General features: G+C 37.4%; 49 protein-coding genes (1 of these 49 running past the window's edge). 10 read left to right on the top strand and 39 right to left on the bottom strand.

Features of this window, described 5'->3' with window-relative positions; translation table 11 throughout:
• The 3 genes from ACFSFY_RS01170 to parE all read right to left on the bottom strand — a co-directional run.
• Positions 1-71 carry the 5' portion of an MFS transporter gene (locus ACFSFY_RS01170; protein ID WP_381535333.1) on the bottom strand. Its footprint begins 1,150 nt before the window's first position, so 71 of the gene's 1,221 nt are visible here — the first part of the coding sequence; the start codon lies at positions 69-71; its stop codon lies beyond the left edge, outside the window.
• Between the two features lie 101 nt (positions 72-172).
• Positions 173-2,602 (bottom strand): DNA topoisomerase IV subunit A, encoded by a 2,430-nt coding sequence (gene parC, locus ACFSFY_RS01165; protein WP_381535332.1) that lies wholly within the window; start codon positions 2,600-2,602, stop codon positions 173-175.
• The gene (gene parE, locus ACFSFY_RS01160; RefSeq protein WP_381535331.1) at positions 2,599-4,572 is read right to left on the bottom strand and encodes a DNA topoisomerase IV subunit B; all 1,974 of its coding nucleotides are present in this window, start codon (positions 4,570-4,572) and stop codon (positions 2,599-2,601) included. The genes parC and parE overlap by 4 nt, the downstream gene beginning before the upstream one ends.
• Positions 4,573-4,858: 286 nt before the next feature.
• Between parE and plsY the strand changes: the two genes are divergently transcribed.
• A complete protein-coding gene (plsY, locus tag ACFSFY_RS01155) occupies positions 4,859-5,461 on the top strand; it encodes a glycerol-3-phosphate 1-O-acyltransferase PlsY (RefSeq protein ID WP_381535330.1) in 603 nt (200 codons plus the stop codon).
• Between the two features lie 32 nt (positions 5,462-5,493).
• A complete protein-coding gene (locus ACFSFY_RS01150; RefSeq protein WP_381535329.1) occupies positions 5,494-5,787 on the top strand; it encodes a HesB/YadR/YfhF family protein in 294 nt (97 codons plus the stop codon).
• Between the two features lie 13 nt (positions 5,788-5,800).
• Here ACFSFY_RS01150 and ACFSFY_RS01145 read toward each other — a convergent pair whose 3' ends face one another.
• The 15 genes from ACFSFY_RS01145 to ACFSFY_RS01075 all read right to left on the bottom strand — a co-directional run bounded on the left by ACFSFY_RS01145 (position 5,801) and on the right by ACFSFY_RS01075 (position 24,292).
• Entirely contained in the window at positions 5,801-7,297 is a 1,497-nt protein-coding gene (locus ACFSFY_RS01145) for an AMP-binding protein (protein ID WP_381535328.1), read from the bottom strand.
• 20 nt (positions 7,298-7,317) lie between these two features.
• Positions 7,318-8,058: a 3-oxoacyl-ACP reductase FabG gene (fabG, locus tag ACFSFY_RS01140; RefSeq protein ID WP_381535327.1), complete on the bottom strand. Its 741-nt coding sequence runs from the start codon at positions 8,056-8,058 to the stop codon at positions 7,318-7,320.
• A 12-nt stretch (positions 8,059-8,070) separates the two neighbouring features.
• Positions 8,071-8,955, bottom strand: a complete 885-nt coding sequence (phaZ, locus tag ACFSFY_RS01135) for an intracellular short-chain-length polyhydroxyalkanoate depolymerase (protein WP_381535326.1) — start codon at positions 8,953-8,955, stop codon at positions 8,071-8,073.
• 16 nt (positions 8,956-8,971) lie between these two features.
• Positions 8,972-9,982, bottom strand: a complete 1,011-nt coding sequence (locus ACFSFY_RS01130) for a 3-oxoacyl-ACP synthase (RefSeq protein ID WP_381535325.1) — start codon at positions 9,980-9,982, stop codon at positions 8,972-8,974.
• Entirely contained in the window at positions 9,982-10,986 is a 1,005-nt protein-coding gene (locus tag ACFSFY_RS01125; RefSeq protein WP_381535324.1) for a branched-chain amino acid ABC transporter permease, read from the bottom strand. The genes ACFSFY_RS01130 and ACFSFY_RS01125 overlap by 1 nt, the downstream gene beginning before the upstream one ends.
• 4 nt (positions 10,987-10,990) lie before the next feature.
• Entirely contained in the window at positions 10,991-11,851 is an 861-nt protein-coding gene (locus ACFSFY_RS01120; RefSeq protein WP_381535323.1) for a branched-chain amino acid ABC transporter permease, read from the bottom strand.
• A 13-nt stretch (positions 11,852-11,864) separates the two neighbouring features.
• On the bottom strand, positions 11,865-12,572 hold the full coding sequence (locus tag ACFSFY_RS01115) for an ABC transporter ATP-binding protein (RefSeq protein WP_381535322.1): 708 nt from the start codon (positions 12,570-12,572) through the stop codon (positions 11,865-11,867).
• The gene (locus ACFSFY_RS01110; protein WP_381535321.1) at positions 12,550-13,323 is read right to left on the bottom strand and encodes an ABC transporter ATP-binding protein; all 774 of its coding nucleotides are present in this window, start codon (positions 13,321-13,323) and stop codon (positions 12,550-12,552) included. The genes ACFSFY_RS01115 and ACFSFY_RS01110 overlap by 23 nt, the downstream gene beginning before the upstream one ends.
• A gap of 100 nt (positions 13,324-13,423) precedes the next feature.
• Complete coding sequence (locus ACFSFY_RS01105) at positions 13,424-14,683, bottom strand: substrate-binding domain-containing protein (protein ID WP_381535320.1); 1,260 nt, start codon at positions 14,681-14,683, stop codon at positions 13,424-13,426.
• A gap of 112 nt (positions 14,684-14,795) precedes the next feature.
• Positions 14,796-18,002 (bottom strand): BTAD domain-containing putative transcriptional regulator, encoded by a 3,207-nt coding sequence (locus ACFSFY_RS01100; RefSeq protein WP_381535319.1) that lies wholly within the window; start codon positions 18,000-18,002, stop codon positions 14,796-14,798.
• A gap of 117 nt (positions 18,003-18,119) precedes the next feature.
• Positions 18,120-18,419 (bottom strand): hypothetical protein, encoded by a 300-nt coding sequence (locus ACFSFY_RS01095; protein WP_381535318.1) that lies wholly within the window; start codon positions 18,417-18,419, stop codon positions 18,120-18,122.
• Complete coding sequence (locus ACFSFY_RS01090) at positions 18,419-18,844, bottom strand: acyl-CoA thioesterase (RefSeq protein ID WP_381535317.1); 426 nt, start codon at positions 18,842-18,844, stop codon at positions 18,419-18,421. The genes ACFSFY_RS01095 and ACFSFY_RS01090 overlap by 1 nt, the downstream gene beginning before the upstream one ends.
• Before the next feature lie 99 nt (positions 18,845-18,943).
• Positions 18,944-21,655: an aconitate hydratase AcnA gene (gene acnA / locus ACFSFY_RS01085; protein WP_381535316.1), complete on the bottom strand. Its 2,712-nt coding sequence runs from the start codon at positions 21,653-21,655 to the stop codon at positions 18,944-18,946.
• 154 nt (positions 21,656-21,809) lie between these two features.
• The gene (locus ACFSFY_RS01080; RefSeq protein ID WP_381535315.1) at positions 21,810-23,132 is read right to left on the bottom strand and encodes a D-arabinono-1,4-lactone oxidase; all 1,323 of its coding nucleotides are present in this window, start codon (positions 23,130-23,132) and stop codon (positions 21,810-21,812) included.
• Positions 23,120-24,292 carry an alanine racemase gene (locus ACFSFY_RS01075; protein WP_381535314.1) on the bottom strand — a complete coding sequence of 391 codons (1,173 nt, stop codon included), beginning with the start codon at positions 24,290-24,292 and terminating at the stop codon, positions 23,120-23,122. The genes ACFSFY_RS01080 and ACFSFY_RS01075 overlap by 13 nt, the downstream gene beginning before the upstream one ends.
• 161 nt (positions 24,293-24,453) lie before the next feature.
• Between ACFSFY_RS01075 and ACFSFY_RS01070 the strand changes: the two genes are divergently transcribed.
• Positions 24,454-24,999 (top strand): cysteine hydrolase family protein, encoded by a 546-nt coding sequence (locus tag ACFSFY_RS01070; RefSeq protein ID WP_381535313.1) that lies wholly within the window; start codon positions 24,454-24,456, stop codon positions 24,997-24,999.
• Positions 25,000-25,097: 98 nt separating this feature from the next.
• Complete coding sequence (locus ACFSFY_RS01065) at positions 25,098-25,349, top strand: GlsB/YeaQ/YmgE family stress response membrane protein (RefSeq protein WP_381535312.1); 252 nt, start codon at positions 25,098-25,100, stop codon at positions 25,347-25,349.
• 45 nt (positions 25,350-25,394) lie between these two features.
• Here the strand turns inward: ACFSFY_RS01065 and ACFSFY_RS01060 are convergent, their stop codons facing one another.
• The 4 genes from ACFSFY_RS01060 to ACFSFY_RS01045 form a co-directional block, all read right to left on the bottom strand.
• Positions 25,395-26,075: a lytic transglycosylase domain-containing protein gene (locus ACFSFY_RS01060; RefSeq protein ID WP_381535311.1), complete on the bottom strand. Its 681-nt coding sequence runs from the start codon at positions 26,073-26,075 to the stop codon at positions 25,395-25,397.
• Between the two features lie 29 nt (positions 26,076-26,104).
• The gene (locus ACFSFY_RS01055; protein WP_381535310.1) at positions 26,105-26,722 is read right to left on the bottom strand and encodes an SCO family protein; all 618 of its coding nucleotides are present in this window, start codon (positions 26,720-26,722) and stop codon (positions 26,105-26,107) included.
• A gap of 309 nt (positions 26,723-27,031) precedes the next feature.
• Positions 27,032-27,247 carry a DUF2922 domain-containing protein gene (locus ACFSFY_RS01050; RefSeq protein ID WP_381535309.1) on the bottom strand — a complete coding sequence of 72 codons (216 nt, stop codon included), beginning with the start codon at positions 27,245-27,247 and terminating at the stop codon, positions 27,032-27,034.
• A 26-nt stretch (positions 27,248-27,273) separates the two neighbouring features.
• Positions 27,274-27,492, bottom strand: a complete 219-nt coding sequence (locus ACFSFY_RS01045) for a DUF1659 domain-containing protein (RefSeq protein WP_381535308.1) — start codon at positions 27,490-27,492, stop codon at positions 27,274-27,276.
• Between the two features lie 114 nt (positions 27,493-27,606).
• Here ACFSFY_RS01045 and ACFSFY_RS01040 point away from each other — a divergent pair, with 114 nt between their 5' ends.
• On the top strand, positions 27,607-28,035 hold the full coding sequence (locus tag ACFSFY_RS01040) for a DUF2621 family protein (protein WP_381535307.1): 429 nt from the start codon (positions 27,607-27,609) through the stop codon (positions 28,033-28,035).
• Between the two features lie 23 nt (positions 28,036-28,058).
• On the opposite strand, the gene ACFSFY_RS01035 is transcribed toward ACFSFY_RS01040, so the two are convergent.
• The 5 genes from ACFSFY_RS01035 to ACFSFY_RS01015 form a co-directional block, all read right to left on the bottom strand.
• On the bottom strand, positions 28,059-28,553 hold the full coding sequence (locus ACFSFY_RS01035) for a CcdC family protein (RefSeq protein WP_381535346.1): 495 nt from the start codon (positions 28,551-28,553) through the stop codon (positions 28,059-28,061).
• 4 nt (positions 28,554-28,557) lie between these two features.
• Complete coding sequence (locus ACFSFY_RS01030) at positions 28,558-28,887, bottom strand: thioredoxin family protein (RefSeq protein WP_381535306.1); 330 nt, start codon at positions 28,885-28,887, stop codon at positions 28,558-28,560.
• Positions 28,888-28,908: 21 nt separating this feature from the next.
• Entirely contained in the window at positions 28,909-29,619 is a 711-nt protein-coding gene (locus ACFSFY_RS01025) for a cytochrome c biogenesis CcdA family protein (protein ID WP_381535305.1), read from the bottom strand.
• A gap of 152 nt (positions 29,620-29,771) precedes the next feature.
• Positions 29,772-31,559 (bottom strand): ABC transporter ATP-binding protein, encoded by a 1,788-nt coding sequence (locus ACFSFY_RS01020; RefSeq protein WP_381535345.1) that lies wholly within the window; start codon positions 31,557-31,559, stop codon positions 29,772-29,774.
• Positions 31,559-33,313 carry an ABC transporter ATP-binding protein gene (locus ACFSFY_RS01015; protein WP_381535304.1) on the bottom strand — a complete coding sequence of 585 codons (1,755 nt, stop codon included), beginning with the start codon at positions 33,311-33,313 and terminating at the stop codon, positions 31,559-31,561. The genes ACFSFY_RS01020 and ACFSFY_RS01015 overlap by 1 nt, the downstream gene beginning before the upstream one ends.
• A 233-nt stretch (positions 33,314-33,546) precedes the next feature.
• Here ACFSFY_RS01015 and ACFSFY_RS01010 point away from each other — a divergent pair, with 233 nt between their 5' ends.
• A complete protein-coding gene (locus tag ACFSFY_RS01010; RefSeq protein ID WP_381535303.1) occupies positions 33,547-34,314 on the top strand; it encodes a class I SAM-dependent methyltransferase in 768 nt (255 codons plus the stop codon).
• 106 nt (positions 34,315-34,420) lie between these two features.
• Here the strand turns inward: ACFSFY_RS01010 and ACFSFY_RS01005 are convergent, their stop codons facing one another.
• Complete coding sequence (locus ACFSFY_RS01005) at positions 34,421-35,674, bottom strand: Y-family DNA polymerase (RefSeq protein ID WP_381535302.1); 1,254 nt, start codon at positions 35,672-35,674, stop codon at positions 34,421-34,423.
• A gap of 202 nt (positions 35,675-35,876) precedes the next feature.
• Between ACFSFY_RS01005 and ACFSFY_RS01000 the strand changes: the two genes are divergently transcribed.
• Positions 35,877-37,094, top strand: a complete 1,218-nt coding sequence (locus ACFSFY_RS01000; RefSeq protein WP_381535301.1) for an MFS transporter — start codon at positions 35,877-35,879, stop codon at positions 37,092-37,094.
• Between the two features lie 93 nt (positions 37,095-37,187).
• On the opposite strand, the gene ACFSFY_RS00995 is transcribed toward ACFSFY_RS01000, so the two are convergent.
• From ACFSFY_RS00995 to ACFSFY_RS00980, 4 genes are all read right to left on the bottom strand, one after another.
• Positions 37,188-38,162, bottom strand: a complete 975-nt coding sequence (locus ACFSFY_RS00995) for a proline dehydrogenase family protein (RefSeq protein ID WP_381535300.1) — start codon at positions 38,160-38,162, stop codon at positions 37,188-37,190.
• 65 nt (positions 38,163-38,227) lie between these two features.
• Entirely contained in the window at positions 38,228-38,752 is a 525-nt protein-coding gene (locus tag ACFSFY_RS00990; RefSeq protein WP_381535299.1) for a DUF2179 domain-containing protein, read from the bottom strand.
• 33 nt (positions 38,753-38,785) lie between these two features.
• On the bottom strand, positions 38,786-40,831 hold the full coding sequence (locus ACFSFY_RS00985; RefSeq protein WP_381535298.1) for a CocE/NonD family hydrolase: 2,046 nt from the start codon (positions 40,829-40,831) through the stop codon (positions 38,786-38,788).
• Positions 40,832-40,890: 59 nt separating this feature from the next.
• A complete protein-coding gene (locus ACFSFY_RS00980; RefSeq protein ID WP_381535297.1) occupies positions 40,891-42,393 on the bottom strand; it encodes a BCCT family transporter in 1,503 nt (500 codons plus the stop codon).
• A gap of 255 nt (positions 42,394-42,648) precedes the next feature.
• Here ACFSFY_RS00980 and ACFSFY_RS00975 point away from each other — a divergent pair, with 255 nt between their 5' ends.
• Positions 42,649-43,329: a TetR/AcrR family transcriptional regulator gene (locus ACFSFY_RS00975; protein ID WP_381535296.1), complete on the top strand. Its 681-nt coding sequence runs from the start codon at positions 42,649-42,651 to the stop codon at positions 43,327-43,329.
• Between the two features lie 15 nt (positions 43,330-43,344).
• Here the strand turns inward: ACFSFY_RS00975 and ACFSFY_RS00970 are convergent, their stop codons facing one another.
• The 6 genes from ACFSFY_RS00970 to ACFSFY_RS00945 all read right to left on the bottom strand — a co-directional run bounded on the left by ACFSFY_RS00970 (position 43,345) and on the right by ACFSFY_RS00945 (position 54,189).
• A complete protein-coding gene (locus tag ACFSFY_RS00970) occupies positions 43,345-44,139 on the bottom strand; it encodes a hypothetical protein (RefSeq protein ID WP_381535295.1) in 795 nt (264 codons plus the stop codon).
• A gap of 17 nt (positions 44,140-44,156) precedes the next feature.
• On the bottom strand, positions 44,157-47,984 hold the full coding sequence (locus ACFSFY_RS00965) for an AAA domain-containing protein (RefSeq protein WP_381535294.1): 3,828 nt from the start codon (positions 47,982-47,984) through the stop codon (positions 44,157-44,159).
• Between the two features lie 207 nt (positions 47,985-48,191).
• Positions 48,192-51,452, bottom strand: coding sequence for an ATP-binding protein (locus ACFSFY_RS00960; protein WP_381535293.1), 3,261 nt, complete (start codon positions 51,450-51,452; stop codon positions 48,192-48,194).
• Between the two features lie 217 nt (positions 51,453-51,669).
• Positions 51,670-52,422 carry a DUF4097 family beta strand repeat-containing protein gene (locus tag ACFSFY_RS00955; protein WP_381535292.1) on the bottom strand — a complete coding sequence of 251 codons (753 nt, stop codon included), beginning with the start codon at positions 52,420-52,422 and terminating at the stop codon, positions 51,670-51,672.
• Between the two features lie 83 nt (positions 52,423-52,505).
• Entirely contained in the window at positions 52,506-53,258 is a 753-nt protein-coding gene (locus ACFSFY_RS00950; protein ID WP_381535291.1) for an SDR family NAD(P)-dependent oxidoreductase, read from the bottom strand.
• The gene (locus ACFSFY_RS00945; protein ID WP_381535290.1) at positions 53,245-54,189 is read right to left on the bottom strand and encodes an MBL fold metallo-hydrolase; all 945 of its coding nucleotides are present in this window, start codon (positions 54,187-54,189) and stop codon (positions 53,245-53,247) included. Before ACFSFY_RS00945 ends, ACFSFY_RS00950 begins: the two co-directional genes overlap by 14 nt.
• Before the next feature lie 178 nt (positions 54,190-54,367).
• Here ACFSFY_RS00945 and ACFSFY_RS00940 point away from each other — a divergent pair, with 178 nt between their 5' ends.
• Together ACFSFY_RS00940 and ACFSFY_RS00935 are read left to right on the top strand one after the other, a co-directional pair.
• On the top strand, positions 54,368-55,516 hold the full coding sequence (locus ACFSFY_RS00940) for an SPFH domain-containing protein (protein ID WP_381535289.1): 1,149 nt from the start codon (positions 54,368-54,370) through the stop codon (positions 55,514-55,516).
• A gap of 24 nt (positions 55,517-55,540) precedes the next feature.
• Positions 55,541-56,662, top strand: a complete 1,122-nt coding sequence (locus ACFSFY_RS00935) for a hypothetical protein (RefSeq protein WP_381535288.1) — start codon at positions 55,541-55,543, stop codon at positions 56,660-56,662.
• Between the two features lie 641 nt (positions 56,663-57,303).
• Here ACFSFY_RS00935 and ACFSFY_RS00930 read toward each other — a convergent pair.
• Entirely contained in the window at positions 57,304-57,516 is a 213-nt protein-coding gene (locus tag ACFSFY_RS00930) for a hypothetical protein (protein ID WP_381535287.1), read from the bottom strand.
• Between the last annotated feature and the right edge of the window lie 155 nt (positions 57,517-57,671).

Below are 57,671 nucleotides of genomic sequence, written 5' to 3'. Positions count from 1 at the left end.
CCCGTCCATAATCCCAATCCTGCAATCATTTCGCCGGTTAAAATAATCCATATGTTACGGTTTTTCCACATTACACAATCCCCGTTCTATTCTTTCGTTTAACGAATTAATAATTAGTATACGTTAGAAAAAAAGAAAAGTCACGGGGCTTTATTCCCGTGACAATTGCTGTTTATTCAATTTCTGCTTTAGGATCTTTATAAATATGTGTGACAAATCCATCTTTTTTCTCATCGGTAACAAAACTACCATTTGAGGAACGGTCAGCGGCTCGGAGTGAACCTGCAAGTAAAGCTGTTTTATGTTCTTTTTCTGTGGAAAGTACTATGATTTCATCATTTGCAACCATTTTGGCACCCACAATACGATGTGGATTTGTTTTCAGTTCCTTCAAAATAAGCTGTCCACGCAAAGCTCTGGAACTAATTTCAAGTTCTTTTATACCCATTCGTTTTACAGAACCACGCTGGGTTGCTATTAGTAGTGAAGGATTCTCACTACTGATGACTTCCATTGCAACAAGCTGATCATCATCTTTTAAGTTTATACCTTTTACACCCGCAGTTCGGATGCCTGTTACAGAGATTTCAGTTAGTGAAATACGCAGTGCATATGCTTGATGTGTAATAAATACGATTTCTTCATCACCCTTAAGAAGGCGTGCTTCAATCATCGTATCCCCTTTACGAATGCCCATACATTTAAATGTTCTAGAAAATCTTCGAACTTCATAATCAGCAAGTTTGGATTGTTTGATTAATCCATTCGCTGACGCGGTTACTATATTTACATCATCTACAAAATTCTCAATTCCAATTACAGCTATAATTGACTCATTTTGCTCAAGAGGAATAATGCTTGATATATGCTGTCCAAGATCTCTCCAACGTATGTCAGGAAGCTCATGAACAGGTTGATGCATATAGTTGCCTAAGGAAGTGAACATTAGTAAATGATGCTGTGTATTCATTGGTGATTCATATAACATGAAATCGGATTCCTTCATATCATGACCTGTACCATTAGATGCACTATATGAGCGAACGCTAGTCCGCTTTATGTAACCATCTTTAGTAACAGAAACAATGACTTCCTCGCTAGGTATTAATATATCAAGATCAACTTTAATTTCTTCAATTTTCTCTTGTATAATAGAGCGTCTTGGTTCCGCAAAGTTTTTACGTATCTCAAGAAGTTCTTTTTTTATGATATTAGAAAGCTTTTTATCACTTTTTAATATCGCGTCGAGCACTTCGATTTGTTTACGAAGTTCTTTATCTTCATTTTGCAGCTCAGTAATATCTGTATTTGTAAGTCTATAGAGCTGCAAAGATACGATTGCTTCAGCTTGAATTTCAGAAAACGCAAATTCATTTATTATATTATTCTTAGCGTCTCGTTTATCTTTAGATGCACGAATTGTCTTAATCACTTTATCTAAAACTGATAATGCTTTCATAAGACCTTCAACAATGTGCAGACGATCTTGTGCTTTTTGAATATCAAAACGTGATCTACGTGTAACTACGTCTTTTTGGTGTCCAATATATGCGTCTAGAAGCATTGGAAGTGACATTAGTGTGGGTCTACGTCCGGATATTGCAATCATATTGAAATTATAGGTTACTTGTAAATCTGTATTCTTTAACAAATACTGTAAAATACCGTTTGCATCTACATCTTTTTTTAGTTCAACAACAACTCGGAGACCCGTTCGGTCCGATTCATCTCTAACATCCGCAATTCCATCAAGCTTTCGGTCAATACGAAGTTCATCCATTCTTTTAACCATATTGGCCTTGTTTACATCATACGGAATTTCTGTCACTACGATTTGTGATTTTCCACCTTTTAAAGGCTCAATAACAGACTTTGCTCGAATGATAATTCGACCTTTACCTGTCTCATATGCTTGTTTAATACCGTCTGTTCCTTGAATTGTTGCGCCTGTAGGGAAATCGGGTCCTTTAATAACCGTCATTAATTCATCTACAGAGACGTCAGGGTTATCCATACGCATTAAAACAGCATCAAGTGATTCATGCAGTGCATGTGGTGGAATATCCGTAGCATATCCCGCAGATATTCCGGTTGAACCATTTACCAATAGATTTGGAAACCTAGATGGTAGAACGGTTGGTTCGGGTTCAGTATCATCAAAGTTCGGTATGAAATCTACTGTATTTTTATTTAAATCACGAAGCATTTCTCCCGCAATTGGGGAAAGACGGGCTTCTGTATAACGCATTGCTGCAGCCGAATCACCGTCAACTGACCCGTTATTACCATGCATTTCAACCATCATATGTCTGAGTTTCCAGTTTTGACTCATTCGTACCATCGCTTCATATACGGATGTATCACCATGAGGATGATAATTACCGATGACATTACCGACAGTTTTCGCAGATTTACGGAAAGCTTTTTCATGTGTATTACCTTCATGAAACATAGCGTAAAGAATTCGGCGTTGTACTGGTTTTAAACCGTCCCTTGCATCTGGTAACGCTCGGTCCTGAATAATATACTTACTATATCTCCCAAAGCGATCCCCAACTACCTCTTCTAAAGGTAGGTCTTGAAAGCGTTCTGTTGATGTCATTCAAAATCCCCCTCAACATGCAGAAATTCATTATCCAGTATATTGTGATCTTCTTGCTGACCAAAATCGACATTTTCTTCAATCCAACGTCTTCTAGGTTCTACTTTGTCACCCATTAATGTTGTAATGCGTCGCTCTGCTTTTGCTCCATCATCTATCGTTACTCTTATAAGAGTTCTAGTTTCAGGATTCATAGTTGTATCCCAAAGTTGATCTGCATTCATCTCACCGAGACCTTTATACCGTTGAAGTAAATACCCTTTACCCACTTTAGCAGTTGCCTCGTCCAAATCATCATCAGTCCAAGCATAAGCAAGCTTTTCAGTTTTACCTGCTCCTTTAAACACTTTATAAAGTGGTGGTAGAGCAATAAACACTTTACCGGCTTCAATTAAAGGTTTCATATAACGATAAAAAAACGTGAGCAAAAGAACCTGTATATGCGCACCATCCGTATCGGCATCCGTCATAATAATAACTTTGTCATAGGCAATATCTTCTACTTCGAAGTCAGCCCCTACACCACCGCCAATTGCATGGATGATCATGTTAATTTCTTCGTTTTTCATGATATCTTCAAGTTTCGCTTTTTCTGTATTTAGTACTTTACCTCTTAGTGGCAGTATTGCTTGGAATACACGGTCACGTCCTTGTTTTGCAGAACCGCCCGCAGAATCACCCTCCACAAGATAGAGTTCATTTCTAGCAGCATTACGCGACTGTGCAGGAGTTAGTTTTCCAGAGAGCAATGTATCTGACCTCTTACGCTTCTTACCAGTCCTGGCGTCTTCCCGTGCTTTACGTGCTGCTTCTCGTGCTTGTTGCGCACGAATTGCTTTTCTTACAAGAGATGCGCTTAAATCTGCATTTTCTTCAAGATAGTAAAGAAGCTTTTGTGCAATTACTGAGTCGGTTACTCCTCTTGCTTCACTTGTACCTAGTTTTCCTTTTGTTTGGCCTTCAAATTGCAGAATTTGTTCTGGAATTCGGACAGAAATAATTGCTGATATCCCTTCACGAATATCAGAGCCCTCAAGGTTCTTATCCTTTTCCTTTAACAAACCTGTTTTTCTAGCATACTCATTGAAAATACGAGTGACTGCTGATTTTGCACCAGTTTCATGTGTTCCTCCGTCTTTCGTACGAACGTTATTAACAAAAGAAAGTATTGTTTCGGAGTATCCATCACTAAATTGGAACGCAAATTCAACTTCGATTCCGTCTGCTTCACCGTCTAAATAAGCGACTTCATGAAGTACATCTTTTTCTTCATTCAAATACGATACGAATGCTTCTATACCTGTTTCATAGAAAAACGTATCTGTTTTTTCCGTTCCTTCTTCTTCTAAATTAATTTCTAAGCTTTTTAATAAGAAAGCCGACTCACGAAGACGTTCACTCAATGTATCGTATTGATATTTTAAAGTCGAAAAGATTGTTGGATCTGGTTTGAAGTGAATCAGTGTGCCTTTTTCGCGCGTTGTTCCAATTTGTTCAAGTGTCGTCGCAGGTTTTCCACCGTTTTCAAAACGTTGTCGGAACTTATGCCCGTCACGAAAAATTGTCACTTCAAGCCATTCTGAAAGCGCGTTAACTACAGCTGCACCCACACCATGTAAGCCACCACTTGTTTTATAGCCACCTTGACCAAATTTTCCACCGGAGTGAAGAATGGTAAGAATAACTTCAGTTGTGGGTTTACCTGTTTGGTGAATCCCTGTCGGCATACCTCGACCATAGTCACGTACACTAACACTTCCATCAGCATGAAGCTTAACATCTATTTGCGATCCAAATCCGCCTAATGCTTCATCAACCGAGTTGTCTACAATTTCATAAACAAGGTGATGAAGTCCACGAGTATCTGTTGAACCTATATACATACCCGGTCGTTTGCGAACAGCATCCAAACCTTCGAGGATGTGTATTGAATCGTCATCATAAGTAAAATTTTCTTGTTTTTTTGTCAATATGTCGCCCCCATAAAACGAATGTTCTCTAGTATATCATCGTACTGCTTCCTGAAAAGGTTGTCAAATCAACGTTCTGGTAAGCTTGCTCAATTAATTGTATAGAAGAAAATCAAAACATGCAATGAAGAGTATAAAAATAGGTACGGAATAATTTACTTTTAATGAATTAATCACTAGAAAAATCCTGTGTTTTCCTTCGACTTCGAATAAATATAAATTGTCGCTTGTACATAGTTCTGATAGACTGAAACCATTGAAGTAACTAAGGAAAAAGGAGTAGAATATGGAACTTATACTAATTTTACTAGCAGCATATTTACTTGGCTCAATACCCTCAGGCTTATGGGTCGGCAAACTTTTTTATAAAATAGATATCCGTGATCACGGAAGCGGTAATCTAGGTGGGACGAATACGTTTCGAATATTGGGTAAAAAAGCGGGTTTATTTGTAACAACTCTCGATATTTTGAAAGGATCTGCAGCTACTTTACTGCCACTGTTACACTACTTCAGTGAAACTGCAGTAAACCCGCTTATCTTAGGGATGGTCGCAGTAGTTGGACATATGTTCCCTATTTTTGCTCGGTTTAAAGGGGGCAAAGCTGTGGCTACATCCGGCGGGGTTGTATTAGGGGTAAACTTGCCACTTTTCATCCTCGTGTTAGTTAGTTTTTTCATCGCATTAAAACTAACGAAAATGGTATCACTTTCTTCAATGATTGTAGCTGTTGTAGGGTTTATCTATAGTTTAATTTATTATTTCCAAACGGGTGATTTTTATTTATTGATTGCAATTGGACTATTTGCCTCATTCATTTTTTATCGGCACCGATCAAATATAGGAAGAATTAAAGCTGGAACTGAGCCTAAAGTAAAGTGGTTATAATACAATTGAAATCCAAAGGGTAGGTGTTACGATTGAAGATTGTAATTTCTGAAAAAGCACTAAGTTGGTTTAAGGAAGAAATGGAAACAACACCAGGTGACGCAATTCGTTTCTTCGCAAGATATGGTGGGTCAAGTCCACTACATACAGGATTTTCACTAGGTGTGACAAAAGTACAGCCTGATGATGCCGCCTTTAAAACTGATCATGATGGCACGCTTTACTATATCGAAAACCGTGATGAGTGGTTTTTCCTTGAACACGATTTACATGTAAACATTGATCCTAAACTTGATGAACTTGTTTACTCATACAAAAAAGCGTAATGGTGAATAACCTTTACGCTTTTTTATTTGTACTTTTCAAAAGCATTTGGAGAGCCTTTTTATCAATTTTTCCTACATGCGTTTTTGGTAATTCTGGTAGTATTATTACTTCTTTCGGTATTTTATATGTTCCTAAAAACCGTTTGCAGTGTTCAATTGTACGTTCCTTGTTTAATATAACCCCTGCTTTTAAAGAAATAAATGCGATAATGATTTCGCCCCATAGCAAGTCTTCTTTTCCAAGGACTGCCGCTTCACTAATACCATTGATCTGCAATAATAATTGTTCAACTTCTTGTGGATACACATTTTCTCCGCCTGTAATGATCACATCTTTTTTTCGTCCAACGATATAAAAGTCCCCGTCTGTATCGTATTTAGCCAAATCACCTGTTCGCAACCAGCCGTTATCTAATGTTTTTGTCGTTTCAATTTTGTTTTCCCAATACAAACTAAAAACATGCGGTCCTTTAATATATAGCTCTCCTACTTCTCCCATCCCACACGGAATCCCTTCTTCAGTCAATACTTTGACTGAATTTAATAACATACACTTTCCGACGGATCCAATTTTTAGAATAGAATCCTCTGATCGTATAAAGAAGTTATTTGGACCAGCTTCTGTGAGGCCATAACCTTCCTTAAAATTCAGTCCTTTATTATGAAATGCGTGATAGATCAATTTTGGACAAGGCGCTCCCCCTGATATAAAAACATTCATCGTTGGAAATGTAGATTCCTTAAAATATGTTGTATGAATCATTGAATGATACATCGTAGGAACAAACAAAGAAATCGTTGCTTTATATGTATCTGTGGCTTTTAATGCCTCTTCACAGTCAAATGTGTTTCCAATAACAACTGTACCTCCTGCCATCAAAAGAGGCATACTTAGTGCGTTAATACCGCCCGTATGAAAAAGTGGCATATAATTAATTGTGACATCTTTTTCGCTTAAACCCCAACTGGCAATAGTATTGACAGCATTTGCATTAATGGCTTTCTTAGATAGTACTACACCTTTTGCAATTCCTGTCGTACCTCCAGTATAAATAATCATCCACGGGTCTGTACTAATAGTTCTTACTGGATTCAGTACACTCAAATCTAATTCTATATGATCAATTGAATTCAAAAGAATTTTCGTGTGAAAATGAACTTCCTCGATTTTAGATTGGTAACTAGCATGGAACAATAGAATTGAAGGTGTACAGTCATTTAGAAGATTGTTAATTTCAAAATGACTTAACCTCCAGTTCAGCGGGACATAAATAAGCCCCCTTAACTCACACGCAAACATTAGTGCAAATAGGTCTGGACTGTTCGGTGCTAGGATTGCGACACGCTCACCTTTTTTGTATCCATTCAATTTAAAATAGGAGGCCCAATGATGAATGCGACTTTTAAGTTTCGCATATGTCCAAGTTACACCTGAATGAAGTTCGATAAATGCTGTCCTATTATTTGAAAGTGCAGTTCTCTTTATTATCCATGTCGATTCATGATCCACTCATTAACGCCTCCTATCCGTTACATTAATATGCCGCCGTCTACATGCAAAACATGCCCGTGCACATAGTCTGATTCTTCACTTGCAAGATATAAATACGCATTAGCGATATCTCTAGGTGTCCCGAGCCTTTGTAAAGAAACAGCAGACTTCATTTGTTCAATTACTTTTTCAGGCATTTTACTAACCATTGAAGTGACAGTAAAGCCCGGGGCTACCGCATTTACATTTATACCCCTTCTACCAAATTCTTTTGCCCATGTTTTTGTTAATCCAACGACGGCCGCTTTTGTAGCCGCATAATTCGTTTGTCCGAAGTTCCCATAAATACCACTTACCGATGATGTATTAATGATTTTTCCATACCCTTTATCCAACATATACGGCACAATTGCTTGAGTACAGTTGAAAACTCCTGTTAAATTGACATCTAAAACGGCTGCAAAATCGACGGGATCCATTTTTACAAGTGTTGCGTCCCTAGTAATTCCAGCATTGTTTATTAAAATATCAATCTTTCCATAGGTTTCGATAGCTAATTCTACACAGCTTCTAATATTCTCTCGGTTTACGACATCTAATTGAATAAATAGGACATCAAAACCTTGCTCTTTAAGTAATTGCTCCTGAGCTTTTCCAGTAACTACATCAAAATCAGCCATTATTACTTGTGCGCCTTCTTCTGCAAAACGTTCACATGCAGCAAGACCAATACCATTTGCTCCCCCTGTAATCAATGCAGTTTTACCTACTAGCCGCATTACTTCATCTCCTCATTCTAAAAAAGTTTCAATTACTTCCTTAAGGTTGTTTATATTGTCGATTAAAGGCGAATGTCCGCTATTTTCTAACGAGATGTAGGTTGCATTTGAACTTAAGTCTTCGACAATTTCTTGTGTCATTTGTTCAGTTACAACATAGTCACGATCTCCTCTTAAAATCAACACTGGAATTTCAATGTTTTTCGCTTGATTCGTACCTTTTATCAGACCATTGTGATGTGCACTTATATTAAAGGTATTCAGAGAATAGTATACGTCCACAAGATTTCTCTGCGTGAGCATATCATCGACATATTCTTCATATTTTTCTTCAAGCGGTTTGTTGTGAGTGTATATTAATGTGTTCCAAACCGCTTGCAATCCTACACGATTTTTTGTGTCATACAACCCTTGCAGCGCCAACGTTTTCCCAACATCATTTTCTACTTCTGTGAGTGTAGTTAAACGAGATTCCAAATCGGGTGTACCGTCTGCCTTTGTACCAAAAAACGGATACCCACGAGTCGATGCAGAAGCTAGTAAAACCATTTTCTTACAAAGCCCAGGATAATCTGCTTCAAATTGCATACACACTGCACCACCTGTTGACCAACCAATCAAGTTGAAATTCGATAAATAAAGCGCGTCCACAAAGCCCTTTAAATCATCCGAAAAGTCTTTGATTCGAGTGATGCGCTCATTATAGGAGGACCCCCCAAATCCACGTAAATCGATTGCATAAATCGTATATTCGGGATTTAGTACATCTATAAGTAGATCCCAGTGTTTGGATGATGTCATATTTCCATGAATGAGAATGATTGTTTTTTCTTCACCTAACCTTACTCTATAAGCAATTTGCTCATTGTTTGGCAACCATACTGTTTGAAGTGTCATTCAATCGACCCCTTTATTATTGTTTACCCCATTTAACTGTGATAGCTCCCCATGCATATCCGATACCTGCACTAACCAGCACAATCACATCTCCATCTCTTAGCTTTCCTGCCTTTTCAGCAAGTTCCAGAGATAGGATTTGATCGATTTGTCCAATATGACCGTATTCATTTAAGTACGTTGTATTCATTTCTTGTAAACCAAGTTCATTTAACACATAATCATGAGCAGATTTTTTCATATGCAATATCGCTAAATAGTTGATATGTTTTTCTGTGAACCCGCTCTTTTCTAATGAAGTACGAATCACTTTCAAGAAATTTTGCATGGATTTCTGCTCTAATCTTGCTTTCATTCCAACGGGATCAAGGACATCCAGTCGGTACAATCCACCTTCTAAGTCTTCAGCTGTTAAGGGAGTTTTTGTTCCACCTATTGGGACGACAACGTCTTCAGAAAAAGAACCATCCGTAACTATATCCGATTCCATTAGGACGTTTTCCGAATGACCTCTTTTAAGTATCATAGCTCCACCACCGGCACCTAAATTAAACATAAAACGGGTCCTCTCATTTGTATAATCAATGAAATCTCCATTTCTATACCCACCGGCGAGTAATACTGTTTCAATAGCTGGATCGGTTTCCATCATACTTTTCGCAACTTTCATAGCCATAATTGTGGTTCCACATCGCTGCGCAACATCAAATCCCCATGCATGATATGCCCCTATCTCTTCCTGAATTTTAATAGCGGCCGTCCATAGTGGATATTCTTTATGTTCCTCCCCAATGTAAATAATCAAATCAATGTTTTTCGGGTCTACATTTCCTTTACGAAGTGCATCCTGAGCTGCCCAAACTCCCATTGCAACTGTGTGATCATCTTTTCCTGGAATTGGTTTTTGTAAAATTCCAAGCTTGTGTTTAACAACTTCAACAGGTATATTCGATAGTTTTGCAATTTCATCAGCAGATATTGTCGTTCTAGGTATATACACACCAGTGCTCACAATTCCGATATCCATTACAAAACCTCCTTCTCACGGTCTTTTGTAGATGTTTTTGAGCTTTGGGTTCGTCGCTTCCAAAGTTTTTCACGAACGGTTCCAACAACGCCTTTAGGAAAGAAAATCACTACTAATATAAATAGTATTCCAAAGAAAATGATCCACCTTTCAAAAATAGGATAATCTTTGGCAAGACCAGATAAATAATGTTGTGACAATTCAATAATTCCCGCACCAAGTATTGGACCAATCAGTGTACCAACACCACCAATAATCGTCATTAGCAATGCGTCTAGAGTAATATCCAGTGATAGAACGCTTGTATTTACAAATCGTAAGGATACGGCATACAGTGATCCCGCAAGACTTGCGACGATACCGGCTACAATTGATGCAATTACTTTATAGTGTAATGTATTAAAACCATGTGATAATGTCCTTTGTTCATTTTCCCGAACGGCTACTAACACTCTTCCAAACGGTGAGTTTACAAAGCGCCGTAAACAGTAGTACACGAGTACTAAGCACAATAACGTCATACAATAAAACATGATTCTGTCCTTAAAAAATTCAGGTGCTTTAAATGTAAATCCATCATTTCCATATGTTACAGTTCGCCATTTTTCAGCAAGAACTAAAAACAATCCGGAAATGGCTAACGTAAACATTGCGAAAAAATGTGTTTTTAATCGTAATGTTAAGAGTCCTATGAAAAAACTTACAATCCCAGCAATTAGCATGCCTACAACAATAGAGAGTAAGAACACGCCCATTGTTGGCTCAATTCTCTTTAACATTACCGCTGTTGTATAGGCCCCCATTCCAAAAAACATTGCATGGCCAAATGAGACGATTCCTGTATAACCGAGTAAGATATCATAGCTCATTGCTAGAATTGAAAATATAAATATTTGTGTAAGTAATATCGTCCATGTTCTTGATTCAGACACGAACGGAAAAACAGCAAGTGCCAGTACAATGATTATTAAAAATATGTTGTTCCACTTAAAAGTTCTCTTCATGTCGTCACCCCTTTGCTGTGAATAGACCTTGCGGACGGAATATTAATACGATTGCCATAAGGATCATATTGACCGCAAGTGATAGAACTGGAACGTAGTACGCCATATAACTCCCAATTAATCCAACTAAAATTGCAGCAAGTAATGACCCTGGAAAACTTCCCATTCCTCCAATTACGACGACAATAAAGGCGAGTATGGCAAACTCCATACCCATCTCCGCATAAATAACACCAGAGTAAGGGGCGAACAAGACTCCACCTAGTGCCGCAAGAGCTGAACCCGTCATAAATACAAGTAAGAAAACCCGTTTAATATTAATGCCAAGTGCCTGCACCATGTCTTTATTGATAACACCTGCACGAACAATCAGCCCGATTTTGGTGCGCTTTAAAATGTATTGAAAAATACCGAATACGAGAAAACCTACGATAATGATAAACAAGCGATATTTAATAATTAGAACGTCTCCAAATTCCCAGCTTCCCGCGAGATATGGTGGTACTTTAGCGGCAATTTGATTTGGACCCCAAACGACCTTTAGCATTTCAGATAGTACGAGCATAAAACCAAGTGTTATTAAGATTTGTTGCACATGATTTCCGTACACAGGTCTAATAATGAGCCTCTCCGTGACGAATCCAAGAGCTGCACCTGTTAGAATTGCACCTAAAATCCCAAGGAAAAAACTTCCGGTGATACCGTAAAACCAAACTCCAGAAAAAGCTCCCCAAGCAAAAAGTCCACCATGTGCAAAGTTTAAAACACTCATTAGACCGAAGATTAGAGTCAATCCAGAAGCAAGTAGAAAAACAAGCATACCCGTTGCCAAACCGTTCACTGTTAAATTTATGAGTAGTTCCATCGCGCAACCCTCCCTAACCTATTCCTAAGTATTTGCGTTTAAGTTCCTCGTTTTGAATTAAATCCTCCATAATGCCTGAATGCACCGTTTCTCCATCATCAATAAGTGTGTATGTATTTCCAATTCGACTCGCCATGATGAAGTTTTGCTCAACAAGGACAATTGTTGTGCTTTTTTTCATTTCGGTGATCGCTTCCATTACCGTTTCAATGACTATTGGTGCAAGCCCTTTTGAAGGTTCATCAATTAAAAGAAGCTTGCTATCATTGACAAAAGCTCGAGCCATTGCAAGCATTTGTTTTTGACCTCCAGACAAATGTCCAGCATCCTTTTTCCAAAACTTTTTCAAATCTGGAAACAACTCTAAAACATACTCTTGTCTCTTAAATGCCGCTTCATTTTCTACTCTCATAGCAACTTTCATATTTTCTTCAACCGTCAAGTCACCAAAGATGCCCTGATCTTCAGGCACATAGCCAATACCTAAATTCGCAATTTCGTATGTTGCTTTTCGAGTAATATCTTGTTCATTAAAGATCACTCTTCCTTTTGTAGCCGGTGTTAATCCCATAATTGTTTTTAGTGTCGTCGTTTTACCTGCGCCGTTACGACCGAGTAAGACGCTTACTTCTCCAATTTTCGCTTCAAAATTAATTCCTTGTAGAATATGATACTGCCCGATATGTGTATGAACCCCTTCAACTTTCAGTAAGGTTGTCATCGTAAAGACCTCCCAAATAAGCATTTTGGACGGTTTCATTGTCCATGATTTCCTGCGGGCTGCCATCCGCAAGAAGTTTCCCATTGAACAAAACCATAATCGAATCCGATAAATCGAGAATCATGTCCATTTTATGTTCTATTAGTAAAATTGTTTTATCTCCCGTATTTTTGATATGTCGAATGACATCTAAAATTGCTGGAACTTCTTCAAGTGACATCCCTGCTGTTGGCTCATCTAAAAGCAAAACCTCTGTATCCAATGCAAGTAGCATGGCAATTTCCAATTTCCTTTTTTCTCCATGGGATAGCTGACTGGCTAATACAAACTCTTTTCCTGACAGGAGAACTAGATCTAGTAACTCTTCCGCCTTTTCAATTAAATTCTTATAACTAAAATAATTACTAAACATTTGATATCTGATTTTTTCCTTTGACTGCACAGCAAGTCGCACATTTTCTAAAACAGTTAAGTTTGGAAAAACATTTGTAATTTGAAAGGAACGACCCAGTCCCATTCGTGTACGGGTAACCGATGAGGCATTTGAAAGGGCCTTACCTTTAAAATAAACCTCTCCTTCCGTTGGTTTTAATTCACCACTGATTAAATTGAAAAATGTCGTCTTACCAGCACCATTTGGTCCAATGATTGATTTAAAATGCTTATCCGGCATTGAAAAGTTCACATGATCGACTGCAGTATGACCACCGAAACGAATCGTCAAATTCTCAGTTCTTAAAATAGGCTCCATACGTATTCTCCTTTCATCTGTCCCTCTCCATAACATGAAATGACTTTCTTGCTATGGAGAGGGACAGCTCAGTAATAAATGAACTGTCCACTAATAATCGTTATTTGTTCATTATCGGTGGCTCGGTCTCACTTGGTAACAACTCTCTTATTAGCATTGGAACGGGATAATCTATACCGTCTACTTTTTCAAGTTTTATTGAATACAGTGATTGTAAAGCTTGATGATCTTCTGCTCGGAACGTCATCGTGCCTTTTGGTGTTTCAAAAGACATTCCCTCCATAATACCTATCAGTTTATTGCCGTCTGCCTCACCTTCTGATTTGGTGAGTGCTTCCACAATTGCAATTGCCGCAGACATTCCACCAGGAGTAAATAAATCAGGAACTGCACCATCGAATCGTTTTTTATGTTCTTCCACAAGCCAATCGTTGACCTCATTGTCCGGAAGTGTGTGGTAATATACAGTGAATCCTTCCATGCCAACTAAAGGTTCCATTACTGAAAGGGCCGCAATGTCAGGCGCACCTGTTGATATTTTAATCCCTTTTTCTTGCATCTTTAAATCTGAAATTTGGTTCCAAGGTGAATTTGCTCCAGCCCATACGACAAACATATAATCCGGTTTTTCTTCAATGATTTTCTGCAAATTAGATGTAAAATCCGTTGCGGCAGGGTCTGCAAATTCAGTCAATACAACTTCGGCGCCAAGATCTTCGGCCGCTTTTTTAAATGCCGCAACGCCGTCCCATCCAAATGAATAGTCCGGAGCAAAAGTTGCGATTTTAACGCCCGGTTTTGCAATAGCTGCTGCACCTGCTACTGCGTCTTGTGAAGAGTTTCGAGCAGTTCTGAATATAAATTGATTGAATTCCGAACCTGTAATACTGTCTGCAACGGCAGGTTCAACAATCATAATTTTCTCATATTCCTCAGCCAGTGGCAGTACCGCTAAAGTGTCACCTGAACTTGAAGATCCAACAAGGAAATCAACCTTGTCATCTTCTAGTAGTTTGGTTGCTTTTTGAACCGCAACTTCAGGCTTTGTTTCAGTATCTTCATATACAACTTCAATTTTCTTTCCTGCGACTTCCATTGTGCCGTTTGTCGCATACTCTAATCCTAGTTCAAAACCTTGTCGAGTCTGTTTACCATATGATTCAAGAGCGCCAGTAAGGGAAGCAAGCACACCAATTTTAATAACTTCCATTTCTGCTTCCACTTCTTCTTTTGAAACCTCGATTTTTTCACTGTCTGTTACATCTGTCTCTTCTAATTCTTTTCCAGAATCACTCGTACAAGCTGCACCAACCACTAATACCAATGCTAGTAATAAAAATAGCACCCATTTCTTCATCATAAATTAACCCTCCCTTTCCTCAATTGTAATCGCTTACTTTCTAACTATTACTCTACAAGAGCAGAGTTACAATTCAGTTACAAAAAAATAGAAAACAAATATAATTTGCTTTCTACAGTTCGTTGAGTATGATTTTATACATTTCCTTCGTCGTCTCCATTGGTTCAATCAGTAATTCTTCAGAAAGAATTACAACGCATTTTTTATACCATTTTATCGCTTGGGAACGATTGTTCTGTTGATAATGAGCAAACATTAGTAGACGATAAGCTTCTTCCCAAGTATGATCGATACGCAAAAGCTTTTCCGCCCAATAGATTGTTTTCCCGAAATTACTGAGACGTGTGAATGTCTGTGCAAGACGTTCAATCACGCTCATGTATTTCTGCTCCAATCTATCACGCTCTTCATTTATCCAGCCAACTGCTAATTTCTCTTCAAAGAGCTGCCCTTTGTATAAGGATATGGCTTTTAGTAACTGATCGTTTGAAACGTTTGGAGTGAGCTCCCTTAAGCCAAGCTCTGTGTATTGATGAAAGCGATCCACATCACTTATAAACACAGCATCTGGATTTAAACGATACATTGTTTGTTTTCTTAAAATGAAAAACGATTTCTCTCTTGGACTGCGTTTAGGTTCCAAGACTTTTAATAATGCATTCAAAACTACTTTAAAATCCCTATCTGCCTTTTTTACATCTGTCATTTCCCACAGTGTATACATAATTTCTTCTTTTGAGATATACCGATCTTTATTTAAAAGTAAATAAATGAAAAGTTCTTTTGATTTATCTCGCTGCCAATCGCGGTCATCTACTTCATCTAAACCGCGATGGATTTTAAAGATACCCAACATTTGAATTTCAATTTTATAACCAGGATGTGTCGCTAGGTTCTCCAAATTCAAATCACTAATGATTTGCTGAATCTCTTTATTCTCTTTGTTTGAATCTCGTGCTTTTATAAGAAGCTGAGGAATAGATTCCATATCGAAAGGGCAAAATATTGTTTTTATTTTCACGAAAAAGTAATAGTTGTACTTTACACACAATTTCGCAAATTGTCTAGACTGTTCATTAAACAAGCATTCTTCTTCAGTTTTATAATAAACATTCATAAGCCAAAAAGTAGCAACCATCGTACCATATTTGTCCCCGCATTTATTAAATAGGTTGTTTGCAGCAATTGCATTCTCTTCCGAACACTTGTAATTTCTACCATAAAAATGAACGATTGCAAGACCGATCCGTATAAGTCCAGATAGCCATCCATCATTTACTTTTTCAGTTTCACGAAGGCCCTCTTCCCCAAAGCTAATAGCCTCTTCAAAAAGTCCTTGACGTGCTTTTATAATAGATAAGCCCATTAAAGGTTCTGCTTTTCCACGGGAAACGTTTAATTTTTCCATTCGATCGATTGCTTTCACATAATAACCATCTGGTATTTGTAAATTGTAAGGGTCTGATAGCACTTTCACGTGTCCCATTCGAATCCAACCGACAGCTTCTACAAAACCTGACCTTTCCCTTCCTCCAACCTCTATCCCTTTCTGAGCACTTTCAAAAGCCAAGTCCACTTTTCCCATAAGAGAATAGATAAGTGATAACAAAACATCTGTTTCTCTATGTGAATCAGGCAATGCTGACTTCTCTATTAAACGATTCGTTAAAATTTCTTTTGCTGTACTCAATTTCCCGGTCCGTAATGACATTCGTGCATCTAAATTACCTTCACATAGGATTGTTGTATCTAACTTTTCATTTGCTACCCATACTTCAGCATCTGCAGCTTTTCCTAAATTCACAAGGTTTTCAGCAAATTGTCGTTTTAACAATTCCATCTCTCGAAAAGAAGTTTTCTTGCTTTTTTGGGCAAGAACAATAGCTTCTAATAAATATGCCTTTGCTAATTCAGGTTGAATCGTATCTAAATAAATATGCGCAATGCCCCCATTGGCACGGCTTTGAAAATACGCATTGTCTTCTTCTTTAGCCAATTGAATACTTGTCGTGTATGCATCAAATGCTTTTTCATAAAATGCTCGGTATCTATGTGCTTCACCTTCATAAAAATAAAGTTGGCAATACATATCGCGCACATCTTTGGGTAAATCTTTTATAGTATCCAAAAGCCAATCGAATTGACCTGACTTTATTAACGAATCTCCAGCTTCAGATAGTACTTCCCCAATGAAATAACAATCCCCACTTTTTATTGAATGATAAATTGCTTGTGTGGAATTATTTCTCTCCTTATAATAGTTCGAAGCTTTCTTATGAATAGCTTCAAAACTTGTATGGTTGTTGCTCAGCCATTTCGATTCCAAGAACTTTTGAAAAAGGGCATGATATCGATAAGTTCCAATTTCACTAAGAGGCTGTATGAACATATGTTGTCTAGCAAAGGCACTAAGATGTTCAGCGGCATCCATACCATGAAAGTCTCGAATGAGTTGCTCTGAAAAAACTGGGAAAATGGAATAGGCAAGCAACCAATCTTGTTCTATTATCTCCATTCTATTAAAAACTTCATCCGATAAATAAGTAAAAAGCTCATGTAGTGCCGGCTTCACAGCTTTTTGGAAAGGGATCTCAGTTTCAGACATTTGCATCGCCATCAAGTTTACCGCAATTGCCCATCCTTCCGTCATTTGTACAATGTTTTTCGCTTCATCAACGGATAATTGTTTGTCAAAATAATCTTCAAAAAATACGATAATTTCATCTTCAGTAAACATAAAATCTTCTTCGATAATTTCACTTAATTGAGAGGTTAACTTCAATTTATTTAAGCTAAACCATTTTGGTCGATTCCGCGTTGCAACTACTAAATGTACATGTGGCGGAAGGAATTCAATAATTTTCTCCATCATATAATTGATATGAAAAACATGATCTACAATGTGATAATCATCGATAACAATTGAGATTGGTTCCCCTATTTCACATAATTCATTTATGAACAAGGCAAGCCAACGAGCTAAATCTTCTTCTTTTGGATACATGGAGGGATTTTCCCAATCTTTCAACGAATATCCGAAATTCGGAATTACTCGTTGAATGCTATGTATAAGGTACGTAATGAACGGTAGAATGTTATCATCTTCCTCCGTGACTGAATACCAAGTATAAATGGATCTTTTATCATTAAAAAAAGAAGATAAGCCCGAACTTTTACCAAAACCAGCACCGCTATGCAGTAAAGTTAATTTGACATGTTCCGAAGCATTCATTTTTCGAACAAAAATAGACCTACGCATATATGTATGTGTAGGTATTGGGGGTATTATTTTTGAACGTAAAATTTCTTGTTGTTCCATTTATTTATCACCTTCCAAACACTCTATGTTCTTAAGTTTATCACAAGAGTATTCGGAATTGGGTGATATCTTTTGTTCGTTTAAATATTTATTGAATAAGTACATTAACAGTTCAATTCAAAGTCTAAAGCGTTCCAATTGATTTTTTAAGCCTTCGTTTATCAAGATGTCCCGCTCACGCTGCCCAAATAGATCATAGTGTGGGTAATCTTTTTTCATATCAATCCACTCTGCCTTCAACCCGTATTGCTTGCCCCATTCAATCAGTTTTTCAATATCCGAGCAACCTACTTTTGTTACCGTCTTACATCCTGGAAATCGTTCATCCAACCAGTAATGAGTCAAGAAGGCAATCTCTCCACTTCTTACCGAGCTTTTCCAATCTTGCAGTTCAGAACGCTGAATTCCAAATGCCATTAGTCTTTACTCCTTTGAATCTCTTTATATTTAGCATCCCATTCCGGATGGACTTTTTTTAACGGTACAGGGCGAAACGTATCTTTTGCGACCAATACATGTTCTGATTTGGCAGTTGCCGCTACCGTTCCATTCTCATGCAGAATTTCATAACCATACGTTGTCCGAAGACGATCGTGTTTTTCAATCCAAGTACGCACAGTTGCCGTCTGACCGTATCTCATTGCCGCCTTGTATTGAATGGATAAATCAATTACCGGCGATAGGTACCCTACTGTTTCGAGCTGTGCGTATGTATACCCTAAATCTTTTATGATTTTAGTTCGTCCAAGTTCCATCCACACTAAATAATTGGCATGATAGACAACACCCATTTGGTCTGTCTCTGCATAACGTATTTCAACTTCTTTTTCGCTAATAAACATGTTGCTCACCTCTTCATCAATTATACAAAAGTACTTAAGAAAAAGCTGTAAAAGGGAAAAAAGGTGCTCAAATGAATGAGCACCTTTTAAAAATCCATATTAAGCTTTCATTTTATCACGAAGAACCATTTGAAGGATTCCGCCGTGACGGTAATAATCAACGTCAACATCAGAGTCAAAGCGTGCAAGTACGTCGAATTCTTTCACAGAACCATCTTTAGATGTTGCTGTTACTTTCAGAATGTCGCGTGGTTTAACGCCTTCTGCAATGTTTACTTGAATTTCCTCTTCACCAGTTAAACCAAGTGATGCAGCGCCTTCGCCCTTCATGAATTGAAGTGGAAGAACTCCCATCATTACAAGATTTGAACGGTGAATACGTTCGTAGCTTTCAGCGATAACTGTTTTAATACCTAGAAGAGATGTACCCTTCGCTGCCCAGTCACGTGAAGAACCCATTCCGTAATCCTGACCTGCAATAATAGCAAGTCCAGTGCCTTCTTCTTGATACTTCATAGCAGCATCATAAATCGGCATAATTTCTTTGTTTGGCCAGTAAGTTGTGAATCCACCTTCTGTACCTTTTGCAACTTGGTTACGAATACGGATATTCGCAAACGTACCGCGCATCATTACTTCATGATTTCCACGACGTGAGCCGTAAGAGTTGAAGAAACGAGGGTTAACGCCATTTTCAATCAAGTATTTTCCAGCTGGTGTATCTTTACCAATCGCACCTGCAGGTGAAATATGGTCAGTTGTGATTGAATCTCCAAATTTACCGATGACACGAAGACCAGAAAGCGGCTGAATATCAGACGGCTCTGTTGCTAAGTTTTCAAAAAACGGTGGATTTTGGATATATGTTGAGTTTTCATCGAAATCATATAATGAATCATCCGTAGTTTCAATAGCATTCCAAGCTTCGTTTTCTGTGAATACACGTGCATATTCTTTACGGAACAATTCCGGAGTAACCACTGACTGAACAGCTTCATTAATTTCTTCAGTAGTTGGCCAAATATCCTTCATGAATACGTCAAAACCGTTTTTGTCTTTACCAATTGGATCCTTATCCAAGTCGATATCAACAGTTCCAGCAAGTGCATATACAACAACTAGTGGCGGAGAAGCCAAATAGTTTGCTTTCACAAGTGGGTGAATTCGACCTTCAAAGTTACGGTTACCTGAAAGAACAGATGACATTAACATGTCGTTTCCAGTAATTGCTTTTTCAATTTCAGGAAGAAGTGGACCAGAGTTACCGATACATGTTGTACATCCGTAACCTACTGTGTTGAATCCGATTTGGTCAAGATAAGCATTTAAACCTGAATCCTCCAAGTATCCTGTTACAACTTTAGAACCTGGTGCAAGTGATGTTTTAACATATGCAGGAGGAACTAAACCTCTTTCAACTGCCTTTTTCGCAACAAGTCCAGCACCTAACATTACATAAGGATTCGATGTGTTTGTACAAGATGTAATTGCGGCGATAGCAAGATCACCTGTTTTAATTTCAACTGTTCGCCCATCTTCAAATTCAATTTTAGCTGTTTTTTGAAGTTCTTTTGGAGATAAACCAAAACCTTGGTTACCTTCAGGAGCAACAACTGCATCATTGAATTCACGTTGCATTTCCGTAAGTGGAATTAAATCTTGTGGACGTTTCGGACCCGCAAGGTTTGCTGTAATTACAGATAAATCAATTTCAATGACCTCTGTATAAGTTGGATCTTCATTATCAACAGTGAAGAACATATCATTTTCAATCAGATATTGTTTAACAACTTGAATTTGCTCTTCTTCGCGACCTGTTAGACGCATGTAATTAAGTGCTTCTTCGTCAACTGGGAAGAATCCACAAGTTGCACCATACTCAGGTGCCATGTTACTAATTGTTGCACGGTCTGCAAGTGGTAATTTCGCCACTCCTGGACCAAAGAACTCAACAAATTTACCAACAACTCCATGAGCACGAAGTGTTTGTGTTACTTTAAGTGCTAAGTCTGTTGCTGTTGTACCGTTTGGAAGTTCACCAACTAATTTAACTCCGATAACTTCTGGAATTGGGAAATAAGAAGGTTGCCCGAGCATTCCGGCTTCTGCTTCAATACCGCCAACACCCCATCCGAGAATTCCAAGACCGTTAATCATTGTTGTATGAGAATCTGTACCTACAAGTGTATCTGGGTACGTTTCAAATGTACCGTCTGCGTTTTCAACAGCGTATACAACATGTGCAAGATACTCTAAGTTTACTTGGTGAACAATACCCGTTGCTGGTGGTACAGCACGATAGTTGTCATACGCTTTTTGTGCCCAGCTTAAAAACTGGTAACGTTCAGCGTTCCGTTCAAATTCAAGTTCCATATTGACACGAAGCGCATCAGCTGAACCGTAACGGTCAACTTGTACAGAGTGGTCAATAACTAAATCTACTGGAATTTCAGGATTAATTTTATTTGGATCTCCACCCATTTTAGCCATTGCTGAGCGAAGTGCCGCAAGGTCAACTACTACAGGGACTCCTGTAAAGTCTTGTAGAATTACACGAGCAGGTTTGAAAGGAACTTCTGCATCTTTATCTGCGTCTTTCCCCCACTTTGCAAGATTTTCTACATGTTTGTCGTTAATGACATAACCGTCGTATTGTCTTAATACTGATTCAAGTAATACTTTAATTGAATAAGGTAGATTGGAAACGTTTGCGACGCCTGCTTCCTCAAGAGCTTTTAGGCGATAATAATTATACGTCTTGCCGTTAAGTTCAAATGAAGTCCGGCTGTTGTGTAAGTTACTTTTAGTCATAAATATTTCCTCCTTCTAAATAATTACTGAAAAGGTTTATAAAAGTACGTCTTTTCTCTACTCCATCATATAATACCTAAGCACATAAGTAAATTACATTAACTTTATAGTCTTCTATAAGTTAATCTAATGACCTATTTATTTCTGACTCTACTTAACTCATAAATAGTTTTCTAGTATATGCATTCATAAAAGTTCCATTCGGATCGTTTGTTTCTCGAACATCCATAAATCGATGTAAATTTGGATATAATCTATTTAATTTTCCATGTGTTAAATCATTTTTCTTTCCAAAATGAGGTCTGCCACCATATCCGGCCATTAGTTTGTGGACCCATTTAAAGAAAGGGCCATCGTCCATCCCTTTGTACATATGAAAAGCTAAAAAGACTGAATCCTCGTTCTGTGTTGGACTTAGAAATGCATCTTCACCGGTAGTAGTACGGCACTCGATAGGAAAGTGGACATAAAATGGGTGTGCATTTAAAAAGGTATGAATTTCTTCTATGCATTCCTTAAATCGATTGAAAGGAATTGCATATTCTACTTCTGTGAATTTTACCAACCTTGGGGAAGGAAGTGTTTCATAGTATATACCCTCTTTTATCCCAATTGGAACATTTTTCGCAGAAAACGCGGTCATTTTTCGAGACATACGCGGTTTCACTCTACAAATCTCTGAAATCGCTTTAAAAGCAACTGTTTCTATTAATCCGTTTTTTACTAAATCAACTGCTTTTGATTGTCGAGTTTGTTTAACAAGAGGAACGATATTTGTCTTTTTAACTTGTGCTGTGTTTGTTCCAGGGAAGTAAAACCATTCCAGATGACGATTCGTTTGAACATCATCTTGCCAGTCTGTTAAAGCGTCATCATAGGAATAGCGACAACTTTCTGCTCTTAAACTATAAAGCGGAACAGTGCGAATCGTAACGTCTACAAGAACACCCAACAACCCAAGGGACAAAGAAAGGGCCTTGGATAAATCATCATTTGCTCGACGATGATTTCTTAGTTGACCATAGCCATCAACCCAAGTCCACTCAACTACTTGACTCGATAACGAACCTAATGAAATACCTGTTCCGTGTGTTCCCGTGCTTACAGCCCCTGCAATTGTTTGTTCCTGTATGTCTCCCATATTTTCAAATGCCATTCCAACAGAACCCAACTGAATAACTGCATCATATAAATATGTCCCAGCTCTTAAGCGGGCCTCCATTGCCATACTGTCATATGAAATTAATCCACTTAAATGGTCTAATGACATAGTTTCATTATCTGGACAAGCAATTGGACTAAAAGAATGAGCAGCTCCAGTCACTCGAAGAGATTGCCCCCTAATTCGACAGCTATCGATAATTTCTTGGACGTCCGAAACATTTTTTGGAGAATAGGAATAGTGAGGGGATGCCTTAACGTTTCCTGCCCAATTGGTCCACTCAGCTTTTTTTTGAAAAACTTTTAAAGATAACATCCGCCATGCCCCCTATATGTTTTAAATGGTTTTACATAATCTGAACCTCGTCTTGCATGAAGTTCTGTAAACCGTTCACATAATTCTCCTGCTTTTGCATGTGAAAAATAAACCGTATCCCCTATTTTGAGTTTACTTTTCGAATCCAAAAGAGGCGTTTGCACTTCTCCGGCACCTTCGTTTTTAAGAAGAGAAAGGTCTTTTGGCCAAATGGGTACCGGATTTTTATCTGAGCCGGTCGCTCCAGAAGCAATGTATCCTCCACCATGACAAACAACAATTCCCTCTTCAGGTTTTCTTGTTACTCGTAAAGCAAATGTTGTTGCTGCTTCAAGTGGAAGACTCTCATATCTTGAAAAAAGCGCAGGGAAATAAAATGCAGAACCGATCGTTAGTTCAGTTACCTCATCTTCTCCGGAAGTGAATTCAATACTTCCGGAACCTCCACCATTCACAAAACTTAACGAAGAGAATCGGCTTTTTATTAAATCGACGGCATTTTTTCGAAATATACGAACTTTTTTAGAGGATTTCTTTTTTAATAACTTAATAATAGGTATCTGATATTTGGCGTTTGGTATATCGGTAACTCCCGCAATTTGCGCTTCATACCCCATAACACCCGTAAGCTTTGTATTCGTTAAAGTCTTTGCTTCATCCAATAAGCATTTGATTTGTCCAATCGAAGTTAACGAGGAACGTTTTGTTCCAAAATAAACGAGTTTGAAATCTGTTGAAACATTGATATCAATACAGACATTTAGAAGTACATCATTTACTTCTCCGATCTTGTCCAACCACTGCCATTGTTCAATACAGTCCACCATAAATATAATCGTTCTACCTTCTCTTATAAATCGACAAATAGAAATCATGGGCAATTCCTCAAGTTGAGGATATCCCAATAACAAATGATCAAATCCTTCTTCCAATAAATAAAGAGATTCATAAAGATCAAAGGTCATCCAACCCGAATGATGTTCTATTCGCTCTCCAATGTATCTCAGAAGTTCTATTGAACGGACTGACTTTGTCGCAATTCGAATATCCTTTCCTCTCGCCTTCTGATTAATAAACGCAATATTTCGGTCTAAAACATCTAGATCAATGCAAGCCAATGGCCGTGTAAGATGTGCGTACGCTATTTCTGCATTTTTCACTGAAAATTCATCCTTCCACACGATCATTTGTAATACACTTACATTTAAGTATATTCCGATATCTCTTAGTGGGCAATATATATCGATAAATTTGTATCTTTGAATTATTCTTCCCAATATGGCATGCTAGAATAAATAAAATAAAAAGGAGTCGAATCCAATTGAAAAAAGCATTACTTGTCATTGATTATACGGTTGATTTTGTAGCATTAGATGGTGCTCTTAACTGCGGAGAACCTGGTGTTGCCTTAGAAGAGTACATAACCAACTTAACTAAACAGTATTTGGATGAAGGACAGTTCGTAGTTTTCCCTGTAGACGTACATGATGCAGATGATCCATTTCATCCTGAAACGAAACAATTTCCACCGCATAATATCCGCGGGACAAGAGGTAGAGATTTGTTCGGCTCACTTCAACAACTATATAAACAACGCAAAGAAGAAATACAATGGATGGACAAGACACGATTCAGTGCATTCGCAGGTACAAACTTGGAACTTCTTTTAAGAGAACGGGAAATCACTGAGCTTCATCTTGTAGGAGTCTGCACGGATATTTGCATTCTTCATACATCAGTAGATGCATACAATCGCGGATTTAAAATTGTCATCCATGAACAAGGTGTCGCAAGTTTCGATCCAGAAGGTCATAAATGGGCATTACGTCATTTTGAAAATACGTTAGGTGCAACAATTGTACGCTAATTGACCTTCTTTTTTTTATTTATGATGTTTAAAGTATAGAAATAAAGGTTATTTCAAATACTAGTACGTAATCATAAATATAAAAGGAGATGTTGAAGATGAGTATCATTTGGTTTTTAATTGTTGGTGGAGTTATCGGTTGGCTTGCTGGACTAATTTTAGGAAAAGACATTCCAGGCGGAATTATTGGTAACATTGTGGCGGGTATTATCGGGGCATGGGTTGGTGGTAAACTTCTTGGACAATGGGGTTGGCATGTATCGGACTTTTATGTGTTCCCAGCTCTAATTGGTGCAATAATTCTTGTCTTTATTGTTAGTTTAATTATGAAGTCGATGCGAAAAGCATAAAGCACAAAAATAAAAGGATGGATTCCCATGTGGAAATCCATCCTTTTATTTTTCTACCAAGGTTTCAGACTGCTCTCGGACTGCCTCAAATTCATTAAAAAAATAGAGGACATCTTTTACGTATTTATCACTTCGATTGTAATTAAAGATTGCTTTTTCATAATTTCCATCGGCTGCTCCGCTGCTTGCTAAATACTTTGCGGCGCTATGTACTGCGTCCTCAATATTAAAGGGATCGGCAATACCATCTCCGTTACCATCGACACCATAACCACCATGTTTTTCAATAATGGCGAGATCAGTTTTTTCAGACTCAGGTATATCTCCTTTTCCTAAACCACCTGTACATCCAGGATAGGACCAACCAACAAACGTACAAGGCATGAACTGCATATGCCCTTCTGCCCCTGCTGGTGAAATAAGTGTATCCATTGTGGAAAACCTTGTTTCAATACGATGATGTGCAGCAAGAAGTGTCCATGGGATTCCATAAGCATCAGCAGCCTCTTTATATATTGGAATATATTCTTCAGGAATATGAGTTGCCCCTTGTCTATCCTGTAGTTCTATTAAAGTACTTGCTGATTTTCGTATAAAATCTGTATTATAAATACTTGCTAAAACAATTGTGCTCAATGTAAATACGACAACAGCGACAGGTATGAGCAGTACAATAAGAACTGCTTTAGTTTTCATTGATACTCTTTTTAGACGTCGTTTTTTCACTAAAACCTGTCACCCCTTGCTACTGTAATTTAAGAGCCAGACTTATTTAACGCTACCATATCTTCTACAATTTGTTCAAATTGAACATCTTCAACTCCGTTGTATTGTTTTACAACTTCGCCATCTTGATTCACTAATGAATATAAGACTGCATGGAACACTTGGTCTGATTCAGGTGATTTAATAACAATTGTTTTAAAGGAATCCATAGCAAGTTTTTCAATTTCGTCTTGCTTGTAGCCCGTTAGCATTTCCCACTTCGATTCATCCCATTTAATGTCTTCATCACCTGGAATGGGTGCATATACTTCGAGATAGTCATTTAACATCTCAGGTGTATCAATTTCTGGATCAACGCTGAATGAAACAATTTTATAATCTTCTAAGCCTTTGTCTATGAGATCATGTTGTAATTTCGCCATATTGAACATCATAGGACCGCATACACTGTCGCAATTTGTAAATACGAACTGGGCTAACCAAACCTTCCCTTTCAAATCATCCAGAGAAACTTCTTCATTATGATGATTTGTAAATTCGAATGGTGCCACCTTATATTTATGATCCGCTTTGAAATCGCCACTTGAGCATGCACTTAATACAAGCACTAGAAGCAGCACATAAAACACTTTAAATGATTTTCGCATATTTCTCCTCCGAAATTACATAATACATTAATCATATAGGAATAGCACATCCTAAACAAGCAAAGGGGCAGTCGAATTTTGACGAATTACTGACGTATTCATGAAGTAAACTTCACTTTTATCAAGATGAGTACTTCACGATAGACAATATGGTTCGGTTCAATTTGATGTAATAAATAAATGGACACGAAAATTAAAAACCCTATTTCTTAAATCTAATTTAAACAAAGCTCCATTACCTCCCTACTGACATTTTAAGTATAAGAAAAGCCGAACCCTTAGTAGTAACTAAGGTCGGCTTCCTTTTTATCATTCGATTAGCTCGGTGACGATTCGTTCAACAATTCGCGCACTGAGTGCTGTATCAAGAGAATGCCCCTCAAATTTGAAGATATCTGCATTGATGATTTCCTGCATTGCTGTATTTACCTCAACAGCTTTCAAATCAGCTCTTGGTTCATCTACAGTGAGTGTTGTTTTCTTGCCTCCAGTTGTACTAAAATTCAATTGTAATATTTTCGCCATTTTATAGTCCTCCTTTTCATTTTAAATTAATTCATAATGCTTGAGGTTTCGATTTTCTCTACTTCAATTAATGGTAAAGATGAAAGTGTTGCAAGTTCCTCAAGTCCTTTATACAAGCTTGTTACACTCGTATCCGCCCCAATGTTACGGTAACTTTTAGACTTCCGAATGAGTTTACCGTCATCCGTCATACCATCATCAAAATGGATGCGGCCTACTGCATTTTTAAAGTTGATTGTCGCCATATTCTCACCCCCTTCACTTCTTATATAGATGAAATAGAAGAAAAGGGATACTTTGTCCGTGATTTTTTTGTCGTTTACTCTTATAATAGGATTAGAGCGGAAGAGGTGAATGCAATGCTTAACGGTTGGTTTCTTTGGTTCATATTATTTTGGGTAGTTATTCTCGTTGGATTATTTGCCATCGGTGGATTTTTTATGTTTCGCAAATTTTTAAAAGTGTTTCCTAAAGCAGATGGAAAATCGACTTTAGATTGGCAAGAATACTATGTGGATACATCCATTCACTTATGGAATACGGAAGCGAAAGATTTATTAGAAGAACTTTGTAGCCCAGTTCCTGAACTGTTTCGACCCGTTGCCAAACAAAAAATCGGTGCAAAAATTGGTGAAATAGCGCTTGAAGAAAAAGCGACTAAAATTGATACAGACCTAATCATACGAGGATATATTATAGCAACGCCAAAACGCGACCATAAATTCCTAAGAAAAAAACTCGCTATTATGAAACTAGATGCTGCACCATACGAGAATTTATTTAAATAATCAATAGAAAAAGGTGTTCGCAACTAAATGCGAACACCTTTTTCTTTAGTCAATTTGTTGAATTTTATGAGCATCGCAATTCTCCATGGCACAATCATTCCAAAAGCAAGTATCCAAAACATCCCACCAAGTTCCCCGATATCAATTGTACTACTAAGAACCAATTTTCCTACGAGACGAATAATAAGCAGCCCTAGTAGAATAAACACAAATGCTTTCGATCTTTTCATAAAGATATCTTCGTTACGAAATTCAAAATTTGTCGTTTTAATTAAAATGATTGAAAACAACATTCCTACAATAACCGCTTCTAAAATTTGCACAGGTGGCACCCGGAATTCCTTAAAAATAAACATTAAAGCACCTGTTGACATAAACAATGGCGGTAAAACTATCTTTTTTATAGTTACTGGTCGGTTCGCCGCTTTAGATCGAACAATTAACGCAAGTGTTCCCATGAACAGTGCTAAAACAGTTGACCCTATTATCAAGTATGTAGGGGGAATTTTAGTGAAAATATCTTCAATCAATATCGTTCCCCCGTTCGATTAACTCCGTTATTCGGTATTTCAGTTCAGACATCTGAACAAAACGTGCAAATCGAGCATGTTCCTTGCCCTCATTAAATAACAGAACGACGGGTGCAGAAAACAATGATAATTGCCCTGCTATTTCTGGCACCTCAACTATATTTACCATATAGAAGCTAATAGGATAATCAACTTGAAGCGCAGCAACTTGCGGAAATAAGCCATCACACACTGAACAATGATCTGTTTTCACGAATAAAAGAAGCGGTTTCTTTTGGTTTACAACAGTTAACCACGCTTCATAGGACTCAATTCGTTTCATTCTACTCACCTCGCTTAGTTCTTAAAATCCTGTAAATCCACCAAAGAATGGAGACAATAGATTAATGATGTACGTCATTCCATCGAAAAACAAGAGAATACCTACAGCTATCATAATGTATCCTCCAACCTTCATAATCGTTCCGCTGTGTTTTCGAATTGCACCTATTTTCGTTACAAAGAAAGAAAGAATGAAAAATGGGATTGCAAATCCTAATACATAAGAAATCATATAAAGCATTCCGGATCCTGGGTTTGTACCTGCCAACGCAATAATAACACCAATAATTGGACCCATACAAGGCGTCCAGCCTGCTGAAAATGCTAATCCAATGAAGAATGTACCTAAATAACCGGATGGTCTATTTTTAAACTGTAACTTTCGTTCTTTCAATAGAAACTCTGGTGTAAATAATCCAGTAATCATAAGACCAAACAAAACAATTAATATTGCACCAATTTGTCTAATGATATCCATATTTTCGTAAAAGAATGTTCCTAGAAATGAAGAGGCAAATCCTAGTGCAACGAAAATAACTGAAAATCCAATTAAAAAGAAGAGTGTATGAAGCATGCCCGACTTATTCATCTTTTTTGAATCGGATTGTAAATCATCAAGGGACATGCCTGTTATGTATGAAAGAAATGCCGGATAAAGCGGTAAAGTACATGGCGAAACAAAACTCAATAACCCTGCACCAAAGGCTATAAACAAATTTATATCGGTACCCATATTTTTCTCTCCTTTACTTTTCTTCTTTAATCGTATCAAATGTATCGATAAAATACGCCTATTCTGTCTGTGAAACCTTTATGACTTTTATAAAGAAAAGTAAAAACCGACTTGCATTGACCTGTACTAGGTGTTTGCAAGCCAGTTTCTAATCACATTACATCTTCTGCAATATTGTTTTGAAGCAAATACATCATATGGTACAACCCTTTTTGGGAAAGTAGTTCCTGATGTGTCCCTCGTTCTACAATTTCACCTTTGTGAAGGACAAGTATAAGTTCTGAATCTTGTATTGTGCTTAATCGATGCGCAATTGCAATTGTCGTACGTCCCTTCCTCATTTTTTCAAGGCTAGACTGAATTGCGACTTCTGTTTCTGTATCGATATTTGCTGTCGCTTCATCAAGTACAAGTATTTTAGGATTCGTTGCAATTGTGCGTGCAAACGCAACAAGTTGACGTTGCCCACTTGAGAATGTCGATCCTCTTTCAGTTACTTTCTGCAAATATTTATCCGGAAGTTGCTCAATGAATTGATTTGCTTGGACAAACTCTGCCGCTGCAATTACTTCCTCTTGAGACATACTTTTATCATGCAACCTTATATTACTTTCAATATCACCATAGAAAAGGAATGGATCCTGAAGAACAAGTCCAGTTTTCTTTCGCAACTCGGTTTTTGGATACGATTTGAGAGATACGTCGTCAATTAGTATTTCCCCTTGCTCATATTCATAAAAACGCATGAGTAAATTGATAATCGAACTCTTACCGCTACCAGTATGTCCGACAAGTGCAACTGTTTCTCCAGCGTTTGCTGTGAAGGATATATTTTTCAATACATCTGTTTTTCCATCATATGAAAATGTGACGTCGCGAAACTCGATTTTCCCATCTTGAATCTCAATTTCTTCAATCTCTTTTTGTTCTGGTTCAATATCCGTATCGTCCATTAATTGGAAAACGCGTGAAGAGGCAATAATCGCTTGTTGGAAAATAGATAGACGCTGCATAACTTGTTGAATCGGTTGGAACAAACGAGAGAGTAACGTCGTAAATGCATACAACACACCTACTTCTATTGAGCTCTCTAGTGACATAAATCCAAAATATCCGAGTACAACAACGAACGCACCAGCATAAACAAGGTCTATTGCAGGGCCTAATAAAAGCCCATCAAATTTAATATTTCGTAATCCCGCTTTATAGTGTTTCTCATTTATATCATCGAACTCAGTCTCTAAACGATCTTCTTGTCTGAAAGCTTGAATCATACCCATTCCGGATAAGGATTCGGCTATCTTCGCATTCAACTGACTTAATCGTTCGCGAATATCTTGATAGAAATCGGCACTGTATTTTCTATAAACAGTTATGATTGTCAAGAAAATCGGCATTAACAGTAAGGAATAAAGGGCTAATTTTGCATTTAGTGTAAACAGTGTGATGTAAACACCAAAAAGAATAAAAATAGCTTGTAGAAAAGTAACAATAACACTAACGAACATTTCTTTAATCGCTTCCGTATCATTCGTTACTCGTGAAACAATACTACCCGCAGGTGTTTTGTCAAAATAACGCATACCAAGCCCTTGAACTTTTGTGAAAACATCGATACGCATTTGTTGAATAATCTTTAATGCAATCTCCTGGAAACGCAGTGATTGAAAATAAGACACAGTAACTATAAATACTTGAATTCCAATATAACTAAGTGCAATTATCAACACTTCTTTTTCAGGAAAACGTAACGGTATTAAATAGTCATCAATAAATGTTTGAATGATTAAAGGCCCAATTATGGTTCCCGTTATTGTCATTAGCAATAACACTAATGCAATCGAAATACTTTTCTTATGAGGGAATGTATAACGTAACAGCCTTTTCAACACAACCCATTGGTCTTTCATTGTTAGTTTTGGGTGTTTTTCAGGTTGCATCATGCATCCCCTCCTTTTTCAACAAGTACTTCTAATTGCTGTAAATCGTACATTTCCTTATAGAGCCCGTCTAGCTCAATTAATTCATCATGTGTTCCACTCTCGACGATTGTACCTTCATGCATAACGATTATTTTATGTGCATGTTGGATTGCGCTTAAACGGTGGGATGTAATAATTGTTGTCTCGCCTGTTCGTGTTTCCTTTAATGATTTTAAAATTGCTTCTTCTGTTTTTGCGTCAACAGCAGATAAGGAGTCATCTAAAATCAATAGTTCTGGCTGCATAATTAATGCACGGGCGATAGAAATACGCTGTTTCTGGCCACCTGACAAGGATACACCTCGTTCGCCAACGATTGTACGATATCCTTCCGAAAATCCTAATATATCCTCATGAATATGAGCTAAGGCTGCAGCTTCATGAATTTTCTCAGTAGCTATTTGAGGATTTATGAAAGCAATATTTTCTGCAATTGTAGTTGAAAATAGAAAGTGGTCTTGCGGTACATAACCAATTGATTCTCTCAAACTTTGTTGTTTATACTCATTAATTGGTATATCACCGTATAGAATGGTTCCTTTATACCCTTCAAATTCTCTTAGCAATAATTTTAAAATCGCTGTTTTACCTGAGCCTGTTTTCCCAACAATTCCAATCGTTTCTCCGCGTTTCAATGTGAAATGGACATCATGTAGTGCAGCTCGCTTATCGTCAGGAAACTTAAATTCCTCCACATTGAAATGTAAATCACCTTCTGGTTTAGCATCGATAGCTCCAGGTATATCAATAATTTCAGGTGCGACAGAAAGCAGTTCTAGAATTCGGTTATAGGATGCATTTCCTCGCTCTACAATATTGAACAGAAAGCCAAACGCTAGCATAGGCCATACTAAAAGCCCTAAGTATGTACTAAATGCCACCATGTCCCCAATAGACATGTCCCCAGAAATAATAAACTTCGTTCCAAAATAAAATGAAAGAAAATAAGAGATTGCAAAAATTCCTGTAATGGTTGGATCAAAGAGTGCATCCACTTTCGCTACACGCATGTTTTTATTTACAATGTCTGTAGATAGATTCGTGAAATCTTCTATATCTTCTTTTTCTTGACCAAACGTTTTAATTACATTAATGCCAGATACACTTTCCTGAGTCTTATCGTTTAAATTAGAAAAGGCCTCCTGGGAAAAGCGGAATCGTCGTTGTAATAACTTTCCATAATAACTTGTCAGTAAAATCATAAACGGTATTGGAATAAGAGCTATTAATGTCAGTTTCCAACTAATTGTAAGAGCCATCATCAAAATGACAAAACTGCCCGTTGCAATGGAATCAACCAAAGTTAAGATTCCCATTCCTGCTGTTTGCTGTACGGCATTTACATCATTCGTAGCATGGGCCATTAAGTTTCCAACCCGTCTTTTTTGATAAAAAGAAGGAGACATTCGCGTAAAGTGATGGAATAGTTTTTCACGCATAGTCCTTGATAAAAGAACCGCGGATCCAAAAATCATCACTCTCCAGAAATACCTTGCAATATACATCAAAACTCCAGCGACACCAAGTATAACGAGCCACTTTGTTAAAGCTGTGGCAGTTAAGGATCCTTCTGTAATATCATCAATAATAATTCCCATAATCTTTGGTGGTAGCAATTGCAGCAACGAAACAAATACAAGTACACCTATTCCGAAAGCATATTGCTTTTTTCTTTGCTTGAAAAACCAGCCGAGCTGTACTAAAACCTTCACATGACTCCCCCTAAATCTATACAAAATTAACCTTTAGTTAGTTTAACAAACATCTACTCATTAGAAAAGCTCCGTGTTTTAAACTATTCGAATTTCGAAGTAATTTCGACATATACTATTCATCACAGATGGATTGTTTTTATAAGTTTTGCTAGTAATTAGCGCTAAGTTTGGTACCATTCATATTGTACACAAACAGTTTAGTGTGATTAATGACAAAGGAGAGAGCCGATATGAAAAGCACAAAGGATAGCTGGAATGCAGACTTATATGACGCAAAACATTCTTTCGTTTCAAATTACGGAAACGATATCATTGAATTATTAACTCCAAAAGAAGACGAGAAAATTCTCGACCTTGGTTGTGGGACTGGGGATTTAGCCAACAGAATATCTGTTGAAGGAGCAAATGTTGTAGGTGTAGATCAATCAAAAAACATGGTCGGACAAGCATTAAGTAAATATCCAGAAATACAATTCACTGTTGGAGACGCCACAAGTTTAGATTATAAAGATGAATTTGATGCAGTTTTCTCCAACGCTACACTGCATTGGATAAAACAACCTGAAAAAGCACTAGGTTCTATTTATAAAAGTTTGAAAACAAATGGTAGATTTGTAGCGGAATTTGGTGGTAAAAGTAATGTACAAATGATAACAGATGAAATAATTCTACAATTTACAGAAGCAGGATTAGAGTTTAAACCGGAAAACTTTCCATGGTATTTTCCAAGTATAGGTGAGTATGCTACCTTAATGGAAAAGGCGGGCTTTAGAGTTACATTTGCACAACACTTTGACCGCTTGACTCCGCTTGACGGTGAAAACGGAATGAAGAATTGGATTGAAATGTTCGGAAGCCAAATTTTTGAAGGTCTTACTAAAGAATTAATCGACTCCATCGTATCGCGAGTAGAGACTAACTTAAAAAACACTCTCTATAAGGATGGCATTTGGTTGGCAGATTACAAAAGAATTCGCGTAATCGGTTTGAAAGAATAATGGATGCTCTTTGACCGAAATTTAATCGCGAAGCATATGAAGATTTCCTTCATATGCTTCGCATTCTTATTTAACGATTCAACTGTATAAATAAGTCTTCAATCCCTCACTTATAATGTCCGCCAATTAACTTTGCTCGTTCTACCGCTGTTCCAGCTTTAGTATAAGAAACTGCACGTAAAACCGCTGTAGAACCGTACTTACTTCTAAGCGAATCCATAGCTGTTCCCAGCTTTCTGTTACGCCATTTATGCTCATCAAACAGACTGAGCTGCATAGAATGCTCTTCTTCTAAATTTGTAAGACTCACCGACAGGCGACGAACGGGACGTCCGTCATGAAATTTGTCGAATAACTGAGTAGATGTCTTGTAGATCTCCATTGTGTCATTCGTTGCTTCACCTATAGATTGGGACCGACCAAAACCTCCACCGAGCGCATGCTTTGAATACGCAACAGACAAATGAATTGTGCGACCCGCTCTGTCTGCCTCCCTGGCTCTCCTTGCAACGTCTTCACACATTTCAAGTATAACTGTAAGAACATCTTTTCGTGTTGTGTAATCACTGTGTAAAACTTGCCCCTTACCGTAACTTACCTGCCCTTCAATTAGGGGTGCTCCCATATCAGACAAATCGATGCCGTGCGCGTGGTAATATAACTGATTCCCCATAATCCCAAACTTTTTTTCAAGGCTTACAAGGGAGGTTTGTGCAAGATCTCCTACTGAGAATACTCCCATATTATTGAGCGTCTTTTCCGTACGACTGCCTATCCCCCACATTCGGCTTAGCGGAGCGATTGGCCATAGTTTCTCGGGTACAGACTCATATGTCCAATGTGCAATGCCAGTCTTTTTCGCTTCAATATCCAGTGCTAACTTAGACAGCAACATATTCGGACCGATTCCACATGCTGAACGTAGTTGAAACTGATTCGTAAGATCATCTTGTATCTGTTTCACAGTTTCTATTAAGGGGCCCCAAAGCCTTTCAGTTCCACCAAGATCAATGAAGCTTTCATCGATGCTGTATACATGAATGGCTTCTTTCGGAACGTAACGATTCAAAAGGCGAGCAATTTCCATCGACACTTTTATATAAAACGCCATCTTCGGTTCTATCAAATGAATGGTTGGATCATCCGGTATCTCAAAAAGACGCATACCGGTTTGTATCCCAAATTCTTTTTTTAAACGTGGCGATGCGGCAAGAACGATTCCTCCTTTTCGTTTTTTATCCCCGATAATTGCAATCGGTGTATCCATAATATCAAGCCCTTCATCCGCAGCTGCACAACTCGCATAAAAACTTCGCATGTCTAGACATACCATTTGTCGAACCGGTAAATGCTCGTACATCAACATCCCTCCTGAAGGAGAACGTGTGTTCCTTTCTAGTATAGCATATTTAGCCACTTTTATTCAATTGGAAATTATACCCCGTAAGTATCCAGATATATGGAAACCGAAAAGTTTCGTTTCCCAAAGGACTTGTATTCCCAACATACAAGTTTATAATTTATTATAAAGATTCTAAAATATAATAAAGCGTGGAGGTTCTATGCGTCCTTATAATGAAAGAGTGAGTATCTCACACGGAATGGCATCCACCATTGCGTTAAATTTCTCGAATAATTTTTTTCCTATCTTTGCAATTACCATTCTAGGCGCGACAAACTATCAAGTCGGATTAATCAGCTCGCTTCCTCCACTTATGGCGCTACTTATGACAATTCCAGCTGCAATCCTGTTAAACAGAGCCTATGCACAAAAGAAACTTGTCGCATTGTCAGTCTTACTCGCACGTTTACTGTTTCTTCTAATTATTACGCTCGTTTACTTGCCTACTGGACCTTTTCGGGCTTGGGCATTTCTCGTAGTTATTGCTTTGATGAGCATGCCAAATACAGTTGCAAATATTGGATGGCAAACACTTATTAGTGGGTTAATTCCTGATTCAAGGCGAGGCGCATTTTTTAGTGATCGAAATCGACTATTGACAATGGTTGGTCTCGCATCGACTTTATTCATTGGAATAGTAATGAGGAATTCATCTGAAAACGTTTTTGCTTATCAACTGTTATTTGGAGCGGCATTTTGCTTTGGTTTGGTGGAAGTATTCTTATTGATGAAACACCAAGAAGACGAAACGGTAAAAACCGATGAGCTAAAAAAGAAAAAAATGATGGATTGGTCTATTTTTAAAAACTCTCGTTATGTATGGTTTTTAGTTGGAGCACTCTTCTTTAATTTCACTTGGCAAATGGCGTGGGGGATTTTCAATATTTATCATGTACGGGTTCTTGGAGCAACAATTTTTTGGATTAGTATGTTTTCGGTTGGGAGTATGTTAATGCAAATCATCGGTTTCCCTCTCTGGAAGAAATGGGCAGAACGTAAATCGAATGTACTCGTATTTGTGTGGGCGGCACTCGGTATGGCAACGACACCTTTTTTAACAGTACTCTCAACGAACTTATATTACATAACAATTGTGCAAGCAACTTCGGGGTTTTTCTTAGCAGGAGTCGTATTGCTGCTGTTCAACCTATTACTTGAACAGTCTCCTGAAACTTCACGCACATATTGCATTACTACCTATAATGTCTTATTGGCAATAGTAGCCTTCATCGCACCGCAAATTGGTATTTGGATGCTTGAATCATTCGGAGTGGAAACAGCAATGTATATCAATTCAAGTCTACGCTTTTCCAGTGCAGCACTCTTTTTTGTTGTTTATCTAAAATACGCACGCTACTCTAAAGTTTTAAGTATATGAAAAAACAAAAAGTCTTGACTTAAACGAATGCTGAATCTTCGTTTGAGCCAAGACTTTTTTGTTTCGAGATGTATTTTCTAATCTATTAAGAACTTACTTTTTCTTCGATATTCTCCCCAACAAAAAGGCAGCTGCCGAAAGACCAATAATCGTGTTTGTTTTCTTATTGAACACTTGTTTAACAACAAGATTTAAGTTTTGCGGTCTCTCAGCAAGACGGCGCATGAAGTATCCGTACCAGTCGTCACCAAATGGAACGTATGTACAGAAATTGTACCCTTCTTTTGCTAAACTCAGCTGCATATCTGTTCTAAAACCGTACAACATTTGAAATTCAAACTTATCATTTGAAATGTTGTTTACTTTTACAAATTCTTTGACATGATTAATAACCACGTGATCATGAGTTGCAATAGATGTGAATTTACCGTTTAACAGATGCCATTCGATAAGTTCAATATAGTTCTTATCAATGTCTTTCTTGTTTTGATAAGCGTATTCTTCGGACTCTTTATACGCCCCTTTAACAATACGTAATCGGTAGTTTTTATATTTCTGGATGTCCTCTTCCGCTCTAAAGAAATATGCTTGGATTACAGTACCGATATTCGAATATTCTTCAGAAAGTGTTTCTAAAAGATCGAATGAAGCTTGTAAACGGTCATAATCCTCCATATCGAAGTTAATGAAAATATCATAACTGCTTGCCTTAGCTACGATTTCTCTCAAGTTTTCTAAACAGAAATCATAGTCAATATCCAGTCCTAATTGAGATGGTTTTAAGGATATATGCGCATCCACTTCATGTGTATGAATTGCTTCAACTACATCTAGAATCTGTTCTTTAGCTTTAGTTGCTTCCACTTTTTCAAAAACAAATTCACCTAAATTATCGACCGTACAAGAAATTCCATGTGCATTCAATTCTTTAATGCTTTGAATTGTTTCTTCTACATTAGTACCAGCGACAACATTTTGTGCACCCAGTTTTAAACCATACTTTTTAGCTGCACTATTTAGGATTTGGTTTTGAGATAACCCTATAAATAAATCTTTTAATAAAGCCATGCTTACTACCTCACAATCATTTTATAATGTTACCAACTAATTTTAAACCTTCCAGCATAGAAAAGCTAATTTTGCACCGGGTTAAGATTTTTAAGTAAAAATCCGCCATTCATCTTGTTCGGCTCGTAGGAAATGATGAATGCCTTTGGAGACAGTGAGATAACAAGATCTCTTAACTTCTTCTCATAATTTCTCTTAGCTAATATTTTAATTACCAGTCTTTGACCATCTTTTCCGTCAGCTACCCAGGATGTGACACCGTATCCTTGCTCCCGAATCTTCATCGGTATTTCAATTTCCAATGAATCTACGACTACATCAAAAACGATATATCCTAGCGCTAAACGCGCTTCGATTTTACTTCCAAGAAAGACTCCCATCCCCCAACCTAAACAATATGCCGCTATATTGACAGGATTATCCAAGTTATCCAAGACAATTGTCAATCCCATGAGATAGACAAACACTTCGGCCATCGATAGAAAGGAAGCGACTACACGATATCCTTTAATCACAAGGATTACACGTAATGTGAATAATGAAACATAAATAATGTTTATAATAATAATCGTTAGAAGCACTGGGAACACGGGGCTAATTCACTCGATTCTTTTTATGTTTTTTTAAATAAAATCTCTCGGTATTTCCTTTTTCCACACTTTGTTGAATACTTCTTTATCACCTTCATATGCAATCAGATGATTTGTGAGATAAAACTGATTTTCATCAGCTGTCATGATGCTGACACTTTCCAGACTCGTTTGCCATTCTCCACGACCCAATGTCAATGTCCAATCACATTGTACTGTTGCAGACAATGGATTACCTTCTTCAATTGTATAGATATTACGGTTTGTACTGCCGTACTCTACTCCATTAGAAGGCAGCATTCTCGCACCTTCATCAGAAAAGTCATCCAGTGTCCATACATTTGTAATTGTATTATGCCTGATTTCCCTTGTTCGGTTCGCTTCACGTAATATCTCTCTTTCCATTACAGCAGCTGTTTCAGGATGCTGGAACGGTTTTAATTCTTGATCAATTGCTTTCTCTTCTCGGATTGGTAACGAAAGGAACGTTTTTTCATTTGTAAAAACTGTCAATGTAACAGGTACAGGAGACGGCCATGCATGTGGCCAGTATGTTGGCGAAACCGCCAATTGCCAACAATGTCCCGCGGGCAAAGTATGACCAATCGCATTCATTTGTACAGTTACCGTATATTTTTCACCAGGTTCCAAATGCTCGGGATGCTCATGACTATTGCGGTGTGTTAGATTCAGCACTCCCCATGTGACACGAGTTGAAGAACCGTCTGGCGCAACATCATTAAGACGTACTGCAATTAATGCATTTTTTTGGTCTGATGCAACTTCAACCGTGAATTCAGGAAAACCAAGGATTGCTACGGACTCATCTACAGGTTCAGAAGTGAAAACTACAGACAAACCATTTTCAATGCGCTGATCTGAAGGAAGATCCCCAGGTTGTCCAAATGGACAAAACACACCCGAATAAAGACCATGTTCTTGAATACTCGAAACGATAATCGCCTCTTCTGAAACCGGTTCTTCATTTAATTGATGGTTGCTCAAATAATATTGTTTTTGTGTATTTACTTTAGGAGGCCACTCATTTTCAGCAACCCAATGACCTGGACGTATTGCATAATCTGTTTTAGGGGGGACGCTGTCATTTACCCAAGCACGAAGCATTGGTTCTTCCATAATGCCTGTATCAATGTCTTTTAACCAGTGATCCCACCAACGTAGGCATTCTTGTAAAAATCCAATTTGTGGACCTGGAACGGCCACTTCTGGATATTCGTGTGCCCAAGGCCCAATCAATCCCTTACGCGGACCCTTTAAACCCTCAAGTAGTCGAGGAACTGCATTTGTATAACCATCAGCCCAACCGCCTACCGCATAGACAGGAATATCAACATCATCATAATTTTCTGCAACAGAACCGTGTTTCCAATATTCGTCTCGACGTTGGTGATTTACCCATTCCTCAACGTATGGTGGTGTATCTAAACGCTCCAACCAGCTCTTTCTCCAAGCATCTCCGACAATTTCAGGATCTGCTGGTCGTCCGTTGTATGCAAACATTGTGGAACCCCACCACAGCATATCAGAAGCAAGAAGTGCTCCGCCTTTATAATGAACGTCATCTGCATAACGGTCGTCCGTAGACATAAGTGTGATAATCGCTTTAAGTTCCGGATGGCGACGTGCTGCAATTTGTAGCCCGTTAAAACCGCCCCATGATTTTCCAATCATACCAATTCCACCGGTAAACCACGGTTGCTTGGCAATCCAAGATAATACTTCAAGACCATCATCGTGCTCCAACTTTAAATATTCATCCATCAAAATACCGTCTGAATCACCGCATCCACGCATGTCTACACGAATACTTGCATAGCCGTGACCCGCAAAATAAGGATGACGAATCGAGTCTCTGAGTGCAGTGAAATCATTTTTACGATATGGAAGATATTCTAAAATAGCTGGTACTGGATTTTCTTCTGCATCTACTGGCAGCCAAATACGAGCAGAGAGTCTAGTCCCATCGGACATCGGAATCCAAACATGTTCAATTTCTTGAACCTCTCTTGGAAACTTTGTTTTAATTGATCTGTTTGATTCACGCACATTGAAAACCATATAATTACCTCCATTAATAGTTATTTAGTTATTGAAATTCAACAAAACTTATATCTATTTTATTGTTTCGGGAAATCTTGTTTTAACCATCTAAAGAACGAAATGATTAACAATATATAGATGATGAAAATCGGTACGGAAACAATAACGGCTGAAGTTTGAATTACCCGTAACCCTCCTACGAATAGTAGAGTAATGGAAAGAGTTGCCAAAATCGCACCCCATACCATACGATGCCATCTTGCTGGTTCCTGTCCTTCTTTCAATTCCTTTGTAGCGATTGCAGCGAGAATATAGGTCGCAGAATCGAGCGAAGTAGACAAAAAGATAATTGCCAGAAAAACAAAGAATGGTAATACAATATAGCTTAGTGGCAACGTTTTTAATATTTCTGCAATCGTTGCAGGACCGCCGCTTTCATTTAAGATATCTTTTACGGGTAGAATATCATTCAATTGCAAATTCATCGTATATCCACCGAACACTGCAAAATAAATCCAACCACCAATTGAGCCCCACAACAACATATGCGTAATTAATTCGCGTAGTGTTCGTCCTTTTGAAATCCGCGCTACAAACAATCCCATAAACGGAGCCGTAGCTGCAAACCAAGCCCAGTAAAAAACAGTCCAAGCTTGTGGAAATCCACCCTTACCAATTGGATCTGTATAAAAACTCATATAAGCGAAGTTTTGAATCATCAAACCAAAGCTATTGGAGAAGTACGTCAATATAAACAATGTCGGTCCTGCAATTAAGATGAAAATTGCCAAAGCTAATGCAAGAAAGACGTTCATATCACTTAGTCGCTTAATTCCTTTATGAAGTCCCATATATGCACTTCCGGAATAAATAATTGTAATACTAATAACAATTATCGCATCGAGCATCAAGGATTGCTGTAAACCGAAAATGCTTCCTACAACAGCGGAAACCATCGGAACACCTAACCCAAGTGACGTACCAAGACCTCCGACCAAACTCCATATAACTAACACATCAATTAATTTAGCTAACCATCCATCGGCATATTTACCAAGTGCGCCACTGAGTGCAGTACTTAATTTTAACGAAGGACGCTTCCTTACAAAGAACGAGTAAGCAATGACAACTGTTGGAAAGGCATAAAGTGACCAGGCTGATATTCCCCAATGAAATAGACCATATGTTAATGCCCACTCTGCTGCTTCGTTACTATCAGCCTCAATCCCAAAAGGCGGACCCATGAAATAAAAAATAGGTTCTAACATTGACCAATACATAATACTTGTACCCATGCCTGCAGTGAATAACATCGTGCCCCAACTAAATGTGGAAAATTCAGGTTTACCTTCTCCCAATTTAATTTTTCCATAGCGGCTAAAAGCAATCCACAGAAGTATTACAAACAGTGCAATCGTTAAAAACTGAAACGCCCAATCCATTTGATAAGTAATTGCTGTCATTATCTTATCTAAGTAGGGCTCTGCGGTGGCCTGATTTAAAACCAACAAGACAGTTGCAGCAACTACTACGACTATGGACGCCCAAAATACAAATTTATCAATTCGAACTTTTTCCATTATACCCCTCCTTTTGATAATACTTTTGGAATAGAAACATGTAAAACACATATGTATTTATTCCCTAATTAACACCTTTAATAACCCCATAAAGACTATCCTGAAAAGAATCTACGCGGTTGCGCTATTTTATAATCAGTGTTAGTTTAGTAATCATGATTACTAATTATATTGATAATACTAACACATTAAAAAATGTAGAACAATCTAAAGTTAATAATTTTTATCGAATTATAAGTTTTCTAAATTGAAGGAGTGTTTTCATTGACCAATAAAAAAATTCAAAAGAGTCGTATGTGGAAATATTTTATAGATGCTACAGTCGGAATTATAAATGAAGAAGGCATAAAAAATGTAACCATACGAAAAGTTGCTGATCGTGCGGGCTATAATAGTGCTACAATTTATAATTACTTTTCCGAATTATCTCATCTCGTCTTTTTCGCATCTATGAAGCTTTTAAAAGGATATACCGAAGATGTCGCTAAATGTATGGACAAAGGGAAAACTCCTTTAGATAAATACATTCTTGCGTGGGAATGCTTCTGCAAGCACTCTCTCCAAAAACCCGATATTTTCCACGCGGTTTTCATAATGGACCTAGGCGATCAACCAGACGAACTTATTAAAAGATATTACGAAGTTTATCCCGCGGAACTAATTAACATACCTGAAGATTTGAAACCTATTTTAATCGAACGGAATATGACCAAACGAGGTAAATCTATTTTGCAATCCGCGGCCAATGAAGGACAAATTAATGAAAACCAAATCGATGATCTGAATGAAATCACAATTTTAATATGGCAAGGCATGCTCACAAATATTTTAAACAACCGTTTGGACTATCAATTGGAAGAAGCAGAACTTCTTATCATGCGGTATATAAAACAGTTTGTAGATAGTGCAAAAACAACAAATAATTCTGTACACTAATAAAACTCCGTCAGCCTATTTTTTAGGCGACGGAGTTTTATTAGTGAGTGTATTTTCTTTTATATACTTTTCCCTCCACGTTTTCAGTTCTTTTTCATTTAATACCGCTTCTACTGTTTCATCCCAGTGTCCCAACATTGTATTCCAAACCCGCACATAGAAAACATCTTCCACTTCATTGTATAATCGCAATTCAATACAAGGCACAAGGTCACGCTGTATTTGGGATACTGTTATAATTTCGGTGATAACTACTTGACTATTTTCTTCAGTTGCTTCTGCACCCCTTAATCTCAGTGCGTTCAGTAAAACATCCTCTTTAATCGAAACGACATTCCAATCAGCGAATTCTTTACTATATCGATATATTTTTTCTTCAATATAAGTAGCGCTATTGTTGTTTTCCTTTAAAAAAGACTCATGACATGGACTATATACCATTTTTTTAGAATCCTTTTCCGGTTCATGTGAAAAAATACCCGATTCAAGTTGTTGTATTCCTTCATTTGTCAGCATGAAAAAGTCTTTCTTTTTTTCAATTAGATGGGCACTTTGCATTTTTGAAACCAGATCTTCAATGAATAGCGGTTCAACGAGAAGTATTGCACCAATCTCTTCAATAGAAGCTATTTGCTCTTTTTTGAATGTAATCAGCATCATTTTCATAAGAATATCCATTTTTGTCCGCATCACAGTTTTGTATTCAGCCATTACTGTATGAACAGGCAAGCTCCATGAAAGAGTGTCCATGATTTTCACATTGATATCTTGAAGTAATTCCTGTGTAAGATTTCTTTTTAAATCTTCCATTTTTCACACTTCCCCACTTACATACGTATATTTCCTTTCGAATCTCTGAAGCCATTCTCGCTTTTAATATGCTCGAGTAATCTTCCATACATTTTTTTAGAATGAGCATCTTTGACTCGCAAAGTGAACATTTCTGAACTTCCTACGATTATAAGCAGCTCCCGCGCGCGTGATAAAGCGACATTGAGTCTTCTATAATCTTTCGCAAATCCAATATCCCCCCCCTTATCCCTATGGTTACGCACAAAACTTAAAATAATAACATCCATTTCCATTCCTTGAAATTTGTCCACTGAGCCGGTTCTACAATGCAGATGCTCGGGCATCAATTCCTGATCTATTAATCGATTTATCCGTTTTACTTGTTCTCCGTAAAAGCTAATTACACCTATGCTTTTTTTAGCGTTTGGCTTCATGAGGCCATCAACTTTAAGTTTGCCACTAGCCTCATTTAAGTCCAACAGAAGTTCTTTAATCATAATTAATTCAGATTGATTGAACCGACTTGTACCACCTTTTACTTTATCCTCAAAATAGTTTGGTTCATTTGGCATGTCAAACCAAAGAACATGATTTTTTCTATTCACAAAACGTGATGAGAGTAAGTGATCCCTCGAAACATTTGAATCCGCTAAGCCGCACTTTAAGCTATAATTGGCTTCCTCATAGAAAGGTGTTATCGTCTGCATAATGCTTTCATGCATTCTGTATTGAATCCCGAGCATCGTTTTATTTTGCTTTGGCAGTGTTCTGAAAAGACGTTCGAAAAGAGATTCTTTTAGCAGCTTATTCAACTCGTTTTTCTCTTCAGGACTGTCAATTTCCACAAGAAACTCTTCAAGTGTTTCTTGTCCAACTAACGGGGGTAATTGGTGATGATCTCCGACTAGAATAATCTTTTTTCCTTTTAACATCGGAAGAAGCAATTCTGGTGGTGTTGCTTTTGATACTTCGTCGATAATGACTACATCAAAGGTAGGATACTCTTCCATGAAATCACGTCTTGCGGAAGCCACACAAGTTGTACCGATTACGTTCGCGTGTCGCACATACATTTTGCGTATTTCATCTAAATCATATGCATTTGCTTCCATAAGCAAATCCAACCATTCTTGTTGCAATGATTGCATCGCTGGGAATCTTTTTTTCTCCATTTGCATTTTTTCAATGGAATTCAATTGTTTATAATAACGAGCCGACACTTCTTCACGAAGCTCTTCAGGGTTCTCTTCTAACAAATCAGCCAAAACCGTTCTAGTTTCTTCCAGTTCAAGCATTTCTAACTGTATTCCCTTCAGCTTTTCGTTCACATTTTGGATTTTCAAAGTGTTGTCTGCTAGTAGGACAAGTACTTGTTCGTTTTCCAACTTTTTCTTTTGTACATGAAGTGAGTGTTCTTCAAGAGCTTTCTTAGCAGTTACATAATTAGAATGCATTTCCTCTTTTCGAGCCAACTCTTCGATTGCAGACGCAATTGTCGTCATTTCTTTAACATAACCAACTGCGGAAGCTTTTTGTTTAAGAGTACTGAGTTCAAGTTCATGGCCTTCTATAACGATTTGATGCTCGTTTACATCTGTTTTCATTTTAAATATAGAGTGTTCTAGAAATGCTGTAACTTCATTTTTAATCATTGTGTACATATGTTTTGAATTCTCGACATTTCCAATTTTACTTTGTGAATAGTTTAGTTTCTGTGTTAATACCTCAAGAGCTATACTTAGTTTTTCAAGATATTCATATTTTTCAGGGGAATAATTTCTCGACTCAAGAAATTGTTTCACGGAATCATCAATTAAAAAACCTCCAACCCGATCAATAAGCACGTGGATTTCTTTCACAGTACTCGGTTTGGAATTCCCTTTGTTTCTAACTGGTTGTTTGATGAAACCATTCTTTTTTAATACAATACCAATTTTCGCTATAGCAATCTCAAGTCGATTTATTAAGGTTTTCCAGTCCGCATATGTATCCTGTACTCCTGTAGATTTTAGAACACTTATCAATTCATTAAGAGTGGTTATTTTTCGTGTCAATTCAAAAGGAAGAATTATTTCAGCGGTATTCAAACTTCTTTCTAATTTATTCAGTTTAGTGATCAACTGAATTTCTGCAACTAGTTCTTGCATCCGCTTCATTTTCATTTGCTCTAATTCAACATCTTTTTTAAGTTTTTCGAGCGAAGCTTCTTCATGTTTAATCAGCTCTATTGTTTCAGAGTGGCTTATATACTTTTTTAAAAGAACTAGTTCTTTCTCTAATGTTTCCATTTTCATGATTTTCTCTGAACTTATGTTTTCGGCTTGCAAAAGTTTCTCTATTTTAGTGATTTCAGAGCATAATTCATTTGTGTTTATGCTCAATTTTGTATGAATGTTTACTAACTCTTCTTGTTCTCTTTGCGTAAATACTAAGTTTTCATTGCATTTTTGAATTTTATCGGAGTATGCTTGATATTCATTTTTTGTGATATCTATTTCTCTTATTTTTTCGTCAAGAGTGGCTAGTTCTGTTTCTAAAACAAGCAATTGCTCTTTACTTTCATTCAGATTAATATTCAGCTGGTGTTCTTTTTTTAAATGATTCCCAAGTTGATTTTTCACAGCATCTATTGTTTGACTCTTCCAATTTAAAGCAACATTTTCCTCGATAAATTTCTTTCCTTCTTCTTCAATACTTTCCGTTCGACCGTACCGCAAGATCCGTATGTCTTGATGGGATAGTAATCTACCTAGAGCGTTGTCTACAGCTAAGTTTGCCTGAGAAGCTACAAGAGTGCGTAGTCCAGCTTTAACATTTTGATGGCATATTTCAGAAATAACTGTTGTTTTACCAGTACCCGGAGGACCCTGAATCACATACAAATCATTCGATGTCATAGCGCCTGTGACTGCTTCCTTTTGGAAAGTGTTTAATTCATTATGGAAAACAAGATCTTTTTTAGGTTTAGAAATCCGTACAGTTGGTCGTTCCTCGAAAAGTATTCTCTCTAAATTCGCGTTAGCTGCAAGACCATCTTCTAAATCTTTGAATCCTTTCCTAAGTCTTCTTACTTGGCTAAGCTCAGCGAAATTACTAAAGACAATTTCTTTAAATGCTTTTGGCTGCCATTCATTTCGTCTAAGAAGATCCTGGTATTTACGACTCAGTTCAATCTCTATAGTTTGCTTCGACTTTTTCACATTTGTCACGTTTCCAATGTCGTGCGAAGACCCTTGCATCTTTGCACTAAATCCTCGAATCGTTTTCCAATCATTGGTTTTCAAGTTCTTGCAAACAATCGTCAACTTACTGAAATCATCATTATAACGAACGTTCGAAAACGCTGTTGTAATATCGTCAACATCAGCGTTCTTTTCTTGAATACGCAAATATCCTTCCCAACTCGCAATTCGTTTCTTTACATATTCAGAACGATCTTCAGCGATTGGTAATTCACGAAGACTTGTGTACAAGTCCATCGGCATTGTTACACTAGAATTCCTCCCTAAGTGAAACTTTAGCTTTGCGAAGAGCCGACGGTTTGTGCGAACCGTTTCTCTTTTTCCTCTTACATGAAAGCCCGTTGCCAGAAAACCTTCGTTTTTATAAATACATTCCATAACAGCTACTTTGTCTTCTATTCGTTTCGATAAAACATCATTTGATTGATTGTCAAAGAAGATTCTAAAGGACATATTGCCGTTTCGATTTTCAGGACGTTTTTCTATGTATACATTAAAACCATTTTGGATCGCAAAAAATGAATGCTCATCTCGAGCAATTTTCATCATTCCTTTACGAGCAGTATCCGTTACACTTAGGCTGCATGGCATTATTTTATTTGTAGATACTTCGTGATTCATTCATAATCCCACTTTCTACAACCTTACTTGAAAAAATGGGCAGCCAATGAGCACAACTTCCCATTATAATAGTTAAAAGCCAGCATCTCATTTCAGATGACTGACTTCTGATTTTATATTCTATAGTTATAGTGTACTCTTCGAATCGCATTATGCAAAGTCAATTGAAATATTAGTTAACGTGAAATTTGAATGTTATTAAAACTGTCATTTCCATCTTCCTTTTGACTGAATGGGTAAAGAGATGAAAAAAACACTTCCTTCGTTTACGACGCTTTCGACACTGATTGATCCCTTATGACTAATAACAATTTCATTTACAATTGCCAAACCTAATCCAGTGCCTCTTTCTTTCTCTTCGTTTAGAGGTACTAATTCTTTATAAAACCTGCCGAAAATTAAAGGTATACTCTTCTTACTTATTCCACTGCCATTATCCCTGACTTCAATAACGACCCTGTTTTCAAATTCCAACAACTCAGCATGAATGGAAATTTTTCCATTCTTCTTAGAGGTGTGATTCACGGCATTCCGTACTAAATTGGAAAAGACTTGATCCATACGTTCAATATCAATTAAACAAGAGTAGCGTTTAAACATTTTCGTATCTTTTGGTCGTTCGGAAAACCTTTTAGATTGTAAAACATCGACTTCAAACTTATCGTATATTTGTTCCAGCCATCTGTCCAAATTCAATTTCTCCAAATTCAGACTCGTTTGACCTGCTTCAAGCTTGGATAAATCAAATAAATCATCAATTAAGCGATTCAGCACATTAATTTTATCATATACAAAATTGCGGAAATGGGAATCGTCAGACAGTACTAAACCACCATGAAGTGCTTGCATATAGCTGTGAATTAATGTGACAGGTGTTCCCAACTCATGTGCGATATTAGCCAATAATTCGCGACGAGATTTCGCCATTATTATTAAATCATCATTCTTGCTCTTCAAGTCATTATTTGCGACTTCCAGTGCCTCAGTTCTATTTTTTACTTTATTCTCTAACTTAAGGTTTACGTTCAATAACTCTTCATTCATGCTTCTGAGTTGAGCTAATGTCTTTACACGAGCTAGAAGTTCTTGCTTATCACAAGGTTTCGATAAATAATCATTTGCACCAATTTCAAAAGATGTAATTTTATCTCGAATTTGACTTTTTGCAGTCAACATTAATATTGGTAGTTCCATCAAAGTATAGGTTTCTCGTAATTGCTGGCACACCTCATACCCCGACATTTTAGGCATCATAATATCAAGGATGAGCAGGTCAATTGTTTGGTCTTCAACGATTCTAAGTACTTGTTCACCATCGGTGGCCGTGATTACTCTATACCCCTCTAAACTAAGTTGATTCACGAGTACTTGTAAATTGATTGGTTCATCATCCACAACTAGTATCGTAATTTCTTTTTGCATAACTTGTAGGCTCGGAGTAAACGGAGCCGGCTCTTCATCAAAATAAGCTTCGCTCGCTATCGCTTCCTCTTGAACATGCAGTTCATCCTTTTGAAACGGTAGAGTAAAACTGAAGGTAGACCCTATTCCAACTTTTGATGCGACTTCAATTTGCCCACCATGTAATTCGACCAAATGCTTTGTAATACTCAGGCCTATACCTGAACCGCTTACACTTCTAGAAATAGAAGGATCGATTTGTTGAAAAGGTTCAAATATTTCTTCTAGCTGATCTGCTGGAATACCAACTCCTGTATCAGAAATGATGATTTTAATTCGATCATTTAATTTTTCAGCAGAAATAACTACTTCCCCATGATCGGAATATTTTATAGCATTTCCAACAATATTATACAATATTTGTTGAAGACGATTGATATCCGCCAATACAGGTGGTAAAGTGTCGTCCACTTTATTGATTAGCTTCACAAATTTGTTGTTTGCCAATGGACTACAAATCGTAAATACCACATCCACAATACGAACAAGATAAACAGACTTCAAATGTATATGTAACGATTTGTGTTTTAAGTTTGAGTAATCCAATATATCATTCACTAGATAGGTCAATCGGTTTCCACTTGCAATAATCATTGACAATTGGTTGCTCATCTCGTTCGATAAGTCTCCTGCAACACCGTCTCGTAGTGATTCAGCTATTCCAATCATTCCATACAATGGTGTCCGTAATTCGTGCGATGTTATCGCCAAAAATTCGTCTTTATGTTCGTCTGCCTTTTCCAAACTCTTTAAAACCAATGCCTGACTCATCTTTGTTTCTCTCTCAGCTGTTTCCTTTTCCAAACGCATAATATTGATTTTATCTGCTAGTGCTAATGATAGTAGTACTACTTCAATTCCAGTTGCGTTTTGCCCAGCAAATTCTGTAAACGCATTAAACGGCAGCACCGTAGCAGTCGCAAGAATGGTAATTAAAATACCTATTAAATAGAAGAACCATCCAATAATAAAAAAACGGGCTTGGCGCGCACCGGCTTTTAAACATATAAATGCAGTAGTTAAAACTGTGATAAATGTGCAAGTGGTGCTTATCACCATAATATTCAATGCGATATGATTAGAAATCAATAAAATGGGAACGATTAGGACATTCAAAGGTATTAAAATATTAAATAAGATTTTAAATTTAGGGAAATATTGATTTGTATCCAGAAAGTTCTTAGCAAACAACAATATGAAAATACAAGTTAAGCTTACGAATATCGGGTTGGCCATAGTATTCCATACAGGTGAATTAGGCCACAAATATTGAAAGCCAAGTCCGTTTTTTTGTAAATTTGCCATTATCGTAAAAGTAATTACGAAAACATAATAGAGATAGCTTTTAATACGTAAACTAAAATAGAGAAACAAATTATACAAAACCATAACTGAAGTCATTCCATAAAATAGCCCTAAAAGAATAAATTCAACTTGAGTCTTCTCAATAAATGATTGCCCACTCCAAATGGTGATTGGCGGATGCAAATCTCCACCTGAATGAACTAGTAAATAGAACCTTTTCGACTGATTATGATCAATCTCCAAGTTGAAAACGAAGTTTCTATGCATGATTTCACGTTGATTAAATGGAAAATCAGATCCTGTATGATAAACTTCGTGCAAACCAGATTCGTCTTCGGAATAAAGGACAATTTTATATATCAGATGATAGGCAACCTCTAATAACCAATCTCTTTGATTGGATTGGTTCTCAACATCAATACGAAGCCATGTTGATGTTTGAGAAAAACCAGGACTTTGTACAACATTTTCAGCAAGAACAAATTGTTCAGAATATTTTTCAGAAACCACGTCTTCAATCGTTAACGGCTTCTTACTGTCGTTAAGCATATACAATGACGGATATAGGTTTTCCTTACTGGAAATCGATCGCAATATTAAAGATTTTCCACCATTGGCCTTCATCTCATTTGGAGCACTCAATAGTATTAAAAAAATTAAAACACAAAAAATAATGGCAGCTCTAAACAAACTTCTATACATAATGAAGTTCACCTCATAACTATTAATTATTTTTTATTAAAATTAAATAAGGATATTTCTTCTATTATATATTAAGTAGATTACTAAAAGTTGATAATTAACGAAATATTTAATTATCAATCGAAACACAGATGATTTCGAAATAATTTTAAGGGGAGCTTTTCGAATTTACTCGAAAAGCTCCCCCTCTAGAAGTATGTGAAATCCAACAAAAGTTTTAATGGTCCATTAGAGTAAGTTCTATATTTCCAACCTCAGAAGTGAGTTTAACAATTGGACCACCTACACCGATGGAACCGTTTTGCATATTCGGCAAACTTTCCATAGTATTACCTATGCTGTTTTTCAAATCTGTTTGCAGTGATGCTGGTACTTCCGCGATTTTAACAGATACATTCCCCACTTGTGTTTCGGCAATTATATCATTTAAAATGGTATTCAATTGCATATTGATATCCCCTACATTTGTTTCAGCATAGATAAAACCTGTCGTTGTATTTAAATGAATATGGCCAACATTCGTTTGTAATTCGAATTTATTTGCTGTAATTGAATCTACATATATTGTAGATACATTCGAATTCACTTTCAGTAGATCATACTGTTTGACAGGAACTTCTACTATAAGTTTAAAATCAAATGGAAGTTTTCCAGATAACCCGAATTTAGATTTCTTTTTCGCATTAATTGTTACACGATTATTTTTCTCTTTTAAAGATAGCTTATACCCTTTTATTTTCTTTTTACTTTCACTTTCCATACGAACAGTTAGTTCATTGCCCTCAATTGGAAGTATATGAATATCACCTAGATTGGCGTTGATGTGAATGTTTGTAATAAAATCAGCAGAAATCGTTTTTATGTAGTCCTTATTGGAGCTATTAAAAGGCAATATCCATACGAATAATAAAATAAGAGCGACGCCAACCAGAAGAGCTATCAAACGAGAGTTGTTGTTGTTCTTCTGCAATGATGTACCCCCTTAACCAATTAGTAGTATTCATAAAGTCTATTCATCACTAGAGGTTAAAATAGATGGACAACATATTCTTATTATTTTTTCAAGAAAAACCGACGACCCACACGTTCAACCAAAGTTGGAGCAATTGCATGCAACTTACTTGTAACTTCTAAATACCATGGCAGGTTCACTTCTCGGACTGGCTTCTCAATCACTCGGACAACCGCATCGACAACTGTATCAATTGTGAGCAAATACTTACCAAGGGACTCACGATATGCGCCCGTATTGTCGGCAAGATTTAAAAACGGTGTATCGATGGGTCCAGGATTTACTGTAGTGACGCGTATGTTAAACGGAGCTACTTCCATACGAAGCGCGTTCGCGTAGCCTATAATTGCGTGTTTCGTCGCCGAGTAAACAGAAGCTTTAGGAGTTGCAACTTTCCCAGCCTGAGATCCAAGGTATACGAATTGACCACTCTTTCGTTCCAACATTTTGGGCAATAGAAGTTTTGTTAAGCGAATTGGTGCCAGTACATTGATATTCATCATGGCATTCATGGTTCCATCCGAAATTTCATGAGCTAATCGAAATGTGCCTATCCCCGCAGAAAATATCACACAATCGGGTGTTTTTATAGTCTTCATTAATATCGTAATATCTTCTTGTTTCGTTAAATCGGCTTGAACAGTGCGTATTCCAAGTGATTCTAGTTCTAGTAGTTTATCTTTTGACCGTCCCGTTGCCCAAACCTCATGGCCTTCTAATTGCAATCGTTTTGCCAGTGCAAATCCTACTCCACTCGTAGCCCCTGTTATTAGAATAGATTTATGCTTTTTCATAATATAAAATTCCATTTTCATTTCGATACTCGCGTGCGTACCCTTCGTCAACAAGAAAGTCCGTTTGCCCAATCGTCTCTGAGAGTGTAAGTCCGAGTTCTTTTTCATATACAGCTGGGAAAAGTTCGGTAGTTAACTCGAAAATTGTTCGTGGTCCATTTTCCAACATAGCGAGAACTTTCATCGATCTTTCTTGTTGTTTTAGAAAACGTTTTTCTATAAGTGCATGGACATTCCTTACTTCTTCCCCATGACCAGAATAAATAATATCTACTGGTAGATCTAACACTCGTTTAAGAGATTCATTGTATTCTAAAAGTGATTGTGGACGCTCTTTTAACGAATCCATAGGTGGTTCAATAAGTGGATTCGATGAAACATTTTGGAGCACAAGATCTCCGCCAATCATTGCACCTTTTCTTTCATTCCAAAATGCGAGATGACTTTGTGCATGTCCTAGTGTTTCAAGAACCGTCCAATTCGGATGCCCTGGTAATGCATCTCCCTCCGCAATAACTCCATCAAGAGGGCGTTCGCCCATTAAAACAGCAGATTTCTTCATTTGCTTAACCCACGAAAGATACTTTTCAGGAACTCCTTGTTCAATCATGCATTGAAGATAAAACGCATCATGATAACGGAGAAATTCCTCATCACGTGTCAGCCAAAAATCATTATATGCATGACCAATAACAACCGCATTGTCAAAAGCATCTATCCAACCTGAGTGATCCGGATGGTGATGTGTAAGTATTACTTGCTCAATGTCTTTCAGTCTATAACCCGCTGCTTTAATTCCATATTTCAGTGCCTCATAAGCTTCAGGCGTTTTTGGTCCTGCATCAACAAGGGATAGTACGTCCCCTTTAACTAGAAAAGCATTTACATCTCCAACTGCGAAAGGAGTCGGAATGACAATTTTATGTATCAATTTAAAATCCCCTTTTTACTAAATGAATGATTGTTCATTCTATTGTACCTTTATAATAAACGGACGTCATCTTTAGTTCCCGTTCTTTAATAATAAATTAAATGACATTATGGTATAATATTAGTATGTTTTCAACTAACTTTATAGTAGGAATAATATAAATAAGGGGGTATTTCCAATGGGTTTATTTGGATTTTTCAAGAGTCAATTTATTGAAGTAATCGAATGGACGGATAGTAGTACAAATACGCTGGTTTATCGTTTCCCTGTTCAAGGGAACGAGATCAAAATGGGTGCAGAATTAACAGTACGAGAATCCCAAGTCGCGATATTCGTTAACGAAGGTGAAATTGCAGATGTGTTTGGACCTGGAAGACATTTATTATGGACTCAAAACATGCCTATACTAACAAAATTGAAATCTTGGAAACACGGATTTAACTCTCCTTTTAAAGCGGAAGTTTATTTTGTGAATACAAAACAGTTCATTAATCAAAAATGGGGTACATCAAATCCTATTATGATGAGAGACTCTGATTTTGGTATTATTCGATTGCGGGGATATGGAATATACTCATACCGTGTATCTGAACCAACCGTTTTCTTAAGAGAACTATTTGGTACAAATGCTTCTTATGATACAAGCAATATAGAAGAACAATTGAAAAAAATGATTTTATCAGGTCTGACCGATTTATTTGCTGAGTCGAAAATTCCTGCACTAGATTTAGCTATGCATTACGACGAGTTAAGTACACTTGGAAAAGAAAAGATGGAAGAGCGATTTAGTAAATTTGGGTTTGCAATTACTTCCCTATATATTGAGAACCTTTCCTTACCCGCTGAAGTTGAGCAAGCGATGGATAAGAGGACTTCTATGGGGGTCATTGGAGATCTTGGCCAATACCAGCAATTCCAAGCTGCTGAAGCATTACGGGAAGCAGCAAGAAACGAAGGCGGAGGTCTTGCAGGTGCTGGAGCCGGACTTGGAGCAGGTGCTGCCCTCGGAGGTATGATGACGAATGCTTTTACTGGGAATAACCAACAAGCAAACACACCAAATCCAACAAATGCTCAATCGGACAAAATAAATTGTCCGCATTGTAATGAACTCATTTTAGCGGATGCAAAGTTTTGTAAAGAATGTGGAAAATCTGTACAAACCAAAAAAGTCCCCTGCATTAATTGCCAGGCAGAAATTAATAAAGATGCGAAATTTTGTGGTGAGTGTGGCACAAAACAAGAAACTGAAAAAACATGTGGAAAATGCGGTCATAAGAATGCTTTACATGCTAAGTTCTGCGGGGATTGCGGAGAGAGTTTGTAATATGTTTACAAAAGAGGTGACCTCGTGACGGAAATAGAAAACAATGAAGACAATGAAACGAGTACTATAGAAGCAACCGAAGTAAATCAATGCTTCTCATGTGGTGGAAATACAATATTCGATCCGAAAACCGGTACATTAAAATGCCCATTTTGTGGAAATGAAAAAGAAATTGAACGAACAACAGCGAATACAATTGAAAATGACTTTTTAAAAGCATTAGAAAAAGAAGACCACGGATGGGATGACGAGAAACGTGTTTTTAAATGTGATAACTGTGGTGCCGAAACTCTTCTCGATAAAGACAAAATTGCTGACTTCTGCTCGTTTTGCGGGTCTTCACATATTTCAATAAGCAAACATCACGCAGGTATTAAACCGGCTCTTGTTGTCCCTTTTCAAATATCAAAAGAGGAAGCTGTTGAAAAGTTCAAAGTATGGATTCGAAAAAGATATTTTGCTCCTACAAAGCTCAAAAAATCCTATCAACTAAGTAAAATAACAGGTACTTACCTTCCCTACTGGACATTTGACTCGCACACGAAATCGACCTTCACTGTGCGAGTTGGAACGTATTACTATGTCATGGAAACTCGTACTGTTCATGAAGATGGAAAAACGAGGCAAGTGACCGAACAAGTACGAAAGACCAGATGGCATATGGAAAATGGCCGCTATAGTGAATTTTTTGATGATGTTTTAGTAAAAGCTTCTAAGAATGTTGCCAGTGGTTTGATAGATAAGATCGAGCCTTTTCATATGAATGGACTTCTGGATTATAAAACGGAATATCTATCCGGTTTTTTAGCTGAAAGGTATTCTATTAATCTGAAAGAAGGTTGGGATGATGCAAAAGCGATCATCGATAACGGAATTTCCAGTGGAATTCAAGCACAAGTATATGGCGATATCGTTCAAATTGTAAGCGTACAGACGGATTATGAGGAAACAACATATAAACATATTTTACTGCCCTTATGGATTTCATCTTTCCTTTATAACAATACTGTCTATCGATTTCTAGTAAATGGACAGACGGGTAAAGTAAGTGGTAAATCACCTATTAGTGCAGTTAAAATATTCTTTTTAATAGTGAGTATTATTGCAGTAATAGGCATAATCTTCTTGTTCTCGGAATTTAACTAATTCAAAATAAGATAAGCCCAATCTCCAACTTTTCTAGTATAGGGAGTGGGCTTTTTTTATAAAAATACTGACTTCTATTTCCAACCCGTTCAGTTCACTGATACAAAAACTCAATTAAACAACCAAAAGATATCTAATTCGCATACGAATTAGATATCTCCGACTTGTCTATACATCATTCTTTTGGTTAAAACTTTGTTTATTGTTTCACACATAAACAAAGGAGACCTAATTAATTAGGCCCCCTTCAAACTTCTTATGCCGCAATCGCACACAAGTGGAGATTTCTTCACACGTTGATTTCCGTTCCAGCCGGACGTGTTCCGGAGGGAGGGCGGTGGACCAACCCATTCGCTTTGCTCCCGTTGGTTGTTTCACCTGTCCCCGGGAAGATTTGAATTTCATTCTTCCTTGATCATCCCAGAGTAGGTTTTAGCCGCGGGCCCGCACGGGGTGGGGTCATGCAGTCGTTACGACAGGACGTCGTGAATTTAGACTGCCTTGCACTCCAATCAACTAGGTGTGTGATACTTCACAATCGCGCCCGATAACGGAACTCCCCCAGTTACTACTTCCAATTTCACTTGTAAAACTTTTTTTAAAGATAATGGAGCTATTACTGAATGGATTCAAAGATTAAATTAATTATCATCACAAGAAACAGTAGTTTTGGAAGTAATGATTTTTCTCTCTACTGTAAGGCTTATACCTGCTTCCTTTTCGAAACACTCAGCCATTTCAAGCTCGTTTGCTTTAAGATTAGAGTTGACTTTAAAGAGCGTAAAAAATGTTATTGATAGTATAAAAGAAATACTTATTAATAACACAGTTATTTTCATTTTGTTTCCACTCAACTTCTACACCTCCCCTAAAACAATCTGGCCCGATTCTTGAATACGTGCTTTATAATAACTACACTCCGTTGCTTGAAGTGCAGGCGTCGACTCCGAGAGGATCAGCGAAAGTCGTTACGAAGAACGGCTTTTGCGAGATAAAGCGTTAGCTTTTT

It is taken from the genome of Sporosarcina siberiensis, from assembly GCF_042681925.1.
In the GTDB taxonomy this organism is placed as follows: Bacteria; Bacillota; Bacilli; order Bacillales_A; family Planococcaceae; genus Sporosarcina; species Sporosarcina siberiensis.
The sequence above is the reverse complement of the archived record's forward strand: the minus strand, read 5'-3'. Positions and strand labels throughout refer to the sequence as shown.

Coding starts and splice junctions, on each gene's coding strand:
- parC (WP_381535332.1), bottom strand. CDS start 2,602: ATGACATCAACAGAACGCTTTCAAGACCTACCTTTAGAAGAGGTAGTT.
- plsY (WP_381535330.1), top strand. CDS start 4,859: ATGGAACTTATACTAATTTTACTAGCAGCATATTTACTTGGCTCAATA.
- fabG (WP_381535327.1), bottom strand. CDS start 8,058: ATGCGGCTAGTAGGTAAAACTGCATTGATTACAGGGGGAGCAAATGGT.
- phaZ (WP_381535326.1), bottom strand. CDS start 8,955: ATGACACTTCAAACAGTATGGTTGCCAAACAATGAGCAAATTGCTTAT.
- ACFSFY_RS01130 (WP_381535325.1), bottom strand. CDS start 9,982: ATGGATATCGGAATTGTGAGCACTGGTGTGTATATACCTAGAACGACA.
- ACFSFY_RS01125 (WP_381535324.1), bottom strand. CDS start 10,986: ATGAAGAGAACTTTTAAGTGGAACAACATATTTTTAATAATCATTGTA.
- ACFSFY_RS01120 (WP_381535323.1), bottom strand. CDS start 11,851: ATGGAACTACTCATAAATTTAACAGTGAACGGTTTGGCAACGGGTATG.
- ACFSFY_RS01115 (WP_381535322.1), bottom strand. CDS start 12,572: ATGACAACCTTACTGAAAGTTGAAGGGGTTCATACACATATCGGGCAG.
- ACFSFY_RS01110 (WP_381535321.1), bottom strand. CDS start 13,323: ATGGAGCCTATTTTAAGAACTGAGAATTTGACGATTCGTTTCGGTGGT.
- ACFSFY_RS01105 (WP_381535320.1), bottom strand. CDS start 14,683: ATGATGAAGAAATGGGTGCTATTTTTATTACTAGCATTGGTATTAGTG.
- ACFSFY_RS01100 (WP_381535319.1), bottom strand. CDS start 18,002: ATGGAACAACAAGAAATTTTACGTTCAAAAATAATACCCCCAATACCT.
- ACFSFY_RS01095 (WP_381535318.1), bottom strand. CDS start 18,419: ATGGCATTTGGAATTCAGCGTTCTGAACTGCAAGATTGGAAAAGCTCG.
- ACFSFY_RS01090 (WP_381535317.1), bottom strand. CDS start 18,844: ATGTTTATTAGCGAAAAAGAAGTTGAAATACGTTATGCAGAGACAGAC.
- acnA (WP_381535316.1), bottom strand. CDS start 21,655: ATGACTAAAAGTAACTTACACAACAGCCGGACTTCATTTGAACTTAAC.
- ACFSFY_RS01080 (WP_381535315.1), bottom strand. CDS start 23,132: ATGTTATCTTTAAAAGTTTTTCAAAAAAAAGCTGAGTGGACCAATTGG.
- ACFSFY_RS01065 (WP_381535312.1), top strand. CDS start 25,098: ATGAGTATCATTTGGTTTTTAATTGTTGGTGGAGTTATCGGTTGGCTT.
- ACFSFY_RS01055 (WP_381535310.1), bottom strand. CDS start 26,722: ATGCGAAAATCATTTAAAGTGTTTTATGTGCTGCTTCTAGTGCTTGTA.
- ACFSFY_RS01050 (WP_381535309.1), bottom strand. CDS start 27,247: ATGGCGAAAATATTACAATTGAATTTTAGTACAACTGGAGGCAAGAAA.
- ACFSFY_RS01045 (WP_381535308.1), bottom strand. CDS start 27,492: ATGGCGACAATCAACTTTAAAAATGCAGTAGGCCGCATCCATTTTGAT.
- ACFSFY_RS01040 (WP_381535307.1), top strand. CDS start 27,607: ATGCTTAACGGTTGGTTTCTTTGGTTCATATTATTTTGGGTAGTTATT.
- ACFSFY_RS01030 (WP_381535306.1), bottom strand. CDS start 28,887: ATGAAACGAATTGAGTCCTATGAAGCGTGGTTAACTGTTGTAAACCAA.
- ACFSFY_RS01025 (WP_381535305.1), bottom strand. CDS start 29,619: ATGGGTACCGATATAAATTTGTTTATAGCCTTTGGTGCAGGGTTATTG.
- ACFSFY_RS01020 (WP_381535345.1), bottom strand. CDS start 31,559: ATGCAACCTGAAAAACACCCAAAACTAACAATGAAAGACCAATGGGTT.
- ACFSFY_RS01010 (WP_381535303.1), top strand. CDS start 33,547: ATGAAAAGCACAAAGGATAGCTGGAATGCAGACTTATATGACGCAAAA.
- ACFSFY_RS01005 (WP_381535302.1), bottom strand. CDS start 35,674: ATGTACGAGCATTTACCGGTTCGACAAATGGTATGTCTAGACATGCGA.
- ACFSFY_RS01000 (WP_381535301.1), top strand. CDS start 35,877: ATGCGTCCTTATAATGAAAGAGTGAGTATCTCACACGGAATGGCATCC.
- ACFSFY_RS00995 (WP_381535300.1), bottom strand. CDS start 38,162: ATGGCTTTATTAAAAGATTTATTTATAGGGTTATCTCAAAACCAAATC.
- ACFSFY_RS00985 (WP_381535298.1), bottom strand. CDS start 40,831: ATGGTTTTCAATGTGCGTGAATCAAACAGATCAATTAAAACAAAGTTT.
- ACFSFY_RS00980 (WP_381535297.1), bottom strand. CDS start 42,393: ATGGAAAAAGTTCGAATTGATAAATTTGTATTTTGGGCGTCCATAGTC.
- ACFSFY_RS00970 (WP_381535295.1), bottom strand. CDS start 44,139: ATGGAAGATTTAAAAAGAAATCTTACACAGGAATTACTTCAAGATATC.
- ACFSFY_RS00965 (WP_381535294.1), bottom strand. CDS start 47,984: ATGAATCACGAAGTATCTACAAATAAAATAATGCCATGCAGCCTAAGT.
- ACFSFY_RS00960 (WP_381535293.1), bottom strand. CDS start 51,452: ATGTATAGAAGTTTGTTTAGAGCTGCCATTATTTTTTGTGTTTTAATT.
- ACFSFY_RS00950 (WP_381535291.1), bottom strand. CDS start 53,258: ATGAAAAAGCATAAATCTATTCTAATAACAGGGGCTACGAGTGGAGTA.
- ACFSFY_RS00940 (WP_381535289.1), top strand. CDS start 54,368: ATGGGTTTATTTGGATTTTTCAAGAGTCAATTTATTGAAGTAATCGAA.